Origin of the sequence: Hafnia sp. CBA7124, assembly GCF_002355555.1 — a bacterium.
Classification (GTDB): Bacteria; Pseudomonadota; Gammaproteobacteria; order Enterobacterales; family Enterobacteriaceae; genus Hafnia; species Hafnia alvei.
Window position 1 is genome coordinate 746,769 of record NZ_AP017469.1, and the last position, 57,671, is coordinate 804,439.

Annotated in this window: 47 protein-coding genes, 1 tRNA gene and 1 pseudogene (2 of these 49 cut by a window edge); 25 read left to right on the forward strand and 24 right to left on the reverse strand. The window is 49.1% G+C overall.

Going from position 1 to position 57,671, the window contains the following annotated elements; translation table 11 throughout:
• A protein-coding gene (locus CPY98_RS03525) for a nucleoside-specific channel-forming protein Tsx (protein WP_043490960.1) crosses the window boundary here: on the forward strand, window positions 1-771 show its 3' portion. The gene continues 114 nt to the left of window position 1, outside the view; only the last 771 of its 885 coding nucleotides appear in the window; its start codon lies off the left edge, out of view; it ends in the stop codon at window positions 769-771.
• Between the two features lie 201 nt (window positions 772-972).
• The gene (locus CPY98_RS03530; protein ID WP_096386374.1) at window positions 973-1,791 is read left to right on the forward strand and encodes a shikimate 5-dehydrogenase; all 819 of its coding nucleotides are present in this window, start codon (window positions 973-975) and stop codon (window positions 1,789-1,791) included.
• A 148-nt stretch (window positions 1,792-1,939) separates the two neighbouring features.
• Here CPY98_RS03530 and ygfZ read toward each other — a convergent pair whose 3' ends face one another.
• Entirely contained in the window at window positions 1,940-2,929 is a 990-nt protein-coding gene (ygfZ, locus tag CPY98_RS03535) for a tRNA-modifying protein YgfZ (protein WP_043490963.1), read from the reverse strand.
• Between the two features lie 378 nt (window positions 2,930-3,307).
• Between ygfZ and sdhE the strand changes: the two genes are divergently transcribed.
• Window positions 3,308-3,574, forward strand: a complete 267-nt coding sequence (gene sdhE / locus CPY98_RS03540) for an FAD assembly factor SdhE (protein ID WP_025801623.1) — start codon at window positions 3,308-3,310, stop codon at window positions 3,572-3,574.
• Window positions 3,555-3,968: a protein YgfX gene (locus CPY98_RS03545; protein ID WP_043490966.1), complete on the forward strand. Its 414-nt coding sequence runs from the start codon at window positions 3,555-3,557 to the stop codon at window positions 3,966-3,968. The genes sdhE and CPY98_RS03545 overlap by 20 nt, the downstream gene beginning before the upstream one ends.
• An 86-nt stretch (window positions 3,969-4,054) precedes the next feature.
• Here the strand turns inward: CPY98_RS03545 and fldB are convergent, their stop codons facing one another.
• Window positions 4,055-4,573, reverse strand: coding sequence for a flavodoxin FldB (fldB, locus tag CPY98_RS03550; protein WP_040046181.1), 519 nt, complete (start codon window positions 4,571-4,573; stop codon window positions 4,055-4,057).
• 192 nt (window positions 4,574-4,765) lie between these two features.
• Here fldB and xerD point away from each other — a divergent pair, with 192 nt between their 5' ends.
• The 6 genes from xerD to CPY98_RS03580 all read left to right on the forward strand — a co-directional run bounded on the left by xerD (window position 4,766) and on the right by CPY98_RS03580 (window position 11,459).
• Window positions 4,766-5,677, forward strand: coding sequence for a site-specific tyrosine recombinase XerD (gene xerD / locus CPY98_RS03555; RefSeq protein ID WP_226930151.1), 912 nt, complete (start codon window positions 4,766-4,768; stop codon window positions 5,675-5,677).
• A 27-nt stretch (window positions 5,678-5,704) separates the two neighbouring features.
• The gene (gene dsbC / locus CPY98_RS03560) at window positions 5,705-6,421 is read left to right on the forward strand and encodes a bifunctional protein-disulfide isomerase/oxidoreductase DsbC (RefSeq protein ID WP_025801619.1); all 717 of its coding nucleotides are present in this window, start codon (window positions 5,705-5,707) and stop codon (window positions 6,419-6,421) included.
• Window positions 6,422-6,426: 5 nt separating this feature from the next.
• The gene (recJ, locus tag CPY98_RS03565) at window positions 6,427-8,160 is read left to right on the forward strand and encodes a single-stranded-DNA-specific exonuclease RecJ (protein ID WP_043490968.1); all 1,734 of its coding nucleotides are present in this window, start codon (window positions 6,427-6,429) and stop codon (window positions 8,158-8,160) included.
• Window positions 8,161-8,566: 406 nt separating this feature from the next.
• Window positions 8,567-9,665, forward strand: a protein-coding gene (prfB, locus tag CPY98_RS03570; protein WP_096386376.1) for a peptide chain release factor 2 whose coding sequence is annotated in 2 segments (ribosomal slippage) — window positions 8,567-8,641 and window positions 8,643-9,665 — 1,098 coding nt in all. Because the reading frame shifts where the segments join, the coding sequence is not laid out codon by codon here.
• A gap of 9 nt (window positions 9,666-9,674) precedes the next feature.
• Window positions 9,675-11,192, forward strand: a complete 1,518-nt coding sequence (gene lysS, locus CPY98_RS03575) for a lysine--tRNA ligase (RefSeq protein ID WP_025801616.1) — start codon at window positions 9,675-9,677, stop codon at window positions 11,190-11,192.
• 193 nt (window positions 11,193-11,385) lie between these two features.
• Window positions 11,386-11,459 (forward strand) — tRNA-Gly (locus CPY98_RS03580).
• 86 nt (window positions 11,460-11,545) lie between these two features.
• Here the strand turns inward: CPY98_RS03580 and CPY98_RS03585 are convergent.
• The 4 genes from CPY98_RS03585 to CPY98_RS03600 form a co-directional block, all read right to left on the reverse strand.
• On the reverse strand, window positions 11,546-12,178 hold the full coding sequence (locus tag CPY98_RS03585) for a lysophospholipid acyltransferase family protein (RefSeq protein WP_043490978.1): 633 nt from the start codon (window positions 12,176-12,178) through the stop codon (window positions 11,546-11,548).
• A 9-nt stretch (window positions 12,179-12,187) separates the two neighbouring features.
• Window positions 12,188-13,117 carry a phosphatidate cytidylyltransferase gene (locus CPY98_RS03590; RefSeq protein WP_046449091.1) on the reverse strand — a complete coding sequence of 310 codons (930 nt, stop codon included), beginning with the start codon at window positions 13,115-13,117 and terminating at the stop codon, window positions 12,188-12,190.
• Complete coding sequence (locus tag CPY98_RS03595; protein WP_046449090.1) at window positions 13,110-13,712, reverse strand: CDP-alcohol phosphatidyltransferase family protein; 603 nt, start codon at window positions 13,710-13,712, stop codon at window positions 13,110-13,112. The genes CPY98_RS03590 and CPY98_RS03595 overlap by 8 nt, the downstream gene beginning before the upstream one ends.
• A gap of 463 nt (window positions 13,713-14,175) precedes the next feature.
• Window positions 14,176-14,712 carry a helix-turn-helix transcriptional regulator gene (locus tag CPY98_RS03600; protein WP_043490985.1) on the reverse strand — a complete coding sequence of 179 codons (537 nt, stop codon included), beginning with the start codon at window positions 14,710-14,712 and terminating at the stop codon, window positions 14,176-14,178.
• Window positions 14,713-15,299: 587 nt separating this feature from the next.
• Here CPY98_RS03600 and CPY98_RS03605 point away from each other — a divergent pair.
• The 12 genes from CPY98_RS03605 (at window position 15,300) to CPY98_RS03660 (ending at window position 32,122) form a co-directional block, all read left to right on the forward strand.
• The gene (locus tag CPY98_RS03605) at window positions 15,300-16,316 is read left to right on the forward strand and encodes a GGDEF domain-containing protein (RefSeq protein ID WP_025801605.1); all 1,017 of its coding nucleotides are present in this window, start codon (window positions 15,300-15,302) and stop codon (window positions 16,314-16,316) included.
• 131 nt (window positions 16,317-16,447) lie between these two features.
• Window positions 16,448-18,868 (forward strand): EAL domain-containing protein, encoded by a 2,421-nt coding sequence (locus tag CPY98_RS03610; protein ID WP_172863832.1) that lies wholly within the window; start codon window positions 16,448-16,450, stop codon window positions 18,866-18,868.
• A gap of 65 nt (window positions 18,869-18,933) precedes the next feature.
• Window positions 18,934-19,842, forward strand: a complete 909-nt coding sequence (galU, locus tag CPY98_RS03615) for a UTP--glucose-1-phosphate uridylyltransferase GalU (protein ID WP_369828282.1) — start codon at window positions 18,934-18,936, stop codon at window positions 19,840-19,842.
• Between the two features lie 312 nt (window positions 19,843-20,154).
• A complete protein-coding gene (locus tag CPY98_RS03620) occupies window positions 20,155-20,685 on the forward strand; it encodes a hypothetical protein (protein ID WP_096386384.1) in 531 nt (176 codons plus the stop codon).
• Window positions 20,676-21,479 (forward strand): cellulose synthase operon protein YhjQ/BcsQ, encoded by an 804-nt coding sequence (locus CPY98_RS03625; protein WP_096386386.1) that lies wholly within the window; start codon window positions 20,676-20,678, stop codon window positions 21,477-21,479. Before CPY98_RS03620 ends, CPY98_RS03625 begins: the two co-directional genes overlap by 10 nt.
• Window positions 21,476-23,620 carry a UDP-forming cellulose synthase catalytic subunit gene (bcsA, locus tag CPY98_RS03630; protein WP_052959214.1) on the forward strand — a complete coding sequence of 715 codons (2,145 nt, stop codon included), beginning with the start codon at window positions 21,476-21,478 and terminating at the stop codon, window positions 23,618-23,620. The genes CPY98_RS03625 and bcsA overlap by 4 nt, the downstream gene beginning before the upstream one ends.
• The gene (locus CPY98_RS03635) at window positions 23,617-24,333 is read left to right on the forward strand and encodes a cellulose biosynthesis cyclic di-GMP-binding regulatory protein BcsB (protein ID WP_096386389.1); all 717 of its coding nucleotides are present in this window, start codon (window positions 23,617-23,619) and stop codon (window positions 24,331-24,333) included. The genes bcsA and CPY98_RS03635 overlap by 4 nt, the downstream gene beginning before the upstream one ends.
• Complete coding sequence (gene bcsB / locus CPY98_RS03640; RefSeq protein ID WP_157743834.1) at window positions 24,294-26,111, forward strand: cellulose biosynthesis cyclic di-GMP-binding regulatory protein BcsB; 1,818 nt, start codon at window positions 24,294-24,296, stop codon at window positions 26,109-26,111. Before CPY98_RS03635 ends, bcsB begins: the two co-directional genes overlap by 40 nt.
• Window positions 26,112-26,148: 37 nt before the next feature.
• A complete protein-coding gene (locus tag CPY98_RS03645) occupies window positions 26,149-30,123 on the forward strand; it encodes a cellulose biosynthesis protein BcsC (RefSeq protein WP_096386394.1) in 3,975 nt (1,324 codons plus the stop codon).
• A gap of 4 nt (window positions 30,124-30,127) precedes the next feature.
• Window positions 30,128-30,610, forward strand: a complete 483-nt coding sequence (gene bcsD / locus CPY98_RS03650) for a cellulose biosynthesis protein BcsD (protein ID WP_025801599.1) — start codon at window positions 30,128-30,130, stop codon at window positions 30,608-30,610.
• Entirely contained in the window at window positions 30,610-31,626 is a 1,017-nt protein-coding gene (locus tag CPY98_RS03655) for a glycosyl hydrolase family 8 (RefSeq protein ID WP_096386396.1), read from the forward strand. Before bcsD ends, CPY98_RS03655 begins: the two co-directional genes overlap by 1 nt.
• 274 nt (window positions 31,627-31,900) lie before the next feature.
• Window positions 31,901-32,122, forward strand: coding sequence for a membrane protein (locus tag CPY98_RS03660; protein WP_025801597.1), 222 nt, complete (start codon window positions 31,901-31,903; stop codon window positions 32,120-32,122).
• Window positions 32,123-32,197: 75 nt separating this feature from the next.
• On the opposite strand, the gene CPY98_RS03665 is transcribed toward CPY98_RS03660, so the two are convergent.
• Complete coding sequence (locus CPY98_RS03665; protein WP_096386398.1) at window positions 32,198-32,389, reverse strand: YaiA family protein; 192 nt, start codon at window positions 32,387-32,389, stop codon at window positions 32,198-32,200.
• Window positions 32,390-32,484: 95 nt separating this feature from the next.
• Window positions 32,485-33,405 (reverse strand): LysR family transcriptional regulator, encoded by a 921-nt coding sequence (locus CPY98_RS03670; protein WP_096388710.1) that lies wholly within the window; start codon window positions 33,403-33,405, stop codon window positions 32,485-32,487.
• Window positions 33,406-33,577: 172 nt separating this feature from the next.
• On the opposite strand from CPY98_RS03670, the pseudogene lysA reads away from it, so the two are divergent.
• The 3 genes and pseudogenes from lysA (at window position 33,578) to hycA (ending at window position 37,990) form a co-directional block, all read left to right on the forward strand.
• Window positions 33,578-34,839: pseudogene (lysA, locus tag CPY98_RS03675) on the forward strand (diaminopimelate decarboxylase).
• A gap of 228 nt (window positions 34,840-35,067) precedes the next feature.
• Window positions 35,068-37,215 (forward strand): formate hydrogenlyase transcriptional activator FlhA, encoded by a 2,148-nt coding sequence (gene flhA / locus CPY98_RS03680; protein WP_051874073.1) that lies wholly within the window; start codon window positions 35,068-35,070, stop codon window positions 37,213-37,215.
• 310 nt (window positions 37,216-37,525) lie between these two features.
• Entirely contained in the window at window positions 37,526-37,990 is a 465-nt protein-coding gene (gene hycA / locus CPY98_RS03685; protein ID WP_043491029.1) for a formate hydrogenlyase regulator HycA, read from the forward strand.
• 410 nt (window positions 37,991-38,400) lie between these two features.
• Here the strand turns inward: hycA and hypE are convergent, their stop codons facing one another.
• The 16 genes from hypE to CPY98_RS03765 all read right to left on the reverse strand — a co-directional run.
• Entirely contained in the window at window positions 38,401-39,429 is a 1,029-nt protein-coding gene (hypE, locus tag CPY98_RS03690; RefSeq protein WP_025801591.1) for a hydrogenase expression/formation protein HypE, read from the reverse strand.
• A 15-nt stretch (window positions 39,430-39,444) separates the two neighbouring features.
• Entirely contained in the window at window positions 39,445-40,560 is a 1,116-nt protein-coding gene (gene hypD, locus CPY98_RS03695; RefSeq protein ID WP_025801590.1) for a hydrogenase formation protein HypD, read from the reverse strand.
• A 13-nt stretch (window positions 40,561-40,573) separates the two neighbouring features.
• Window positions 40,574-40,870 (reverse strand): hydrogenase maturation factor HybG, encoded by a 297-nt coding sequence (hybG, locus tag CPY98_RS03700; protein ID WP_025801589.1) that lies wholly within the window; start codon window positions 40,868-40,870, stop codon window positions 40,574-40,576.
• Entirely contained in the window at window positions 40,861-41,988 is a 1,128-nt protein-coding gene (hypB, locus tag CPY98_RS03705) for a hydrogenase nickel incorporation protein HypB (RefSeq protein WP_096386401.1), read from the reverse strand. The genes hybG and hypB overlap by 10 nt, the downstream gene beginning before the upstream one ends.
• 17 nt (window positions 41,989-42,005) lie before the next feature.
• Window positions 42,006-42,347, reverse strand: a complete 342-nt coding sequence (gene hypA / locus CPY98_RS03710) for a hydrogenase maturation nickel metallochaperone HypA (protein WP_025801587.1) — start codon at window positions 42,345-42,347, stop codon at window positions 42,006-42,008.
• A 109-nt stretch (window positions 42,348-42,456) separates the two neighbouring features.
• Entirely contained in the window at window positions 42,457-44,757 is a 2,301-nt protein-coding gene (gene hypF / locus CPY98_RS03715; protein ID WP_096386403.1) for a carbamoyltransferase HypF, read from the reverse strand.
• A 165-nt stretch (window positions 44,758-44,922) separates the two neighbouring features.
• Window positions 44,923-47,151 (reverse strand): formate dehydrogenase subunit alpha, encoded by a 2,229-nt coding sequence (gene fdhF / locus CPY98_RS03720; RefSeq protein ID WP_096386406.1) that lies wholly within the window; start codon window positions 47,149-47,151, stop codon window positions 44,923-44,925.
• A 140-nt stretch (window positions 47,152-47,291) separates the two neighbouring features.
• The gene (gene hydN, locus CPY98_RS03725) at window positions 47,292-47,837 is read right to left on the reverse strand and encodes an electron transport protein HydN (protein ID WP_025801584.1); all 546 of its coding nucleotides are present in this window, start codon (window positions 47,835-47,837) and stop codon (window positions 47,292-47,294) included.
• Window positions 47,838-48,282: 445 nt separating this feature from the next.
• Window positions 48,283-50,427 carry a formate dehydrogenase subunit alpha gene (fdhF, locus tag CPY98_RS03730; protein ID WP_096386408.1) on the reverse strand — a complete coding sequence of 715 codons (2,145 nt, stop codon included), beginning with the start codon at window positions 50,425-50,427 and terminating at the stop codon, window positions 48,283-48,285.
• 323 nt (window positions 50,428-50,750) lie between these two features.
• Window positions 50,751-51,278 (reverse strand): hydrogenase maturation peptidase HycI, encoded by a 528-nt coding sequence (gene hycI / locus CPY98_RS03735; RefSeq protein WP_040046735.1) that lies wholly within the window; start codon window positions 51,276-51,278, stop codon window positions 50,751-50,753.
• Entirely contained in the window at window positions 51,271-51,726 is a 456-nt protein-coding gene (locus tag CPY98_RS03740) for a formate hydrogenlyase maturation HycH family protein (RefSeq protein WP_025801580.1), read from the reverse strand. Before CPY98_RS03740 ends, hycI begins: the two co-directional genes overlap by 8 nt.
• Complete coding sequence (locus CPY98_RS03745) at window positions 51,726-52,550, reverse strand: NADH-quinone oxidoreductase subunit B family protein (protein WP_025801579.1); 825 nt, start codon at window positions 52,548-52,550, stop codon at window positions 51,726-51,728. Before CPY98_RS03745 ends, CPY98_RS03740 begins: the two co-directional genes overlap by 1 nt.
• Entirely contained in the window at window positions 52,547-53,104 is a 558-nt protein-coding gene (locus CPY98_RS03750) for a formate hydrogenlyase complex iron-sulfur subunit (protein WP_046359308.1), read from the reverse strand. Before CPY98_RS03750 ends, CPY98_RS03745 begins: the two co-directional genes overlap by 4 nt.
• Window positions 53,105-53,120: 16 nt before the next feature.
• Window positions 53,121-54,824, reverse strand: a complete 1,704-nt coding sequence (locus CPY98_RS03755) for an NADH-quinone oxidoreductase subunit C (protein ID WP_025801577.1) — start codon at window positions 54,822-54,824, stop codon at window positions 53,121-53,123.
• A 70-nt stretch (window positions 54,825-54,894) separates the two neighbouring features.
• On the reverse strand, window positions 54,895-55,830 hold the full coding sequence (locus CPY98_RS03760) for a respiratory chain complex I subunit 1 family protein (RefSeq protein WP_096386411.1): 936 nt from the start codon (window positions 55,828-55,830) through the stop codon (window positions 54,895-54,897).
• A gap of 10 nt (window positions 55,831-55,840) precedes the next feature.
• Window positions 55,841-57,671: the 3' portion of a proton-conducting transporter membrane subunit gene (locus tag CPY98_RS03765; RefSeq protein ID WP_096386413.1), read on the reverse strand. The gene runs 77 nt beyond the window's last position; the window shows 1,831 of its 1,908 coding nt (coding positions 78-1,908); its start codon lies beyond the right edge, outside the window; its stop codon occupies window positions 55,841-55,843.

Here is a 57,671-nt window from a genome sequence, read left to right on the forward strand (position 1 = left end):
AACGTGGTGGGCAGCGCCCATACGCGCTTCGGACCACAACTGAGAGACGATACTTACCTTGAGTACGAAGCTTTTGCTAAGAAAGATTGGTTCGACTTCTACGGTTATGTGGATGCGCCAATGTTCTTCGGCGGTGACAGCACCTCTCGCGGTATCTGGAACCACGGTTCTCCTCTGTTCATGGAAATTGAGCCACGCTTCTCTATTGATAAGCTGACCGGCACCGATCTGAGCTTCGGCCCGTTCAAAGAGTGGTACTTCGCGAATAACTATATCTACGATATGGGACGTAACAGCGATAACCGTCAGAGCACTTGGTATATGGGTCTGGGTACCGACATTGATACCGGCTTGCCAATGAGCCTGTCGATGAACGTGTATGCCAAATACCAGTGGCAAAACTACGATGCGGCCAACGAAAACGAATGGGACGGCTACCGTTTCAAAGTTAAATACTTCGTGCCAATCACCGAAGTATTGGGCGGTAAGCTGAGCTACATCGGCTTCACCAACTTTGACTGGGGTTCTGACTTAGGTAAAGATTCTGGCCATAGCGACCTGAATGGCATGCGTACTCGTACCAGCAACTCTATCGCTTCTAGCCACATTTTGGCACTGAACTACGATCACTGGCACTACTCCTTCGTTGCACGTTATTTCCATAACGGCGGACAATGGCAGGATGGTACTGAGCTGAACTTCGGCAAAGGTAACTTTGACGTGAAATCTACTGGCTGGGGTTACTACCTGGTTGCGGGTTACAACTTCTAAGTTTCACCGAGTTGATGCCTATACGAAAGGAGCCTAATGGCTCCTTTTTTGCATTTGGGCCCAGCCTGATAGCGGATTAAAAGAGGAACTTTTAACAGCAAATTCAGCCATTTTCACCCTGTTTGTTTTAGTCCATGATAGTGGCAAACGCAGGTGTCACTCTGCGGCTTTTCTGGATTCATTTTTTGGCGAAGAGGTTCTATGACTAAACATCTCAATAAAGATACTCAGGTATGTATGTCGCTGGCGGCGCGTCCGAGCAACTTCGGCACACGTTTTCATAATTATCTTTATGATGCGCTCGATCTGGACTATCTCTACAAGGCCTTTACGACCAAAGATATCAAAGCGGCTATTGGCGGTGTACGTGCGTTGGGGATCCGTGGTTGCGCGATCTCGATGCCGTTTAAAGAGGATGTTATCTCGCTGGTGGATGAGATGGATGCATCTGCTAACGCCATTGATTCAGTTAACACCATTGTGAATACCGATGGCTATCTCAAAGCGTATAACACCGACTATTTAGCGATTGCCCAGCTTTTGGCGCAGTATGCCGTTTCTCCTGAACAAGTCTTTGCCCTGCGTGGTAGCGGTGGAATGGCGAAGGCCGTGGCCTGTGCGTTAAAAGACGCTGGCTTTAAACAAGGCTATATTGTTGCCAAGAATGAAAAAACCGGACAGCAGCTGGCTTCGCTGTATGGCTATGAGTGGCGATCGGAAATGCAGGGCGTGGAAGCCGATGTGTTGATCAACGCAACGCCAATTGGCATGAGCGGGGGAGTCGATGCCGACACGCTTGCCTTTAGCGAAGATGAGATCGACCGTGCGAAGGTGATTTTTGATGTTGTTGCTTTGCCATCAGAAACGCCGATGATTCGTTATGCCAAGACTCAGGGGAAAACGGTGATTAGCGGCGCTGAAGTTTTTGCTATTCAGGCGGTTGAGCAGTTCGTGTTGTATACCGGCATTCGCCCCGAACATGAGCTGTTTTTGGCTGCGGCGAAATATGCGCGTGGGTGAAATGGGGTAAGTGCTTTTAGTTTGGCAGACCCCCTCCCAGCCTCCCCCTTAGCAGGGGGAGGAGCATATCGAGTGCGAAATTAATACCGAGAACCGTTCGGCCCCCTCCCCTTCGAAGGGGAGGGCTGGGGTCAAGCAATGGGATGAATTACCCTTCCACCAACGAATATGGCAGTGGTTGAATCGTTAGCATGCTGCCTTCATCGTCACGAACGCGTAGAACGCTATCGGTTTCTAAATCGTTATTGAGCACGACCTGAACGTTGAGGCTGCCGTCGTTAAGTTGAACGGCGGCTAATACCGTTCCGGTACGTCGCCAGTTTTCGCCTAACTTGAGTTCTAAATCTTCACCTGCCTGCGGTACGCGACTGGCTGAGCCTTGCAGCCAATAAAGCGCTCGCTTGTTGGCACCGCGATATTTAGCACGAGCCACCATTTCTTGGCCGGTGTAGCAGCCTTTTTTAAAGCAGATGCCATTCAGCGCCTGAAGATTCGTGGCCTGTGGAATAAACTGACCGCTATTAGCGACGTCAATAACCGGCTGGCCCGCTTCGATTTCAAGCTCAACCCACTGCTGACCGTCGTTAAACTGTGCACTGTCACGCAGCTTGTCTGCGAGCATTTCAGCGGTAGATAAAGAGGTTATCAGCAAATAGCGTGCTTCCGGCTGAGATAAATAGAGTAGCGTGGTGTCTTCATGCGTCACCGCCGGTGTGTTGGCATCAGGCAACTGCGGGAAATAGGCTGCAAGTGCCGCGTCTGCTTTAAAGCCAGCAACGCCGAGGATCACCGCATCATTGTCGGCACTGATAGTGAGTTTGGAAAACACAGCGTATTTTTTCAATTCGGTGATTTGGTTTTCTGCCACGCTGCGGCGTACCAAATAAGAGAAGCCTTCTGCTCGATGGAATAAACGCAGATCGCTCCACATTTTTCCCTTCGCGTCACAATGCCCGCAGAGGGTGTGTTCATGCTCAGTGAGTGCTGCAACGTCTACGGTGAGCTGGCCCTGCAAATATTTGCTAGCGTCAGGCCCTGTCACGTTTACCAACTGCCAATCGTTGAGCAACATTATTGTTAAGGGCAGATGGTTAGAGGCTACCGGTTGGCGTGGCGCGAAAAGAGAGTTCAAAGTCATGATGGTTCCCTACTGATGCAATCCCGAAATGGAATCCAACCATGTTAAGAGAGGTGGGTAGGATTGCAAATGGAAATATTGGGCTATTGGTATAAATGCTCACACGCAGAGATAAATATGTGGGACTAAGACGGCAAAGAGGGAGGAGAATTCCGAGTTTTTCTTTAAACCTTATATTTGCCGAGGTTTAACGCACGGTCTGGTACATAATGCACTAATAAATATGTCAGTTTGTGAACCTATTTTCTAAATCTTCGCTAGATTCGCGCTAAAATGGAGTCGCGTATCTCGTATCGGCTGGGAACCCAGTGAGCTACGGGGTGTCTTACGAGATTATCTTATAAGAATAAGGTTTAACTGATCAGGAGTGAGTAAATCATGGATATAGGAAATAAATCACGCATTCATTGGGCCTGTCGCCGCGGTATGCGTGAGCTGGATATCTCCATTATGCCGTTTTTCGAACATGAGTATGATTCACTGAGCGATGCAGACAAACAGACATTTGTACGCTTACTTGAGTGCGACGATCCCGATCTTTTTAATTGGCTCATGAACCACGGTTCACCCAAGGATCCTGAATTAGCGCATATGGTTAAACTTATTCAAACGCGAAACAAAGATCGTGGACCAATGGCGTTGTGATGTACGAGTGTCATGGCGAACGCAACTCTTGTTGTTAGTTACGCATGGCATTCTGATTTTGTTGATTTTGCTAGCACCCTGGCCGGAAAACTATAGTTTTTATTGGTTGGTGTTGCTGACTTTAGTTGTGTTTGAATGTATCCGCAGCCAAAAGCAGATCGCTAAGATTCAGGGAGAGTTTAGCTTTCTAGCTGATAACCATATTCAATGGCAACAGAACGAATGGGAGTTATGTAAGACGCCTTGGATCAGTGATTTTGGCGCATTGCTACCCTTGAGAAGTGTGAAGCCGCAGGGAACGAAAAAGCGTTTATGGATTGCGGCAGACAGTTTGACGCCAGAGGCGTGGTGCCATTTGCGCCGCACTTTGATGCAAACCCACCAGAGTGATTAGTGACCAGAGTGATTAGTGAATAGTGCCCGAGGTTTCCATCGGGCATTTTTGTTTCTTTCTATGCAATGTGTGCAATAAGCATCGCATTACAGCAATTCAGCGATCTCCAGCATGATCTGTTCGCACCATTGTTCTAGGCGCTTGTCGCTTAAATCGTATTGATTCGCTTCGTCGAGAGCCAAGCCAACGAACAGCTTGCCATCGTCAATCACCGGTTTAGGGCTAGTAAACTCGTAGCCTTCTGTTGGCCAATAGCCGACAAACTGCACGCCTAGCGGCAGTAAACGATCGTGAAGCATACCCAGTGCATCGAGGAACCATTCGCCATAACCAAGTTGATCACCCATGCCATACATGGCGATGATTTTATTTTGTAGATTCAAGCTTGGCAGTGCGTCCCAGACGGCTTCCCAGTCCTCTTGAATCTCACCAAAGTCCCAGGTTGGAATACCGAGGATCAGAATGTCGTAATCCTCCATGCGCTGGATGGGAACGTCTTTGATGTTATGTAAATCGACTAACTCGGCGCCGAGAATATCGCGAATTTTTTCAGCGGCCATTTCGGTATAGCAAGTGCTGGAGCCGTAAAAAAGACCTATCTTCATAGTAATACCTAAAAACATTCGAGCTGCGACTAGGCGGCAATCAGGGTGAACGAAGGTAGCGAACGCTGCGGTAATGTAAAGGGTGCAGGGAAGTTGCTGCCGTCGGGTTACAAATACATAACACCAGAGTGTATCAGATTTGAATCCGTGTCAGGCATAATGCACACTAAACCTTGGTTTGAGTCTTTATCAATGGAGTCGCCGGTGCACGAGCAAGATCAGGCACTGATAGAACAATTTTTAGATGCGCTGTGGTTAGAGCGCAACTTAGCCGAAAATACGCTGGCCTCTTATCGTTTAGATTTACGGTCGTTGGCTGAATGGCTGGCGCATCATCATTCTGATTTATTACAGGCTCAGGTTTCTGATCTGCAAAGTTTCTTAGCTGAACGCGTCGATGGCGGCTATAAAGCGACCAGCTCTGCCCGTTTACTTAGCGCCATGCGTCGTTTATTTCAGTATTTCTATCGTGAAAAAATGCGCAGCGACGATCCGACGACGTTATTATCGTCGCCAAAGCTACCGCAGCGACTGCCGAAAGATCTCACCGAAGAGCAGGTTGATACGCTGCTGCAAACACCAAGCGTTGAGAACCCAATAGAACTGCGTGATAAGGCGATGCTTGAAGTGCTTTATGCCACCGGACTCCGCGTTTCTGAACTGGTGGGGCTGACGCAGGCCGATGTTAGCTTGCGTCAGGGCGTGGTGCGCGTTATTGGTAAAGGTAATAAAGAACGGCTGGTTCCGCTGGGAGAAGAGGCGGTTTACTGGATTGAGTATTATCTGGAATATGGTCGACCATGGCTGCTGAATGGGCAAACGATAGACGTGCTGTTTCCCAGTAATCGTGCCCAACAGATGACGCGCCAAACGTTTTGGCATCGCATTAAGCATTATGCGGTACTGGCGGGCATCGATAGCTCGCGTTTGTCTCCGCATGTGCTCAGGCACGCTTTTGCCACCCATTTGCTGAACCATGGGGCAGATTTGCGTGTCGTACAAATGTTGTTAGGACATAGCGATCTGTCCACAACCCAAATTTATACGCATGTAGCTACTGAACGACTGAAGCAGCTACATCAACAGCATCATCCCCGTGCGTAAGGCGCAGGGAAATACAAGGATTACGCAATGAAGAAAGGTTTAATTTGGCTGTCTTTGCTGGCGGCTTCAGTCACTGGCGCAGCACATGCAGGTGATGCTGAAATCCAGCAGTCGCTGAAAACATTGGGCGTACAGAAAGCCGAGATTCAGCCTTCTCCGGTTGCCGGTTTGCAAACGGTATTTACCGACAACGGCGTGCTTTACGTGACCAGCGATGGTAAGCACATTCTGCAAGGGCCGATGTATGACGTCAGCGGCGCGGTGCCAGTTAACGTGACTAACCAGATTCTGGTTGGACGTCTGCAAAAGCTGGTGCCTGAGATGATTGTCTACAAAGCACCAAAAGAAAAACATGTGATTACGGTCTTTACCGACATCACCTGTGGCTACTGCCACAAACTTCATTCGCAGATGAAAGAGTATAACGATCTGGGTATCACCGTGCGTTATCTGGCATTCCCGCGTCAGGGTTTAAGCTCTCAAGCGGAAAGAGATATGCAGTCAATCTGGTGCATGGCCGATCGTCGCAAGGCATTTGATGCGGCATTGAGCGGTGAAGCGACTCAGCCAGCAACCTGTAATGTTGATATCAAAAAACATTATGAGCTCGGCGTGCAGTTTGGCGTGCAGGGAACTCCTGCCATTGTGCTGAACGATGGCACCGTGATCCCTGGCTATCAGGGACCGAAAGAGATGTTGGCGATGTTGGATGCGCAGGCAGCCATGAGCAAGGCTAAAGGTTAATTGGTTTGATCGTATCAACACAGCTCCGCCGCCGAGAGGCGGTGGAAAATCATGAACTTCCTGACGATCTCCATCCGCTATTGCGCCGCGTCTATGCCAACCGTGGCATTGTTAGCATGCAAGAGCTGGAGCGTGGGGTTAAAGGTTTACTCTCATACCAGACGTTATCGGGCATCGATCGCGCAGTCGAGCTCCTTCATCAGGCACTGTCTGAGCATCAACGTATTGTTATCGTCGGCGATTTTGATGCCGATGGCGCAACCAGCACCGCGCTTTCCATGTTGGCATTGCGCAGCATGGGGGCGGCAAACGTTCAGTATCTGGTACCGAACCGTTTTGAAGATGGCTACGGGCTAAGCCCTGAAGTGGTTGAGCAGGCTGCTGCTATGGGCGCGGAGCTGATCATGACCGTCGATAACGGTATATCGTCTCACGCAGGCGTTGATAATGCGCATGCTCGTGGGATCAAAGTACTGGTTACCGATCACCATCTGCCGGGGGAAACTTTACCCGCCGCTGATGCGATGGTTAACCCGAATCTTAACGACTGTGGTTTCCCGTCGAAGTCGTTGGCCGGTGTTGGCGTGGCGTTCTATCTGATGTTAGCGCTGCGCAAGCATCTGAATGAACACGGCTGGTTTGAACAACACGGGATCGCCGCGCCGAATCTGGCTGACCTGCTCGATTTAGTGGCGCTAGGCACGGTGGCAGACGTTGTGGCGCTGGATGCCAATAACCGAATTTTGGTGCATCAGGGGCTTAATCGTATCCGCGCGGGTAAATGTCGCGTTGGGATCCGTGCGTTGTTGGAAATTGCCAATCGTGATGCTCGTCAGTTGGTCGCAAGCGATTTAGGTTTTGCGCTTGGTCCACGTCTTAACGCCGCAGGGCGCTTGGACAACATGTCGGTTGGCGTTGAGCTATTACTCTGTGATGAGATGCCAAAAGCGCGCGAGCTTGCCAGCGATCTGGATAGTTTGAACGTGACGCGCCGTGAGATAGAGCAGGGCATGCAGGTTGAGGCATTGCAGATTTGCAGCGAGCTGGAACGCACTACGGTTGAAATGCCGTACGGTTTGGCGCTGTATCATCCTGAATGGCACCAAGGCGTGGTGGGCATTCTCGCTTCACGCATCAAAGAGCGCTTTTACCGCCCGGTGATTGCTTTTGCTCCTGCGGGCGATGGCATTCTGAAAGGCTCTGGTCGTTCCATTCACGGTTTGCACATGCGCGATGCGCTGGAGCGTATTGATTCGCAAAACCCCGGTTTGATCATGAAGTTTGGCGGTCACGCGATGGCGGCCGGATTGTCATTAGAAGAATCGCGCTTTGATGAGTTCCGTCAGCGTTTTGCTGAACTGGTCGGCGAATGGCTGGATGCATCTCAGCTTGAAGGCGTGATCTGGTCTGACGGTGAACTGGCGATGGATGAGCTTTCGCTGCCAACCGCAGAGTTGCTGCGCGATGCAGGGCCATGGGGGCAGGCGTTTCCTGATCCTACCTTCGACGGCAAGTTCAAAATCTTGCAGCAGAGGCTGGTGGGTGAACGTCACCTGAAGCTGATGGTTGAGCCTGTGGGTGGCGGCCCGTTGCTAGATGGTATCGCTTTTAACGTGGATACCGCGCTGTGGCCAGATCCGAGCGTACGTGAAGTGGAGCTGGCATTTAAGCTGGACATTAACGAATATCGTGGCAACCGAAGTGTACAGCTGATGATTCAGCACCTTTGGCCGCGCTGACGCACTCGAACAAAAATCCATGTAATGTATGAGGGGTAGCACAAGCTGCCCCTTTTTGTTCTCGTTATACTCCTCAGATGATTAAGTGTAGTGAGACGTCGCTCTTTTATAAGAAGAAGTAATAACAGCGAGCCTGCAATAAGCCATACATTTTAATCGCGTCGTTCCTCGCCGGAAATTGCAGCAATAGAGCTTGAAAATCGCGGAATGACTGCCATTTATAGGTGTGAGTTGCTATATTCTGTAAGGACATTTTGATAGAGTCGAAAGCTAGGCGTAAGCAGTTTTTTAGTTCATTACGCTGCCTTAACGCTATTTTTATCGTCTCTTTATGACGGTTTAGGAATTCCTTTAGAGGAATGACATGGTTCCGTCGCTGAACACTTAACGAAAGATATAAGAAAATATGTTTGAAATTAATCCGGTAAAAAGCCGTATCCAGGACCTGTCTGACCGGACAGAAGTTCTGAGGGGGTATCTTTGACTATGATGCCAAGAAAGAACGGCTAGAAGAAGTTAACGCCGAGCTCGAGCAGCCCGACGTATGGAATGAGCCAGAACGCGCACAGGCGCTGGGCAAAGAACGTTCCTCGTTAGAAGAAATCGTTAATACCATCAATCAAATGACTCAGGGTCTGGATGATGTATCCGGATTGCTGGAGCTGGCTATCGAAGCCGACGACGAAGAGACCTTCAATGAGGCCGTCGTTGAGCTGGATCAGTTAGACGCCAAACTGGCTCAGTTAGAATTCCGTCGTATGTTCTCAGGTGAGTACGACAGCGCTGATTGTTATATCGACATTCAGGCCGGTTCTGGCGGGACAGAAGCACAGGACTGGGCAAGCATGTTGCTGCGTATGTTCCTGCGCTGGGCGGAAGCCAAAGGTTTCAAAACCGAAATTATTGAAGAATCAGACGGCGAAGTAGCCGGTCTGAAATCTGCGACCGTAAAAATCTCCGGTGAATATGCTTACGGCTGGCTGCGTACTGAAACTGGCGTTCATCGCCTGGTACGTAAAAGCCCGTTTGACTCTGGTGGTCGTCGTCATACGTCATTTAGCTCTGCGTTTGTGTACCCAGAAGTGGATGACGATATTGATATCGAGATCAATCCAGCCGATTTGCGTATTGACGTATACCGCGCCTCTGGTGCCGGTGGTCAGCACGTTAACCGTACGGAATCCGCAGTACGTATTACCCATATTCCGACCAACATTGTGACCCAGTGTCAGAATGACCGTTCTCAGCATAAGAACAAAGATCAGGCAATGCGTCAGCTGAAAGCTAAGCTGTACGAATACGAAATGCAGAAGAAAAATGCTGAGAAACAAGTGATGGAAGACAACAAGTCTGACATCGGTTGGGGGAGCCAAATCCGTTCTTACGTTCTGGATGACTCTCGCATTAAGGATTTACGTACTGGCGTTGAAACGCGTAATACACAGGCCGTGTTAGATGGCGACCTGGATAGATTCATTGAGGCAAGCTTGAAAGCCGGGTTATGAGGAAACAATATGTCTGAACAACAATCACAAGGTGCCGATCAGGCTCTTGATCTTAACAACGAAATGCAGTCTCGCCGTGAAAAATTGGCCGCGCTGCGCAAGGAAGGGATCGCATTCCCTAACGATTTCCGCCGTGATGCTACTTCGGACAAGTTGCATAGCCTGTACGACGAAAAGGATAAAGCAGAACTCGAAGATCTGAACATCGAGGTTTCTGTTGCTGGTCGTATGATGACCCGCCGTATTATGGGTAAAGCTGCCTTCGTTACTCTGCAGGATATGGGTGGTCGCATCCAGCTGTATGTTGCACGTGACGATCTGCCAGAAGGCCTGTACAACGACCAGTTCAAAAAATGGGACTTGGGTGACATCATTGGTGCGCGCGGTAAAGTATTCCGCACTCAGACGGGTGAATTGTCTATCCATTGTACCGAAATTCGTCTGCTGACTAAGGCACTGCGCCCGCTGCCAGACAAATTCCACGGTCTGTCCGATCAGGAAACTCGCTATCGTCAGCGTTATCTTGATCTGATCGCAAACGAAGAGTCTCGCGAGACTTTCCGGATTCGTTCTAAAACTCTGGCTGCTATCCGTAGCTTTATGGTGAACAAAGGCTTCATGGAAGTGGAAACTCCTATGATGCAAGTGATCCCTGGTGGTGCTTCTGCACGTCCATTCATCACTCACCACAATGCGCTGGATATCGATATGTATCTGCGTATCGCGCCAGAACTGTACCTGAAACGTCTGGTTGTGGGTGGCTTCGAACGCGTATTCGAAATCAACCGTAACTTCCGTAACGAAGGCGTTTCTCCGCGTCACAACCCAGAGTTCACCATGATGGAACTCTATATGGCTTACGCGGATTACAAAGACCTGATCGTTCTGACCGAAGATCTGTTCCGTACTCTGACTCAGGAAGTTCTGGGCAGCAGCATTGTTCAGTACGGCGACCAGACTTTTGACTTCGGCAAACCTTTCATCAAAATGACCATGAAAGAGTCCATCAACCACTATCGTCCAGACATTAAAATGGAAGATTTGGATGACTTGGATAAAGCGATCAAAATCGCAGAATCTCTGGGCATTAAGATCGAGAAGAGCTGGGGCCTAGGCCGTATTCAGTGTGAAATCTTTGACGAAACCGCAGAGAAAAACCTGATTCAGCCAACCTTCATCACCGAATATCCAGCAGAGGTTTCTCCGCTGGCTCGTCGTAACGATGATAACCCGTTCATCACTGACCGCTTCGAGTTCTTCATCGGCGGCCGTGAAATTGGTAACGGCTTCTCCGAGCTTAACGATGCGGAAGATCAGGCTGAACGCTTCCAGGATCAGGTTCGTGCGAAAGACGAAGGTGATGACGAAGCGATGTTCTACGATGAAGACTATGTGACTTCTCTGGAACACGGTTTGCCACCAACCGCAGGTCTGGGTATTGGTATCGACCGTATGATGATGCTGTTCACCAACAGCCATACCATCCGTGACGTGATCCTGTTCCCAGCAATGCGTCCAATCAAATAAGTTTGTAAGCGGTAGCGAGCCTGCCGCATACCAAATAAAAATCCCCACTGGTATTAAAACCGTGGGGATTTTTTTTGAATTGATTTCCTATATTGTGATCGCCCAACGGTCTAACTGCTTAATTATTCGTCACTTAGGGTTTTAATCTGCTTGATGGTGTGCCAGAAGGGACTATAATGATCGCCACATTGATGCGGGCGTAGTTCAATGGTAGAACGAGAGCTTCCCAAGCTCTATACGAGGGTTCGATTCCCTTCGCCCGCTCCAAATCTCTCCATCCCCCTGTAGTCCACTCATTTCAACTTTTACTCGATAAATCCATATTTATTAGGATATTGAAAGTGTTTCATGACTCATGCTGTTTTCCTTGTAGCAACCTGCTGTAAAGCGACAAAACGATTTAATAGCGATCTCTTAAATGTGATTTTGTCCGCGTCATAAAACAAGGCGTCATCAATAAAGATGTCGATAAAGAAAGGCACCGGAATCTTTTGGCCTTTTCCCATCGAACGGTCAAGGCCGTGCATATAGACAGGAATAATGGGAACTTCAGGGCATTGCTGGCTCAAATGCCAGATGCCGGATTTTATTTCTGAAAATTTACCCGGCTCTCCGCGTGTGCCCTCGGGAAAAATAATCACAATTTTCTTTTCATTTAATGCATCAACGCAGGCTTGTAACGGGTTGGTCTGATGGGCTCCACGATAAACAGGGATGATGCCGATCACCTTCAGTGCAAACCAACTAATCAACTTGTTTTTCAAAAAGTAATCTGCCGCTGCGACGGGCTGCACGTTGACCAACGTTGAGAGCGGAAATAGGGTGAATAGTGTCAGCACGTCGAGATGGCTATTGTGATTCGCTACGATAATCGCTGGGCCATCTATCGGTAATTTTTTACGGTTAGAGACACGAACACCGAGCCAAATCCAAACCACGGGATAGGCAACGCATAGCGTAAAAATCCAGCGCAGCATGCGGTTCATGAGTGTTCCTTAAACGTAAAAGTAATAATAAAAATGGAAGAACAGCGGTGCGGTATAAATCAGCGAGTCCATGCGATCGAGAATACCGCCGTGCCCGGGCAGCAGTTTGCCGGAGTCTTTCACGCCGAAGTCTCGTTTAATCGCTGACATCACCACGTCACCGCAGAATCCACTTAGGCCAATAATGACACCTGCCGCCAATGAATGGTGCCAATCCATTGGCGTAAGAAGTGGGCCAAAAATCGCTGCTAGCAGAGTGGTGGTCATGACTCCGCCGATTAATCCGGCCAGCGTTTTATTTGGGCTGACTTTAGGCGTAACCTTAATTTTGCCCAGTGATTTGCCCCACAGATACTGGGCAATATCGTTAAGCTCTGTCGTTGCGACTAAGAAAATAACCAGCAAAGCCCCCGCATTGGCATTAATGCCGGGCAGCGTTAGCAGAAAGGCAACGTGACTCAATGCAAAAACCGTGGTCATCATGCCCCAGTGCATGACCGACGCAGAATGTAAGAATCCTTTGGTATCGCCGACGATAACCATGCGAGCCGGCAGGAATAAAAATACATAAATAGGAATGAAGATAATGAACATTCCGTACCACGACATGCCTATCCAGATATATTGCAGAGGAATTGCGGCGTACATCCATAGCAATGGCACGCTGTCTGAACGTCGCGTTGGGGCTAGCGTCAGGTACTCTTTTAATGACAGAAAACTGATAAAACCGAAGAAAGTCAGCGCCAGCCATTTGGGTGACAACATCGCGAGTGAAAATAGGCAAATGATTACCCACCAACTATTGATGCGTTGTTGTAACTCCAACCAATCGCGCTGTGGACGGAGTTTTTTTAAGGCGAAGATAATCATAGTCGCCAGTAGTAAAACGCTGAAGATCCCGCCTAGGCAATAATATAGCGTGTACATGGTATCAGGCATTTTTCGCCTCCAAAGCACTGCGGCAGCGGTTAATGCAGGTCCACGCAAGTAACAGTGCCGCAATACCAAATATGATATTGGCAACGCTGACATACTGAGGCCAGAGCGCAATAAATAGACCTAATGCACCAAGCACAAACGCTCGATCGCTTTTGCCGAGTGGACCGCGGTAGTTCCGGATCCCTGTTAATGTTTGGGCGATGACACCACAAAACTCGGTGAGCCAGGAAAGCAGTACCACGAGTATCACCAGCCAAGGCGCGATGCCGGTTAAAAAAGCGAAAGCAAGGTAGAGCGCAGCATCGGAAATAATGTCGCCAACTTCATTCAAAATGGCACCGAGCGTTGATTGCTGCTTAAACTCTCTGGCCAGCATGCCGTCGATAGCGTTTAGCGCCATGCGAAAGAATAAATAAAACGGCAGCGAAATATATAAAATTGGTGTAGGGAAATACATCAGCAATCCGCCTAGAAATACGGACGTCAGCATGGCCAGTAGCGTGACCTGATTGGCCGTCACCCCCCCAGCGTGGAGTTTGACAACCATGGGTCTTAATAGATTCTGAAACTTAGGTTTAATGTCGTATAAGGTCACGTTATGGCTCCTGCCAAATAATTTAAATCCACTTATCCTCGAAGGCTATTCAGTGCGCCAGCAAAGCATTTATGGCTTCACTGAGGCAGATATTATGTGTCGCATAAAAGAAGAGAGGGGAAGAGAAATCCTTTGGCATCGTTCTATCCTACATCCGTTTTAGTTGTAAATATTTACGCGATTTTTATAGGGTTAATTGTGTTTTATTTCACAAAAACGAGCAATGTTTTTAAATGTAATAGCCTCATCTTTACATATTTTCGGATTTTTCATGCGTTGTATCTGTATGCACTGCACATCCTATTATTTTAAATAGCGAGGTAGTGAACGATTTAGATGCAAAAGAACATCATCCATTTAATAAAATCCAGATGAAGATGATTTTTTAGTATAAGTTTTGATTATGAATGAAACGATGATCTCCTTATCCGCTACTCGACTTCAGAATTTAATTGTATATTTATTATTTGAATAGACCGCCTGTGTATATCGGCTTTGCAAGGTAATACAACTCTTGTTTACTTTTCGCACCTACTTTGATCATAATGTTTCGCTTATGTGAACTAATTATTTTCGCCCCAGTTTTAAGTATTTTTGCGCTTTGAATATTCGTCATTCCATGCATTGTGAAATATAGGATTTTTGACTCCATGCTCGTGAGGTAAGTCGCCGATCTAATCGATGTGTTATCAGACAGTCGTGAATGAATTAGACTAGATAATCGATACTTTATCTTGTCGATAGAATCATTTTTATCAACCCAAAATACATTTCCATTGATGCATTCAGTAAATAGTCTCAAGAGTAAAAATACTTTTTTAGCACAAAGGATAATACATTTGTCGGCACTTTTTATTGATGACAAATTGACACCGTAGGTATCATTAATATCAATATCAATAATTGCTATTTTCTTCTCCTTGAGTTCAGCAGAGGTGAAAATGATGATCTCCTCTAAGGCTAAACGTAGAAAACTATTGTTGGTAATAACATTTTCCATACGGATTATTCTTAGGTCTTAATGTCTGATTTGGTTTGTAGTATTTATGCTAACATGCTTGGCTTTATGTCGGTGTTTATAACTATAAAACTAATTTATTTGATAACATTGTCTGTCTGGAGCTTAATGTATAGGTTTTAATTCTTTGTTTTCCTATCTGTGGGCGGCCTTGGTTATCAATAGCCATTCATCTGACTACTGGCAGTATGCTTTTCCACATTCACTCTTGCTGTTTCCATTCGAGATTCGCCATCTTACATCAAGGTTTGTTTTTGTATAAAGTTACATCAATACAAAAACGCGAGATAAAAACCTATAAGTTAAGCTTTTTTGTTTATTTTTACTCTGAGTTTTGCGTGATTTTAAGTATAAATTACCATTGGAGGTCTTGGCTGCTATTCTTTTGTCAGCTAGGAAATACTGTGTCTTTCTTTGTGAACGGATGCCGGAATGCGGCCAACGCAAAGGATACATATATCCATTGGATGACGAAACAGTATTAGCCGCTACGCATTTTAGTACGCCGCCACGGAGGGATGCTGAACCCTAATGACAATCGATTTTCCATGGTATTTGAATAAGCGCCTATGAAGCTCAGTGACGACATTTCTACACGTTCAACCAACTTTCATCATTTCATCACTATAGCTTCGCTGGTAGTGAGTTTGATCTGTTTTGTTATGTTCTACTACAAAATTGATAAAATGAACTCAGACCTAGAGGGCGTTCTCAGTATTTCAATCATGAAGTCTGAATATTTGACTAAAATAAACGATATCATTTATTCACGTGTAGAAAAAGATGAGTCATATCAAAAAAATGTCGCTGGGATTTATAAAACCTATGTCAGTGATATTTTTAACTCAAAAATTTCGGATGCAGTAAAGTTTGAAGAAGAGCATTTTGCAGAGAATATTTATCTCAAAGCACGCGATCAGGATGCTCGTCAAATTTATCATGATATTGCTATTGATAATAATCGCTTTCCTGAGTTGGCAAAGAACTTATTAGACCAAACCAAAGCAACGTATAACCGACAATTGATCATTCTTATTTTGATCCCAACGCTGATGGCGCTGTTGCGTTGCATTCAATCAATCTACTATTTTTATTCTCTGCGCAAGCTGCGTGGTAACTACATGATTGACCCACTCACGGGTGTCTATAACCGTCGCTATTTGCCACGCATTCGTGAAACTGAGGGTATTTGCTATATTTTGGCCATTGATGTGGATAACTTTAAAACGGTTAATGATACTTGGGGCCACGCATTTGGTGATACGGTCTTGCAGCAATGTACCTATCGCATGAAAGAGCATCTTCGCGATCACGATATCGTGGTTCGCATGGGCGGCGATGAGTTTTCAATCTTCTTGTTTAAAACCGACGAAGTTGGCGCACAAAGAGCAGCTCAACGTTTGCTAGATACCATTAACGAACAGGCGCTTGAATTGCCTGATGGCGGAACATTTACGCCATCACTCTCTATTGGCATGGCTAAATGTCATGGGAATGTCGAATTGGCGATGAATATTGCGGACCAAAATCTGTATAAGTCGAAGAAGAAAGGAAAAAATACGATTTCGTTCGGAGGAGATAAGTAAAAATGATCCTGAATAAAATTAGACTCTCGCTGAGAACCGCTATTTTTATTGTCTTCTTCATCTTTTCATTAATTATGATTTTGAGTGTCATGTACATTCAATTCTATCGTGAAAATGAGACGTTGAATGTTATGAGTGAGCGCATTATTGATACTCGCGGTGAGGCCGTAAGTAATGCGCTTAATTACTATATTCATATTCCTCAGCAAGCAAACTCTATTGCAGCCATTTTTATCAAAACGCTAGATACTGATAACTGGGATCTCACTTTCCAGCAGATCGAAGGTTATTTGTATAAAGTGATGACTCAGACTTTCTCCAAAGAGTCTCTGCTTAGCTCAATCGCCTTTGGTAGCGTTCAAGGGAATTACATTGGATTTGGACGCGATCTTGAGACGAACTGGACGTTCCAAATTAAAAAGAATCATGAGACTCACAATAAATTGCTGTTCTATAAAGATGGAACCAGTGAGAGTCCAGTGCTCTATAGCGTTGATGATTATAATCTTTTTGGCCGACCTTGGTTTAGTGCTGTTAATGCCTCTCGACGTTCTATGTGGAGCAATGCATACCGAGATGTTAATTCAGAATCAGGGGTAAGCATTTCCTTTAGCTCTCCCGTTTCAGATAAACACGGTCATTATATCGGTGTTATTTCAAGCGATTTGCGCTTGAGCCGTCTTAACCGATTTTTAGCCAATCTGACAGCGACAGAACATAGCCTAATCTATCTGGTTAATGATAAAGAACAGATTATTGCCGCTTCAGCGCCAGAGTTGCTTCAGGGGAAACGGAGCCAAGGCTTAGCCGAGCAAAGTGGAGCCGACCTTCCGAATGTAAAAGACAGTTCAGAGGCGGTGGTTAAAGCCACGGCTCAATATGTTCGCGATAACAATACCAGTATTAATCGGATTGATATCTCCGGTACTCGTTATTTCAGCAAGGTTATTCAGGTTGGAGATTCGCTCAACCTAAAAGGCTGGAAAATGGTGGTGCTGGTTTCAGAGAATGAGTTAACCGGTAAGCTGTCTAAATATCGTGATATGACATTGCTGATCGCTGGAATTGTATTGTTATTAGGCTGTTTTTTATCACATCGTATTCTTTCTGTTGTTGTTAACCCGTTACGTAAAATTGCTGAACAGGCACCTGATATCGCCTTAAGACGAAAAATTGACAGAAACTACAGCTGGTCATTTAAAGAGATAACGACGCTCGATAACGCACTCAATAGAATGGCAGGCGATCTGGATACGGCTTTTGCACGCCTAGAAAATCAAATTAATATCGATAGCGAAACTGGGCTGCTCACCCGTAAAGGGTTGCTGGCCGAACATAAAATAATATCTTCATCGTTCCGTGGCGTAGTCGGTGTGGTTACGCTCAGTAATCTACAGACGATGATAAACAACCTTGGCAATGGCTATGCCATTAGCTATCTCGAGTCATTTATTAACTTTCTTTATCAATATTTCCCAAGTAACGCCATCGTGGCGCGCGATTCTATTGAGCGTTTAATTATTTGTTGCCCAGGTTCCAGCGAGAAAGATATCAGTGAAAATATTCATCGGTTAATGAACCTTATGCAGGCAGCCGAGAGCGAGTATGTGAATAGCATGCACGTATTCATGGGGTACGTTGGCATTGTTTCCTGCGCCGAAGGCGATCTGCTCGAAACATTGATTATCAGCGCAAATATTGCACAGCAGGCTGCTCTTCATCAAGAAAATGGGAATGCGCGAGTCTATGACGATTCTTTACGTGAGCTCGCACTGAAAAACATTAACATATTGAACCATCTGTATGGCGCCATCCCCAATAACGAACTTTACCTTGTTTATCAGCCGATTATTACGTTAGGTGATCCAGAAGTAAGAGAAGCTGAGTGCTTGATTCGTTGGGAAAATCCCGCATTAGGAATGGTTAGGCCCGATCAGTTTATTCAGGTTGCGGAAGAGTCTGGTTTTATCATTCAACTGGGGCGATGGATTATCGCCGAGGCATGCCAGGAGCTGGCATCGCGCATTGCACATAACTTTTGCTCTAGCAACTTCAAGCTACATATTAACGTTTCTATTATTGAACTGGCCCAGCCCGATTTTTGTGAATATATTCTGACAACTATCGAAAAAGCTGGATTGTCGCCACGTAATATCTGTATCGAAATTACCGAGACAAGCATGATTAAGGGCGACGAACTGCTTAAATCGACCTTGGCTGTTTTGCGTACTGCGGGCGTGAGTGTTTCTATTGATGATTTTGGCTCAGGTTTCTCAAGCCTGTCTTATCTACACAAGCTTGAGTTTGATGCGTTAAAAATAGACCGTAATTTCGTTATGGATGTGCTGAATAACAAGAAAAATGAATCCATTATTTCGGCTGTGATATTGCTGGCTAAAGGGTTTAATGTGCCGCTTATCGCCGAAGGCGTTGAGACCAAAGAGGTTGCGGATAAGCTGCAAACTATGGGCTGTGAGAAAGCTCAGGGATACTATTTCTCACGTCCTGTACCGTTTGACCAGTGGCCAGATGCGTTACTCAATCATCATTAATTTTATGATGGTGTTTTATTATCGTTATTCTTGACCCGGTTTTTATCTTAAACAAATATTCATTTTTGAGGTATACAGTGAGCGTAATTAAAAAAGTCATTATCCCTGTGGCTGGATTAGGGACGCGTATGCTCCCAGCAACCAAGGCAATTCCTAAAGAAATGTTACCTTTAGTTGATCGACCGTTAATTCAATTAATTGTTGATGAATGTGTTGCTGCTGGAATTAAAGAAATTATTTTAGTTACGCATAGTTCAAAAAATGCAATTGAAAACCATTTTGATAAAAATTTTGAGCTTGAATCGACATTGGACTCTAAAAATAAACATCAATTGCTTGATGAAGTTAGAGCAATTTGTCCTGCTGATGTTTCTATTGTTTTGGTAAGGCAAGGCGCAGCACAAGGATTAGGTCATGCGGTACTGTGCGCCCAATCATTAGTGGGGGAGCAACCATTTGCGGTGTTATTACCGGATGTCATTATGGATAATCTTCATGGCGTGGAAAATAAAAGCAATAATTTAGCCTCGATGATACAGCGCTATGAAAGCACGTCTATTAGCCAAGTAATGGTTTCCCCTGTACCCGAAGAGGATGTCTCTAATTATGGCATTGTTGATTGTCAAGGCGTTGAAGCTAATCCAGGCGAAAGCGTTCTTATTAAACGGGTAGTTGAGAAACCAGCTAGAGATAGTGCGCCTTCTAACTTATCGATTGTAGGGCGTTATATTCTCCCCCCTGAAATTTGGCCAATATTAGCCAGTACGCCGTGTGGTGCCGGTGGTGAAGTTCAGTTAACAGATGCAATCAGTACGTTAATGGAATCACAACCAGTTGCCGCTTACGCCATGGTGGGGAGCTACTATGATTGCGGAAATAAACTGGGATATGCCCAAACATTTGTTGAAAGCGCAATGGCTCATCCTGATATTGGCCCACTATTTCATGCGTGGCTAACCAGTAAATTTGCCTAGACCTGAGATTTTCAGCGGGTTCATATGCATCCTTTGAATTTTTCAATGTCAGAGTAGTGAACTAAAAATCTATAAATGCCATAAGCCGTGGATTTTTATTCTTTGTTTTTCTGATTTTAATGAAAATATTCTATTTTTAACCGAGCGCAACTAGTCTATTGCTTGAGCGATTTTCACGCAGAGCCGTCCGGCGCGAGCTGCCATCCTTCGTGATGGCTAGCCATGTGATAAAGCTCATCGTTCTCTGTGTTTATTAATGGCGAACATCTTCATTTTGCTGTTTTTCTAACATGATTATTTTGAGGTTTATTGATGAAAAGCTTGGATGATATCAAAGGCTTTAAGGAAAAAACGGGGTTAAGTAACTACAAAGTATTATCTGAATATAATGTAGAAAATTTACTGACCCCGTGGGCTATTATTGAAAAATTAAAAAATGAGAGTGAATTTCACTCTTCTATTATTTCAACCGTTGGCCTGTCTGATTTTTCAGATGTAACGGCTAAATCGACGATTAAAGAGAAAACGAATACAACTAAAATTAAAACGTATTCGACACCGACTCCAACGGCAAAAGTTTCTATCTCCGCTGGAGAGCATACGGATAACGGAATACCTTCTCAGTTTGAGGAGAGGCCGCACTTTATCTCAGAGAACACTGCTCGTCAGCCTGTTATTTCATCTCAATATATAACCCCTGAATTCGGTGAGGATAAAAAGCAGCGTTTTGAAGCGCTTTTTAATTCACGCGCTAAGAAAATCTCAAATCATACTGTTCGTGCTGATGAACAGCGTGAATTATCACTTAAAACACTCTTCGATAGGATTGCATCATGCCAATGATTTGTATTTGTTCTCCTCAGGGCGGAAGCGGTCGTTCGAGTTTGGCAGTCAATTTGGCAAGTGCCTATGCTCACCGAGGAAATAAGGTTTTACTGATTGATCTTAATGTGCAGAATTCATTGTTACTGCATTTTAATATCGGCGATGGTGTTGTTCAGGGGTTTGTGTCCAATATTGGCAATGAGCCAGACTGGACTCAATATATTCATAAAGTCGGCACGAATTTATATTTATTGCCTTATGGTGATGCAACGTTTCAACAGCATAATCATTTTGAATTTCTGCTTCATCAAGATCCTGCTTTAGTCGTACGTGGCTTAGAAAAATTAAACCTATTTCCTGGTTTAGTGGTAATCGTGGATATGCCGAGCGGGCCGCATATGGCACTGCGCCAAATACAACCCTTAGTCGATATGCATATTGTTATGCTTCAGCCTGATGGAATATCTCCCGCGCTGTTAAGTAAGCTTGAAGATAATCGTTTTCTAGATATGCCGCTGAATAAAAATGGTAGCCAATACTATGTGCTTAACCAGACCGATTCTCGTTATGAAATGAGCCATGATATTGAAATTTATTTCAAGCAAACCTTAAGCGATAGGCTGCTTGGCAATATTCATCGTGATAGCTCTGTTTCCGCTGCGCTAACCAGTCAAAAACAACTGCGGGAATATCGTCCTTCATCGGCGGCGCTGTTCGATATTGATTCAATTGAACAAAAAATCTCTGCACTGCTAGATATCACCGTGGGTGAGAACGGTGCCATGTTGAAATTGACCGGTAATCGCCCATGAAACGCACTCTGATTTCACTATTATCATTGCTGATACTGTTACCTATATCCGTTCTTATCATTTTTACGCCGATGTCTGCGCATAAGCAGTTTATCTTTGGCCTAATGATGATCGGTGTGCTGTTTATTTTAGGGCGTAGCCAGAATAAGAAAATCTCCACCACGTTAGTGGTGTTATCTCTACTGATGGCAACGCGGTATATCTACTGGCGGGCGACTTCAACCTTGTCGTTTAATTCTTGGATTGAGGCCGTGCTCGGATGGGGGCTTTTTGTTGCTGAGATTTATGCCTGGCTGATTATGGTGCTCGGCTACATGCAAACCATTTGGCCTTTAGAGCGTCAAATTGAGCCGTTACCAGACGATATGTCGCTATGGCCAACGGTAGATGTCTATGTTCCTACCTACAATGAAAGCCTCGATATTGTGCGCGATACGGTGCTGGCTGCCCAATGTATTGATTACCCAGCGGATAAGCTCAAAATTTATATTCTCGACGACGGCAAACGCAGCGAATTTGCGGTTTTCGCCGCCGAAGCCAACGTTGGCTACATCACGCGTTCTGATAATGCTCACGCGAAAGCGGGGAATCTGAATAAAGCCATGGCGAAAACCCACGGCGAATTAATCTGCATTTTTGACTGCGATCACGTAGCAACGCGCGGCTTCTTACAAGCGACAGTGGGAAGTTTTCTGCGAGATAAAAAACTGGCTCTGATTCAAACGCCGCACTATTTCTATTCTAAAGATCCGTTTGAACGGAATCTGCCTGCCGCCAACGATGCTCCTAACGAAGGGATGCTGTTTTATGGCCCCGTGCAAAAGGGCAATGACAATTGGAATGCGACGTTTTTCTGTGGTTCTTGTGCGGTTATCCGCCGTGAAGCGCTTGAAGAAATCGGTGGGTTTGCGGTTGAAACCGTTACTGAGGATGCGCATACCGCACTGAAAATGCAGCGTTTGGGCTGGGGTTCTGCCTTCCTTGGATTGCGCTTGTCTGCCGGTTTGGCTACTGAGCGATTAACTCTGCATGTTATTCAAAGAACGCGCTGGGCACGAGGGATGACGCAAATCCTGCGTTTAGATAACCCGCTGTTTGGTCGTGGACTTAAATGGCAACAGCGGTTGTGCTATCTCAACGCCATTCTGCATTTCCAGTATGGTTTGCCGCGTATCGCTTTCCTCACTGCACCACTGGCGTATTTATTGCTAAATCAGAACATTATTGCCTCTTCTGCCAGCATGATCTTCGCCTATTCATTACCTCATTTGGTGATGGCAACCGTGCTTAACTCTCGCTTGAACGGGCGTTATCGCTTCTCCTTCTGGGGCGAAGTGTATGAAACCGTGATGTGTTTCCACTTGGTTATTCCCACGCTGCTTACGCTGATTTCACCACGTCGCGGCAAGTTTAACGTGACGGACAAAGGCGATACGCTGGATCAGGAATACTTTGATAAGCATATCGTGATGCCGCATATCATAACTGCGGTGCTGGTTTTCTGCGGTGTCATTGCTGGTTTAGCGCGGTTTTTCTCCCTCAAATCGCTGGGTATTGAACCCTATGTGCTGCTGCTGAACGTGGCATGGGCTATTTATAGCTTGTTGATCCTATTAGCATCGATTGCGGTCGCCAACGAATCCAAACAGGTACGCAAAAGCATTCGTATCGATATCAAGATCCCCGCCGTGGTGCATTTTTCCAATGGTGCCAGCATCAGAACTGAAACCCGCGATCTCTCCATGGGCGGCGTTCAGTTGGTGAACCCGTCGCCAGCGTTAAAAGACCACGATGTCGAGGCAGTTGAACTTCTGCTGAATAATTCTGAAGTTTGTATTCCTGCGGTGAAAGTCTTCAGTAATGACCACAGCCTGCGTCTGCAATTTGGTGATGTTGGTTTGCATAAGCGCCGAGAGCTGGTGCGCGTTGTCTTGGCTCGTGCCGATGCGTGGTTGGAAACGCCACACGCGCCGGATCGACTATCGCACTCTATGAAAGGGGTGATCAGCAGCGCTGCTCGCCTGTGGGGCATTTTCTGGCGTGGTCGCCAGCGTAAACGGGCGGAAAAAGAGCTGGCTAAACAGCACGCGACGAAGCCACAAATGACAAAACAACAGGGTCATTCAGAGGTGTCGGCATGATGATTTCAATGGCCGCTATGCGACATTCACAGAATCGCCTGAGATTATTAGTAATTATCAGCAGCTTCTTTGCGCTGAATGCCTTTGCTCAGCCGCTCACGTCTGAACTATCTGCTTCGGAAAATGATTCATTTTTGGCGCTATCCTTGCCTCGCCCTGCGGAAACTGCGCCGGAGAATAAGCCGGAGCTGGAAGCATCACCGGTTATCGCCGACAGCCAGCCTGCTGCATTGGCTACGCCGGATGAGCAGTTGGCTACGCCAGATGAGCCGTCGGCTCCAGAAGGCGTAGAAGAGACAGAGGCAGAGCCGTCAGCCGAGGCGGCAAAGGCGTTAGAACAAACCAAAATCCATGGAACGTTATCATTGCGTGATGCGGGCATTATTGATGGATTGAAAATCGATGGGCATCAGACACAAAGCGGCTTCACGTTCACTTTACCCGGTGACAGGGTTATCACCAGCGCTCACCTGCTGCTGAAAATTAAAGTGTCCAATGAGTTAGTCGATGGTCAGCACTATTTAAATCTGATGCTGAATGGCCAAGATATGGGGCAACTGCCGCTGAGTCAGGCCGTGGATGATATCAACAGCTTTAATCTTGAAATACCGGCTCCGATGCTGGTTTCCGTGAATAATCTCAGCATCACGTTGGACAACAGTAAGGCGTTGCAGTGCGAAGTAAAAGTGATGTACGTTATCAACTACAGGTGATGCCCGATAGCCAGATCGATTATGAGGGACTGCGCTTAAATATTGCGCCCACCTTGTCTCGGTTTCCTTGGCCGTTTCTTGACACCTATGAGATGGGCCGCAGCCAAGTTGGGATGGTATTTACTGCGACACCTGACGCTGATGCTCTCACTGCTGCTGCGGTAGTCAGCGGCTATCTTGGCTATCATGCTGATTATAAAGGCGTTGATATTCCGGTGTCGTTAGGACGCTTGCCTGAAAGTAGCTCCATTGTATTTGCGCATGCAGGCGCCACTATCGGTGATTTTACTATCCCAGAACATGCGGGCGCGTCACTGTGGATTACCGATAATCCAAACAATCCCGTGTCTAAACTGTTGGTCGTGAGTGGGCACAATAAAAATGAGTTTTTGAGCGCCGCCTACGCGCTGACTCACAACACGTTGCCAGCAGGGGCTCTGTTGGAAAAGATTGCCCAACATAAAATTCCCGCACGTGTGCCTTATGATGCGCCTCGCTGGGTGAATACCGAGCGTCCAGTAACGCTGAGTAGCCTGATGAAGGACGACAGCAAACTGGTGGTTCGTGGCATAAACCATGAAAACATTCGTGTGGCATTTCGCGCCGCGCCCGATCTTTTCATGTGGGAAGGAAGCACGATACCCATTTCGATGGGCTATCACTTCCCGTCGAATGAGTGGCTTGATGAAGCGCACTCACTGCTGGGCATATCTCTCAACGGCCACTTTCTGCGAACGCTACCGGTGAATAAATCGGGGGCCATAGAAACCCTATGGCATACCTTGGGAGGCTATTCGCGTCAGGAGCAAAAAACGCTGCATATCCAGCCATATCAAATCTATGGCGATAATCAGTTTGAGTTTTGGTTCTCGGTAAAACCGAAGCCAGATGCACCGTGTCAGGTATTAAGTGACAACACAATTAAAAGCTTTATTAGCCCTGATTCGACCATCGATCTTAGCCATACCTGGCATTTTAGCGAATTGCCTAATCTGTCTTATTTCATCGGTGCCAGTTTTCCTTTCTCTCGTCAGGCAGATTTAGCCCAGACCGCTGTTTTGCTCGCCGAACATCCGCAAGAAACTGAAATAAGCACGCTGATGACGCTCATGGCGCGTAGCGGTAACGCGACCGGTGTAACGACCCACGGCATGCAGATTTACCTCGGCGACAAAGTTCTGCATCAAAATCCCCGTTTGCTCAAAGGCAAGGATCTGCTGGTAGTTGCCACCATGAGCCAGCGCTCTCTGTTACAGACATTGCTAGCGAAAAGTCCGTTTGAAACTCAAGAAGGACAGCTTCTATTACGCCCAATAAATTACTGGCAGCAGGCGCTGGCCTTCTTAAAAGGAGATTGGGGGCGCGATGGCAAAAGCGCAAACCGTTATCTTTCATACGCAGGAGAGTGGCGCGGCTTTATTAGCTATCAATCACCGTGGGATAAGGCGCGCAGCGTGGTCATTGCGACCGCTACGCAGGACGAACAGTTAGCGCTGCTTCCAGCCGATCTACGTAACCCAACCATCAATGCTGGCATTCGCGGCGATATTGCGATTATCGACAAAACCGATGGCGTCCACAGTTGGACCGTTGGCCCTCACTATGTCTCGGGGCAAATGCCGTGGTATCTGCAAATTATCTGGTATGCCAACCAGCACATTGTGGTGTTGGGGCTGATTTGTGCCTTGTTAGCAGGCGCTATGGGGCTACTGGCATACGCCTATCTCAAAAATCAGGCTGAACAACGTCTGAAGAATTTTATTGGACACCGCCGCTAGGGCATCACCCGCGAATGTAATATCTGACGGAATCATTATGAAAAACAATAAAGCCAGATTGCCCTTACAGCGACTGGGATTGACGGGGATATGCTTATTATCCTTGCCTTGGTTAGCTTCAGCGGCCGGTGGAGAGAACAGTGCTGTTCTCAGCCAATTATTTAATCAGGCGCAGTATTGGCATGAGCGCGGGCATCCTGACGATGCCAAAAGCGTGTTGAAAAAAGTCCTCAGCGTCGATCCAAATAACGCTGAAGCATTGTATTTGCTGGCACTTTATTCACTGCAGCAAGGGAATAAAACTGAATCATCGAAATGGAAGCAGCAGCTTCAGCAGGTGAGTCCAGACAGCGGGCGGTTACAGGATCTGGATGGTGAAACCACCGCAATGAAAATCGCGCCTACCAAGTTAGAAGATGCCAGACGTTTGGCCCGCAGTGGAAATCCTACCGGTGCGGCAGCGGCTTATGAGGCGCTCTTCAAAGAGGGGATGCCGGTATCTTCGCTGGAAAATGAATATTATCAGACGTTGGCAGCTATTCCAGAACGTCGCGAAGAGGCTATTCAGGCGCTGCAACAAAGGTATCAAAACGCACCGAACGACAGGAAAACCGCGCTGGCATTAGGGCAGATCCTGACCTATCAAGAGTCAAGCCGTCGGGACGGGATAGCTATCCTGAGTTCGTTAGGGGCTTCGTCGCCCGAAGCGGATAAAGCCTTGCGTCAGGCGCTGCTGTGGTTACACCCCAAAGCGGCGGATCGTGAGCTGTATGAGGCCTATCAGCAAGGGCATCCTGATGACGTGGAGCTTGCTCAACATTTCTCTAATAATGTCACCGGTAATCAAGTTGCCAGCGGTTTTGACACCGTTAATAAAGGCGATTTAAAAGACGCCAGCGCGGAGTTTCAGCGCGTGCTTGATGAAGATCCACATAACAGCAATGCGATCGGAGGATTGGGGATTATCGCTATGCGTCAGGGCAAATTTGCTCAGGCGCTGGATTATCTCAATCGCGCGGCGGCGGAAAAAGGGGCAGATAGCGCCAAATGGCAAGATTTGGCCAATAAGTCCCAGTTTTATCTCAAGTTAGATGCGGCTAAAGATCTGGCTCGCCAGTCAGATTGGAACGGAGCATTGGCGGCCAGCGAACCGCTTTTAAGCAGCAGCGGCGATGAGAAAATGGCGGTGGCGCTTTTTCGCGCCGACATTTTGCGCCGTAAAGGCGATTTAGCGGGAGCCGAGCAGGCATATCGGGCGCTGAGCGCCGGTGCCTCGACGCCTGATATTCAGAAATCGCTCTACTACGTGCTGAAAGCAGAAAATAAGTCTGATGAAGCGCTTGAACTGATGAAATCAATGCCGGCTTCATTCCAGCATCAGCTAGCCGAGCAGGGGCCGGTAAGCGTAGATCCATTACGCCACGAAGCAACCCGTGCGATGCAGGCAGGGGATACTTTGCAGGCAGAACGTCTACTTCGTCAGGCGATGGCTAAACAGCCAATGAACGTGTGGGTTCGTCTCGATCTGGCTAGAGCGCTGAAAAAACAAGGCGATGCGGCACAGGCTGAACAAGTTCTCGCGCCGGCGCTTCAGAGCCAAACCAACGACGGGATTTATGTTTTCGCGCTCTATCAGGCTGAAAACCAGCACTGGGATAGCGCGATAAGCCAAATCGACCGGATACCGCGCAATCACTGGAACGCGGACATCAAAGCACTACGTCGACGCGCGGCGTTCAATCAGGATTTGGCTCAGGCCGATTCACGACTGGCTCAGGGCGACAACGCTGGCGCAGCCGCTTTGTTACTGCCGTTGAGCCAGCTTGATATCAGCTCGCCTTCGGATGCAGGACATCTGGCTGCGAGTCTTTATCAAACTGGACAGACAAAACAGGCCGTTAGCGTAGTTCAACGCAATATGCGGTTAGGGGTAAAAGGCTCGGCGGGTGACTATGCTCAGCAAATTGACGTGCTGAATAAGGCTGGATTAACCCAAGAAGCGGATGCGTGGATGTCTAATCCGCTGGTGTTGTCGCGCAGTTCTGCGACCGATATCGAGCGCCTGAAGTCAGGAACCACCATCAGGGAAGTCGATCGTCTGCGTGAAGAGGGGCAATATTCTCGCGCATGGGATCTGCTGATCGTGAAACTTCATGACGATCCAAATAACACCGGATTGATGTTGGCGATGGCTCGCGTTTACCAATCGGGCAAAATGTTCAATGAATCTCGCCAGATCTACCAGCATATTTTGGGACGAAATAGCCAAAACAAAGAGGCTCGAATTGGTGCTATCAATCTAGCCTTAGCCGAAGGTGATAAGCAGCAGGCCACGCAGTTGTTCAGCCAACTGCCCGACGATAATACGCCAGAACATCTGCTGCTAGCGGCCAGAGTTGCGCGCAGCAACGGGGATTCTCGCACCGCGCTCGCCTTGCTGCGCAAGGCTAAAAGCCAGCTGCAAGGGCTCTCCGACGGTACTCACGGTTCGAACGCTACGATAAACGGTTTGCCAATAGCCGATAATCCATTTGTGGATGAAACTCCCGTTAGTGATGCTTTCAGAGATGACGGTCAACTGCCGTGGCAGCGGCAGGTTCGGACGTCTTTCTCTGCAAATGGGCAAGGAGCGGTGAAGTCCACGCAAACTATTGTGCAGGTCAGCAAACTGCTGGATGAAATGCGCGAAAAGTTGGCCTCTTGGACGGAGTCTGCGGTCAGCCTGCGTAGCCGCGATGGCGAAAGTGGATTAGGTGCATTGACTGAAACGAAAACTTCGCTGGCCTTTTCAACGGTACCGTTCTGGGAGTCTCGGCTTAAATTCTCAGTGACTCCGGTGATGCTCAATGCTGGAAGCTCATCAGGGCAGTCAAATAACCGCTTTGGTACCGGTGCTTTACAGCAGGCTACGGCCGCGTGGAAAGCTACGCAGGAATCACTCAAAGCGTCAGGAGAGTCGGTCGACGCCGCGAATGCTGCACGGAAAGCCTTGGCGGATAAGTCTGCGGCCAGAATTAAAGCCTGTCAGGATCCAACATCAGCCTCCTGTGAAATTGCGATGCGCGAAGAAACCGATGCGCAAGATGCCTACAATTTGGCTCAACAACAGATCATTCAACCTAAGCAATATGGGCCAGATGATTTCACCGCTAACTCCACTGGTTCACAGCGACGCAGCGGGGCTGAAATAGCACTTTCGTTGTCGGGCGACAACTATCAGGCGGATATCGGAACGACGCCGTTGGGGCAAGATTCCAACCGTCTATTAGGTGGGCTGCGTTGGTCGCCTACCATTGCGGGCAACACGCAGATGACGATGAACGTTGAACGTCGAGCGGTGACTGATAGTCTGCTGTCTTACGTTGGGGCAAAGGATAAATACAGCGGAAAATCTTGGGGTGCGGTCACGAAGACCGGTGGCGGCGTAAGCCTAAGCTATGACGATGGACAGGCCGGTGCCTATGGTGGCGCGTCCTATTATCAGTATCAAGGTAACAACGTCGCTGATAATAGTGCGGTCATTGGCAACGCGGGGATCTACTTCCGTCCGCTGCATTTAGACGACCGTGAACTCAAAGTCGGCGTTAACGCTGACTATATGAATTTCTCCAAAAACTTAAGTAATTTCAGTTTTGGTCAAGGTGGTTATTTTAGTCCACAGGATTACATCAGTATTTCACTTCCAATTGAATACAGCCGAAATGCAGGGAACTGGGACTATAAATTATCGGGTTCCGTTGGCTATCAATCTTATTCACAGAAGCAAAGTGATTATTTCCCTACGCGCCCAGATTGGCAAAATAATCTCGATTGGCTGGTGGATGAGGGCTATGGCAGAGAATCACATTATGCGGCTAAGAATAGTACTGGCGTAAGTTATAACACCAAGCTGCAAGGTAATTATAAGTTTAGCCCGCAATTATCCGTGGGTGGTCAGGTTGGTTATGACACTGTGGGTGAATATTCGGAAGCAACGGCTCAACTCTACTTTAAATATCTTCTGGACAATTAACACGATGACTAATCTGACCATAAATCCGGTGCTGAGAAAATATCATCGCCAACAGCAGTACGTGGCGGGGTGGCAGGATCTGAGCGCATTGTTTTTCTCCGGCATATTACAAACTGCGGAAAGCGAAGATGGCAGGGCTTTTCTGCATATGATTGGCGAGAATCTCGCGCGCCGATTTCCGCTTGGCGACGTGCAGACACTGGGTGAGCTTGAAGACGGTGCCAATGCGGTATTGAGTCACTTCGGCTGGGGCATCGTGAATATTGATGCCGATGAACAGGGTATTAATTTACGCCATCAAGCGTGGCCCTATGCCACTGAAGCTGACGATCCCGAGCTGTGGCTGGCCGGTTTCTCCGCTGTGCTTGAAGGATGTTGGACAACGTGGATGCAAACTCAGGGTGCCATGAGCGAATTTGTCACCTTTCTAACGTATGGCGGTGAAAACGCTTTAAATTTCAGGTGCCAATATAAGGATAAAGAATAATGAAGAGAATTAACTGGACGAGAGTTAGTCTATTATTGCTGTGTTTAATAACGTGGCAAACGCAGGCTGAAAGCTTGGGCTGGAGCGAATATAAACAGCATTTTATTTTGCCGGAAGGGCGCGTTGTTGATAATGGCAACAATCAAATTAGTCATTCTGAAGGTCAGGGATATGGAATGATTTTAGCGGATGTTTATGATGATAAAGAAACCTTTGACCAGCTATGGAATTGGACTAAATCTCATTTGCAGCGCCAGGATAATAGCTTATTTTCTTGGCGCTATGATCCGCAAAAGCATCAGGTAAGCGATCGTAATGATGCGACCGATGGTGACGTTCTGATTGGCTGGGCGTTATTACGTGCGGGGCAGCATTGGAATAATCACGATTATTTACTGGCGTCTGAAAACATCCAGCGTTCATTATTACGTTCCGCTATCGTTACGTGGTCTGATAAACACGTTATGCTGCCGGGCGTTGATGGTTTTAAACACCCAAACTATATCAACCTTAATCCATCGTATTTTATCTTCCCTGCGTGGAACGATTTCTATCACTACTCACATAGCCAGCAATGGAAAACATTAATCGACGATGGATTAGTGCTGTTAGCCGATATGCGTTTTGGCGAATATCGATTACCAACGGATTGGGTAGCAATGCAAAAGGACGGAAAACTATCTCCGGCGGAAGGATGGCCCGCCCGCTTCAGCTACGATGCGGTGCGTATTCCGCTATACCTCAACTGGTATAGCAAGAAGCTGCCGCAAAACACGATATTTACCGACTACTGGGGAACGCTGCCGGCTGCAAATACGCCTGCATGGGTTGATATAGGCACTCACGTGGTGGCGGAATATCCGCTGTCGCCAGGAATGCGCGCTGTGAGATATTTAGCCACCGGAGATATGTGGCAAGTTTCGGAATCATTAGAGTCTAACGAAGACTACTATTCTGCCAGCCTTAAACTCTTGGCTTTGGCCGCCAGCCGTGAGTGCTGCGCTAAATCAAGCTAAAGAGCGTATGGATAATCCTATAGGGTAGCGCTGAAGTTCACCCTATAGATGAACATCATTGTGCGGATTTCTAGCTCGTTGCTAAATAAGCCCTTTAAAAAGGTGTTCAAACAACGGTTCAACAACATAGTTTCTCCTTATTTAAGTGCTTTCCCACACACTCTTTACAATCCAAATACTTTGCAATTATTCATCATCACTTTATATCTTTGCTGGTGATACTGTCTTATCCGTCAGCATAGAGATTTAGAGCATTCGCTCATCGAGGCATATCATGAAAAAATTAATTGGTGTAGCGTTGGTTGCGGCGCTGCTCGCCGGATGTGCGACCAACTCACCTTGCGTACCGGTCTATGATTCTCAAGGTCGTTTGGTGCATACCGATACGTGCATGAAGGGCACGACTCAGGATAACTGGGAAACGGCTGGTGCCATTGCCGGTGGGGCCGCAGCGGTTGCGGGTTTAACGTTGGGTATTATCGCGTTAACGAAATAACGGTGTTATTGCCGACGATGACATAAAAAAACTCAGCCTATTGGCTGAGTTTTTTTATGTGTAAACACAAACATATTATCTTTTCTTTTCATCTTCATAGCGACGCTTAGCGTCTAACGCTTCTTGGTGTGTTGGGTGCTCGCTAATCAGCGTATTGGGGCGCGGATGGTCTGCTCGTAATTCATACCAAATTTCCGTTGCGCCCTGCGTACCTTTTCTTACTTCTACAATGTCTGCATGTCTTGGATAGGGTGGTTTACCTGCCATTTGAGCTCCTTACTATCAGGTGAAATCGGCGTTGTCGCTGTTTTCAGTATAGTCAAAGAGGGAAAGTGGCTAGAGAAAACCGATTATTCTTAGCGTCAGCGCGATGGTTTAGCGAGGCGTTGGCACACCTCGGCAATGTAGCCTTCAAGATGGCGAATAAACGCGCTTACCAACACGGATGACGGGCGATGCTTGGGAAGAATTAAGCTCACGGTGAAAGGAACCTCAATGCTAAAAGCACGGATTTCAACGCCTTGCCCAACGAAATCGAGTGCGGTCAATGGATTCACAATAGAAATACCCACGCCTTGGCGAACCATCGCACAAATGGATGCGGCGCTGTGCGTCTCTACCACCATTTGGCGGTTTACCTGTTCGCGGTGAAACAGTGCATCAAGCGTCTGACGGTAGCTATCGTTAGGTGAAAGGCTGATGTAGCGCTGGTTTTCAAAGTCCTTTGGTGCCAGACGAGCTTTGCCGAGTAAAGAATGCCCGCTGGGGAGAACGCAAACTTCGTTGAACGTGGCTAGAGTCTGGCGCTCGGTACCGGGCGGCGTGTAGGTGTTTTCGGTCAGGCCAAGGTCATAGCGTTGGGCAGAGAGCCACTCTTCTAATAGAGGAGACTCCTGTGGGATCACGTTCAAACTCACGTCTTGGTGTTCACTCAAAAACGTGCGGCAAACATTCGGTAACAGCGACTGTGAGAATGCGGGCAGGCACGCGACGGAAAGCTGTGCTTGTTGGAACTGGCGAATATGTTTGGCGGCATCAACGATACGCTCGATGCCGTAGTAGGAGCGTTGTACTTCTTCAAACAGTTGAAGCCCTTGCGCAGTGGGTCTTAGGCGACCGCGCACCCGATCAAACAACGGCATTTGCAGCAGTTTCTCAAACCGAGCCAGCTCGCGGCTTACCGTGGGTTGTGATGTGTTGAGCAGCGCTGCGGCCTCGGTCAAATTCCCCGTGGTCATTACGGCGTGAAAAATTTCGATTTGGCGCAGGGAAATGGCAGGCATAGACAGCGGCGTAGTTAGCGGCATGGTCAGCGGGCTCCAAAGATGAACGGCCTATATCATAAATGAATAGACTTACCCTAAATAGATATTTTATTTAAGGCATGGGCAGTGGCAATAATCGGAGAACAACATCAAGCAACATAAAAAATAGACTGACCGCAAAGAGGATCTCATGCCACGTTCCCTAAATGATCACACTACCGCGCTGAATATCGATAATCTGATGGCGCTACCGCAGCGCTTTGGCTGCCCCGTATGGGCTTATGACGGCGATATTATTAAGCAACAGATTGAAAAACTGCGTGAATTTGATGTGATCCGCTTTGCGCAGAAAGCCTGTTCTAATATTCATATTTTACGTTTGATGCATGAACAAGGCGTCAAGGTTGATGCGGTTTCATTAGGTGAAATTGAACGTGCGCTGATGGCTGGTTTTCAGCCGGGTGGAAATCCAAGCCAAATCGTCTTTACCGCTGATGTGTTAGACGAAGCCACTCTAGCGCGCGTTGTTGAACTGAATATTCCGGTTAATGCCGGTTCAGCCGACATGCTTACCCAACTGGGGGAGCGCTCGCCGGGTCATCCGGTGTGGCTGCGTGTGAATCCGGGGTTTGGTCACGGCCATAGCCAGAAAACCAATACGGGCGGCGAGAACAGCAAACACGGAATCTGGTTCGAAGAGCTGCCGCAGGCGCTCGCGCTGATCAAGCGTTATGATTTGCAGCTGATTGGTTTGCACATGCATATCGGCTCGGGCGTGGATTACCAGCATCTGGCACAGGTTTGTGACACCATGGCGCGCCAAGTGATCGAACTCGGCCACGACATTCAGGCTATTTCAGCGGGTGGCGGCTTATCTATCCCTTATCAGCAGGGCGATGAATCTATCAATGTGTCGAACTACTATGCGCTGTGGAACGACGCTCGCGAACGTATCGCACGCCATCTTGGTCATCCAATACATCTTGAGATTGAGCCAGGGCGCTATTTAGTGGCGGAGTCCGGCGTTTTAGTGGCGCAGGTTCGTTCGGTTAAAAATATGGGCAGCCGTCATTTTGTTCTGGTTGATGCCGGTTTTAATGACCTGATGCGCCCAGCTATGTATGGCAGCTATCACCATATTTCTCTCATGCCAGCAGACGGGCGTGATGTGAGCGAACAACCGCTGATTGAATCTGTTATTGGCGGCCCTCTTTGTGAGTCCGGCGACGTATTTACGCAAAAGGCGGGGGGGAAGTGGAAACGCGTGCGCTTCCAGCGGCACAGGTCGGAGACTATTTAGTGTTCCATGATACCGGCGCTTACGGTGCATCGATGTCTTCAAATTATAATAGCCGTCCGCTATTGCCTGAGGTGTTATTTGAAAACAATCAGCCACGTTTAATTCGCCGCCGTCAGACGATTGAAGAGTTACTCGCTTTAGAAATTATGTAAACTTGTCCTCGTCATACTTCAAGCAACTTGTATTACTCGGGTATAGTGCTAAGAAGTTTCATGAGCGTTAGCAATTTGTTGACGCACATGTTTAAAGAATAATAGTTATTATTTACTCTGATATCATTAGCATTAATTGCCATATTTAACCGTTTAGATCATATCTATCCGACCTTCGCTTCCCGTAGAATAACGGTCCTAATCATTTCACGCGCATCATCTTCAGTTATGAATACCGTCAAAATACAGTCTTCAACCAGAATGAATCCGGTCTGGCAGGATATGCTGCATCAGGCTACACAAACGCTGCTTGCGCAGCGCACGCTTTTTGAGCTGATGCGGGCTCTTCACGGCTTGTCATTTTCCGTTATTCGTTTTGATCGCGTGAATATTTTGCGTCTTGATCCTTTGCATAATCGTATTACTCACTACGGTTATGACCCTGAAAGCAAACAAATGCGGTGCTCTAATGACGTGTTGTTAGCGGAAGGGCCAGGGGGAAAAGTCTGGGCCGATCAGCAGCCTATTTGTTGCCGACGCGATGTATTTGTTCAGCAATTTCCACAGGTGTCTGAACTCGCTCAGTACCGTGATTTAAACGTCTATTATCAGCTGCCGCTGACCACGCCGCGCCAAAGATTAGGCGGTATTGAATTTATTAAACACGGCGATCAGCAGTTCAGCGAAAGCGAACTGGCGCTGGCGCAGCCGTTGGCCGAAGTGGTTGCTAGCGTATTAGAAAATATTCTTGAGCGTGAACATGTTCAGCTTGAGGAAGAGAGCCTGCGCCGCGAGCGCGATCACTACCGCATCTTGGTGGATGTCACGAATGCCGTGACGTCTAAGCTTGATCTTGATGGGCTGGCTGGAGAGGTTTCCAAAGAGATCCATCGTTTCTTCGGGATCGACTATATCGGCCTGTCCGTTTTTGATGAGCAGGAAGATCGCTTTAAAGCCTATGTCGCCTGCTACCAAAGTGGAAAGCCGGTGCTGCGTGAGCAAAAATATCTGCCGTTGGAAGGTTCTCTTGCCCAACAGGTGGTGCAAAGCGAAGAGATGTTGCTGATGGATTTGCAGGACTCCACGCGCCTCGCTCCGCAGGATCGCCAGCTAGCGCAAATGCTTGCGTTTGGTCATCAGACCATCTGCCAACTGCCTCTGGTCTTTGGTAATAAAGTGTTGGGCGTTCTGAAGCTAGCGCAGTGCCAGCCCGCGATATTCAGTGATAATAATCTTAAGCTGCTGCGCCAAATTGCGGCACGTATCGCCATCGCGGTAGATAACGCGCTGGCTTACGGTGAAATATCGCGCCTAAAAGATAGCTTGGTGCACGAGAATCGATATTTAACCGAACAAATTCGCCAAGACAGTGACTTTGGTGAAATCGTTGGCCAAAGCGCAGCGATTAAAAGCGTGTTGGAACAGGTTGAAATGGTGGCGTCGAGCGACTGTAGCGTGTTGATTCTTGGCGAAACAGGCACAGGTAAGGAATTGATCGCTCAGGCAATTCATAACCTCAGCACGCGCAATCAAAAGCGCATGGTTAAGATGAACTGCGCGGCGATCCCCAGCGGCCTGATGGAAAGTGATTTATTCGGTCATGAGAAGGGCGCTTATACCGGCGCAACCTCACAGCGAATGGGGCGTTTTGAGCTGGCGAATAAGAGCTCGCTATTTTTGGATGAGGTGGGTGATATCCCGCTTGAGCTTCAGCCGAAATTGCTGCGCGTATTACAAGAGCGAGAAATTGAGCGACTCGGCGGAAATAAAATTATTCCGGTTGATGTACGCCTGATTGCCGCGACCAATCGCGATCTGAAACAGATGGTGCTGGATCGTGAATATCGCAGCGATCTTTATTATCGCCTTAATGTTTTTCCGATCGTGATCCCACCGCTGCGTGAACGCCCTGAAGATATTCCGCTGCTGGTGAAATTCTTTACGCGCAAAATTGCTAAACGTATGAATCGCACCATCGATAGTATTCCTACGGAAACCATCCGGATGCTGTGCGATTTACCGTGGCCGGGTAATATCCGCGAACTGGAAAATATCATCGAGCGCGCCGTTATCTTAACGCGCGGACCGGTATTAAACTTGCAACTCAATGAGCTGCAATACCACCTGTCACCGCCGTTAGTGCATAAGCCTGCACAAGCGACGCCTTCTTCATGGCCTGTGACACCGGCTGCGGGAAAAGCGCCACACGCGCCCGCACAGGGCGGTGAATCCAGCGAGCGCGAACGTATTTTAGCAGCACTGCGCGAATCTAACGGGATTGTGGCTGGCCCTCGAGGTGCAGCGGCACGGCTTGGACTAAAACGCACCACGCTGATTTCGCGCATGCAGCGCTTGGGCATTTCTGCGAAGGACTAAAACCTCTCTTCTTACGGGCGAAAACTCAGTGTTTTCGCCCGTGTCATAGTGTCGACACAAGTGTCGAAACGTCATCACTCGCCAGAACCATCCCGCCTGTTTATCTTGTCACTTTGAATGATTAATTCCCGTAATTATCTGAATAACATTGGTTATTTAATTATTTTATTTATTGGCACGGATTATGCTTTTGTAGTGATTGAAACGCTCAACGCTGCCGAATGTCGGCCTGATTGAGCGTCAAACAATCAGTGGGGCGATGCCCTAGGTAACACACTCCAACCCACAATGTGGAGCGAGGCAAAGAAGTATGAAGGTCAGCGAATTAACCGAAAAGTCGCTTTATATCCATGACAAAAATGAAAAATTAATGGCGCAATGGGCTCTGTATAAAAGCAGCCTGATCAAAGCCGCAACCTCTTCCAAGCTGAAGATTTTTCATGAGTTCAGCTGCGGTGATGGTGACAGCGTTAACTTCACGGTGTTTGATCACTTTATGGTTGAAGTGAAGCTGGCAGATGAGTTTTACAGCAAAAAGATCCAGTATGGCCTGCGCATGAACGATGAGCAGGGCGAAGATCATTTTGTGGAAATTAGCCATTCAACCATCGATGAGAATGGTCAGATTGATGGCAAGGTTAACAACCGTTCGATGGATGCCGTGTTGGAACACTATCTGGATAAAATCCACGATCTGTATGAAACCTTGTATCAAGCGATGAATACTAACCAGCCGGTACGAGAATTACTGGTAGGAAAGTTAGGCGCTCAGTGATTAATACCTCTCTTCTTTTACTGAGGAGAGAGTTACCCCACCCCAACCCTCCCCTTCGCAGGGGAGGGAGCAGCTTAGTGTTCGATATTAATTCAGCGCTCGATCGGCTAATGGGAGGTTAACCCCTCCACACCTCCCCTTTGCAGGGAAGGGGGCTGTGTAGATTTCGATATTAATTCTGAGCTCGATCGGCTAATGGGAGGTTAACCCCTCCACACCTCCCCTTTGCAGGGAAGGGGGCTGTGTAGATTTCGATATTAATTCAGCGCTCGATCGGCTAATGGGAGGTTAACCCCTCCAAACCTCCCCTTTGCAGGGGAGGGAGCAGCTTAGTTTTCGATATTAATTCTGAGCTCGATCGGCTCCTCCCCCTGAGAAGGGGGAGGTTGGGAGGGGGACAATCACGAATCTCAACAAATTCTTGGCAGCGGCTCACTATGCGGTAAATCTAGCAGACGAGAGGTGCCATACATTCCGGTTAGGCGCACTTGTTTCCCTTCAGTCACCACGCCAATCGTTGCAGCGTCCACACCCAATGGATGCAGATGTAAGCTATCAAGCACCGCTTGTTCAGCCTCTGGCGCAACGGCTATCACCAGCTTTCCTTCGTTAGCAAAATTCAGCGGCTCTAACCCTAAGAGTTCACAGATACCGCGCACCGCGCTTTTTACCGGCAGTAATTGCTCGATAACATCGATGCCGCAGCCGCTCGCATTAGCGAACTCATGCATAATGGCGGTCACGCCACCGCGAGTTGCATCACGCAGTGCTCGAACGCCAGGGATATTACGCAGCGGCGCAATCAGCGGAGCCAGTACCGCGCAATCACTGGTGAGCTCAGCCTCAAGCCCTAACTGCTCGCGCAGATTTAGGATCGTGGCACCGTGATCGCCGAGTGTGCCGCTGACGATCAGTTTGTCACCGGGCTGGATCTCAGACGTTCCCCAGTGAATATCGTTCGGGATCGCGCCGATACCGGCAGTGTTGATAAAGATCTTATCCGCCGCGCCGCGCTGAACCACTTTGGTATCGCCAGTGACAATCTGAATATTTGCCGCACGCGCAGTCGCCGCCATGCTACGCACGATCTTCTCCAGATCGACCAGCGGTAACCCTTCTTCAAGAATAAAGCCACAGGAGAGATATTTTGGCTGAGCGCCACTTACCGCCAGATCGTTGGCGGTACCGCATACGGCCAGCTTGCCAATATCGCCACCGGGGAAAAATATTGGATCGATCACGTAGCTATCGGTGGTGAAGGCCAAGCGATCGCCGTGCTGGTTGAAAACACTTAGCGGCAAACGCGCCTGATCTTCACGTTCATCTAAAGCGGGATTGCTAAACAGGGGCAAAAACAGCGTATCAAGCAGTTGCTGCATCGCACGGCCACCGCTGCCATGCGCCATCGTTATCACATCATCTTTAGACCATTCACTCATTCTTCGTACCTTCTCTTATTCAAGCCCACGACGATATTGATAGAACGCCGCACAGGCTCCTTCAGAAGAAACCATCAGCGCACCAAATGCGTTTTGCGGATTACAGCCAACGCCAAACAGAGGACATTCGGCCGGTTTGCAGCGACCGGTAAGTACATCGCCGCAGCGCGCTCTGGGATCATCGGCGACTTTCTGCTCTTGCGGATGGAAGCGTAATTCAGCATCAAACTGAGCATACGCAGGGCTTAAGCCTACGCCGGAATGGGCTATTTCGCCTAAACCGCGCCATTCGCTGCTTTCTTTGGTAACGAATACTTCATCCAAGACCTTCTGCGCGATTGCGTTGCCGTGATCGGGAACGATGCGGCGGTATTGATTCTCTACGCTACAGCGTTCTTCGGCAATTTGCGCCACCAGCATGTCCAGCGCTTGCAAAATATCGAGCGGCTCAAAGCCGGTGATAACCAAAGGCTTATGGAAATCTTCGCAGATAAACTCATAGGGATGAGCGCCAATGACCATGCTGACATGGCCGGGTGCGAGGAAGCCGTCGATGCGTACATCCGGCTGCTGCAATAGGCTGCGCAGCGTAGGCGTGATCGTAATGTGCTGGCAGAAAACCGAGAAGTTTTTTAAACCCAGCGCTTTTGCCTGTTGCAAAGTGACCGCGGTGCTTGGCATCGTGGTTTCAAAACCAAGGCCGAAGAACACCACTTCTTTGTCTGGATTCTGCTGCGCCAGCGCAAGGGAATCCAACGGGGAATAAACGATGCGAACGTCAGCGCCTTTGCGTTTGGCATCCAGCAGAGAACCGTGGCGCCCAGGGACGCGCATGGCATCGCCAAAGGTACAAAAAATCACGTCCGGCTGGCTGGCAATTTCGACACACTCGTCAATGCGGCCCATTGGCAGAACACAAACGGGGCATCCGGGACCGTGAACAAACTCGATCTCCGGTGGCAGCAACTGATCTAAGCCAAATTTGAAAATAGCGTGAGTATGTCCGCCACAAACTTCCATCAGTTGAAGAGGAAGTTTGCAGTGTGAAGGTAAGGTTCGAACCCGTTCTGTAATCCGCTGAACCAGCTTTTTCGCTAGCTCAGGATCGCGGAACTCATCAACAAACTGCATATCTCATACCACCTTACTTTTCACTGACCTGAGGAGCGGGTTCGCCGTTACGCAGGAAATAGCCCACGTCCTCTTCAACTTCTTGCATGGCCATTAACGCATCCAGCGTATCTTTGGCTTCGGCTTCATCGAGAATGCTCATGGCAAAACCAACGTGAACCAGCACCCACTGCCCAAGCATCTCTTGAGGTGAGCCTTCACAGACCAGCGCGATATTGACTTCGCGCTTCACGCCACACACGTCAACCATGGCCATTTGATGAATATCATCGCCAACGGCAACGACCTGACCTGGAATTCCTAAGCACATACGTTTGTCTCCAACCATGCAAGCCAAGCATCCATTCCTTCACCGCTGGTGGCGGAAAGTTGGATAACGGTGATCTGTGGATTAACGCGTTTTGCATTGGCAATGCAGGCTTCAACGTCAAAGTGCAGATACGGCAGCAGATCGATTTTATTAATAATCATCAGTGAAGAGGCCGCGAACATATGCGGATATTTCAGCGGTTTGTCTTCGCCTTCGGTAACGGACAGCACGGCAACTTTATGACGTTCGCCAAGATCGAAGCTAGCTGGACACACCAAGTTCCCAACGTTCTCAATAAACAGCAGGCTGCGGTCTGGTAGATTCAGGCGATGCATCGCGTCGTGCACCATTTGTGCATCCAAGTGGCAGCCTTTACCGGTGTTCACCTGAATAGCCGGAACGCCGGTTGCGCGAATACGCTCTGCGTCATTGGTCGTTTGCTGATCGCCTTCAATCACGGCGCAACTGTATTGATCGGCAATGCGCTTGAGGGTTTCCGTTAGCAGCGTTGTTTTGCCTGAGCCAGGGCTTGAGACCAAATTCAGTGCGGCAATATGCTGCTGGGTAAAATGCTCACGGTTGTGCTCGGCCAGATGGTTATTTTTGCCGAGAACGTCTTGCTCAATTTGCAGCATACGGCGTTGGGTCATGCCGGGCGCATGGCTACCTGCCTCGCCTTTACCGTAGTGCAGATCGTTATCTTGCTGTTCTGGCGTAAATTTTTCGTCGTGTTTATCGAGATGCTTTTCTAGGCGCTTTTCTGCGTGCTTATTTTTGCTCTTATTCTTGTGTTTATGCTTGTGGTCGTGAAGATGCAGTTCAGCATCAGAGGCAAGTACGTAGTTATAGTGATGATGATGTACGTCGCCGGTGTGATGATAATGGTGGTGCACGACGACGGTCTGAGGGTGTTCATCCTGCGCGTGCTGATGTTGATGCCCATGGTGATGAGCGTGCTCATGCTCATGATGACCATGTTCGTGGCTGTGATCATGCCCGTGTTCATGACCATGGTGATGGTCGTGATGGTGCCCGTGCTCATGATGATGGTTGTGATCGTGATGATCGTCGCCTTCAATGCGCTGTTCGCCAGCCGCGCAACCGCAAGTAGTACACATAAATTCTCTCCCGAAAACTATTCGATTTCGATTTGTTTGATTTGCATGCTGTCGCCGCTGTCCACGCGCAGATTATGGCTCTGGCAATGTGGGCATCCTGCGTCATGCGCTGATACGGTAATGGCCTGACTACAATCCCAGCACCAGGCTTGAGCTGGTTGGGTGGTGATGTGCAGCGCACATCCCTCGGCCACGCTGCCACGGCAGACGATTTCAAAGCAAAAATGTACGGCGCTCTCTTCAATACATGAGAGTGCGCCAATCTCCAGCCATACACCGGTTACGCGCTTCACGTTGTTGGCTTGAGCCTGCTGTTCGATGATGTCAAATGCGCTCTGGCATAGGGTTAGTTCATGCATAGTGGTTATCTTATTTTTTATGGCGGGCATATCCTCGGTGAATACACACCGTGGCACCTTGATTACCGTCATTAGATGGCTGATTGATAGCATAGTGATGGCGCAACATTTACGCCTTTGCGATCGCCCTCGCATCCCATCGCTGAGCGGCGGCAATGACCGCCTGTCCTAACGCCAGAGCACCATCTCCAGCGGGTAATGCTTGCGGCAGTAACAGCGTGAATTCAGCCAAATTTTGCTGTAACAGTTGGCGTAACAAGCGGTTATGTAAGACTCCGCCAGCCATCACGATCGTGCGGCAGTTTTCTACGTTTGCGTGAACCCGCACTAAGTCTGCGAGCCCGTGAGCCAATGCATAATGAAATGCATAGGCGCGATCTTCCGGTGTGGCCTGCCAACGGAGCCACTGTTGCCAGAAAGCGGCCATATCGAGATTATTGTGTGCATCCAGCGGCAATGATACCGGCGGGTGCCGTTCCTGAGCCTGCTGGGCTAAGGCTTCTAATCGACAGGCGGCTTCACCTTCAAAGCTGATTGCTTCAGGGCAAATGCCTAATGCCGCGGCCGCCGCGTCAAATAATCTTCCTGTGGAAGACGCCAGTGGGCTATTGAGTCCGCGTTCAATCGCCCGCTGCAAAACTTGCCAAGGGTGAGAAAGAATAAATTTGGCTTCAGGGTAGCTTTGCCAGTTGGGAACAAAACGTAGCAACTGTGCCAGCAGGTTTCGCCACGGTTGACGAGCGGCCAAATCACCACCTGCAAGTGCAACGGCGGGTAATCCGCCCAAGCGCTGCATTTGGCGATAATCCACCCGTAAACACTCACCGCCCCAAAGGGTGTTATCTGCGCCAAAACCAATACCATCAAGCGCCAGCCCAATCAGCGGCGGCGTATCTAAAGGAATACCATGCTCAACCATGCAGGCTGCAAGATGCGCGTGATGATGCTGAATGGGTAAACATTCAAGGTTCAGTTCTTGCGCCTGTTGCAGAGCAAACTGGGTGCTGACATAGGCCGGATGCATATCACAGGCGATCGCTTCTGAACTAAACTGATAGATTTGGTGCAGCAATTTCCATGTTTGGTTGAACTGCTGCTGTACGCGTTCGTCGCTTAAATCACCGAGGTGCTGGCTGAGTACGGCCCGATTGCCTTTTAACAGACAAAACGTATTTTTCAGATCGCCACCGACAGCGGCTACGGCAGGCAACGATTGGAAACTCTCTGGTAAATCAATAGCATCAGGTACATAGCCTCGTGAGCGGCGGAGCATTTCGCTACCGTGTGGTTGCCAACGAATCACTGAATCATCAACGCGTTGGATGATATCTCGGTTATGCAGCAGCCAAATATCTGCGATATCGGCCAGATCGTGTAGCGCCTGTGAGTTGCTCAATGCGGGAGGTAAACCATTGGCATTGCCCGATGTCATCACTAAGGGACGCCCCATTTTTTGCATCAATAAATGATGCACGGGGTTCGACGGCAGCATGACGCCAACCTCATCCAATTGCGGCGCAATGTCATCTAATACCAAGGTAGATTTTTGCAGCAACACAATGGGGGCGGCAGGGCTGCTCAGCAGCTTGAGTAAGTCGTCTGCAACGTTATCTCGGCAATAGGCACGCACCCAGCTTTCATTGGGTAACATGACGGCTAAAGGCTTGGCTGGTCGGTGCTTACGCTGGCGCAGAAGTTGTACCGCGTGTGGGTTGGATGCATCGCAGGCCAGATGGAATCCGCCGATGCCTTTAATGGCTGCAATGCCGCCGTTAAGCAGTACGTCGATCACTTCCTTCCACGCATGGGCACCCATAAAAGGCTGCCCACCAGCGCTATTACAGCTCCACAGATGGGGGCCGCAGGCGGCACAGGCCGTCGGCTGGGCATGAAAGCGCCGGTTAGCGGGATTTCGGTATTCCTGATCGCAGGTCGGACACAGCGGAAAAACTGCCATCGCGGTGAAAGGGCGATCGTATGGCATACGCTGAATAATGGTAAATCGTGGCCCGCAGTGGGTGCAGTTAATAAACGGATAGCCAAAACGGCGGTTGGCCGGATCGTTCATCTCGCGCAGACATTCTGGGCAGGTGGCGGCATCGGGCACAATTTGGGTGTCCATTTGACCCTGACCGCTTTCAATAATGCAGAACTCATGAGGCAGATCACCGCCGAGCCATTCTTGTTTGCTGATCGTGTCAATGCGCGCCAGCGGTGGGCATTCCTGACGTAAAAGGTGACAGAAGTGTGCGATATCTGCGGGTAAACGTAGGGCGATTAATACGCCTTGGGCATCATTACTCACTTCGCCTTGCAGCTTAAGTCGTTGAGCCAGTTGCCAGACGAACGGACGAAAACCAACACCTTGGACTTTGCCTTTTACTCTCAGCAAGATTGCGTTGTGACTCAAGGTGGCTCCTGAAGACTACGTCATATCAAAGATGACTATTTTCCGTATTTAAACGATAAACATCTTTGATGTGGGGCAGCGTGTGTGCAAAAAGGATTAGTAAAGCGAGTATTTTCTTTATCACCTCTCCCATAAAGAGAGAGGTGATAGTAAAAGAGCTAAAAATTAAGCACGAACCATCATGCGTTCAGCGTCTTCAACATGATGACGCAGGCGCGATTTCATTTCGTTATAGGTCTGAGAGGCGTAATTCTCCGCCCAATCCTGATCGATGATAGGCTCAACGCGTACCGCACAGTATTTGGTTTCTGGCGTTTTAGATACGGGGTCCAGATTATCCTGAGTTAGCTCGTTGCACGCGCCAATCCACCACTGATACGTCATGTAAACGGCACCTTTATTGATGCGTTCGTTGTAGTTACAGCGCGAGATCACTTTGCCACGGCGAGATTCCACCCATAGGATTTGCTGATCGCAAATTCCCATACGCTGAGCGTCTTCAGGATGCATCTGCACAAAGCCCGGTTCATCGGCCAATGTTTGCAGCGCGGCACAGTTACCGGTCATGGAGCGACATGAGTAATGGCCTACTTCACGCACGGTACACAGTACCAGAGGGAACTCTTCGTCAGGGATCTCGGCCGGAGCGCGCCACGCGGTTGCGAACAGTTGACCTTTTCCTGTTGGGGTATCGAAATGGTTGTCTTTATACAAATAAGGCGTGCCGGGGTGATCGAGCGTTGGGCATGGCCACTGTACGTGTCCCATTTCCCCAATTTTCTCGTAGGTTGCGCCGTAATACAGCGGGCACAGCTCGCGCAGTTCATCCCAGATCTCTTCGTTGCTGTTGTAATGCATCGGGTAGCCCATCTCTGTGGCCAGCAGACTGATAATTTCCCAGTCACGTTTAACGTTGCCTTTCGGCTCGATGGCTTTTCCGAAACGTTGGAATCCGCGGTCGGCACAGGAGAAGATCCCGCCGTGTTCGCCCCAGCTGGTAGCCGGTAAAATAACGTCGGCCTGCTCAGCGGTTTTGGTCATGAAGATGTCTTGCACCACCACAAACTCTAAGGCGTCAAAGCCTTTGCGCACCAGACCTAAGTCGGCTTCGGTTTGCAGGGGATCTTCGCCCATGATGTAGTAGGCTTTGACTTTGCCTTCAAGGGCTAAGTGCGGCACTTCAGTAATGCGATAGCCGATATTAGGGTCCATATCGTCCACATTGATGCCCCACGCTTTGGCAAATTTGGCGCGAATTTCTGGGTTTGTCACCGACTGATAGCCCGGGAATTCGTTAGGCAATACGCCCATATCACAGGCCCCTTGTACGTTGTTTTGACCACGTACAGGGCCAACGCCCACGTCAGGACGGCCGAGATTGCCGGTCAGTAACGCTAAACCGGATAGGCCTTTCACCACGTCAACGGCTTGTCCAAACTGAGTGACGCCCATCCCCCACATAATGGTGGCGGAAGGTGCCGCTGCGTAGGTGCGCATAGCTTGGCGAATATCTTCGGCGGGAACGCCAACCAGTTTTTCGACGGCTTCTGGGCTGTAGTCGGCAACGATTTGGCGATACTCCTCGAAGCCTTCGGTGAAATTAGCCACATAGCTTTTGTCGTAAAGATTTTCTTCAATCAGGACGTGAGCAAAGGCATTCACCAGCGCCATATTGGTGCCGTTGTTCATTTGCAGATGCTGATCGGCAATGCGCGCCGTTTCTATTTTGCGTGGATCGCAAACGATGATTTTGGCACCTTTTTCTTTGGCCTTAATCACGCGACGCGCCACGATAGGGTGGGAATCTGCGCAGTTATAGCCAAAGACCAGCAGGCATTTGGAGTTTTCGATATCGGTGATGGAGTTGCTCATGGCGCCGTTGCCCAGCGTTTGCTGCAAGCCAGCAACCGACGGGCCGTGGCAGACTCGCGCACAGCAGTCAACGTTGTTATTGCCGGTAACGGCACGAGCAAACTTCTGCATCACATAGTTGGTTTCATTACCTGTTCCGCGTGAGGAGCCGGTATGCATGATCGACTTCGCGCCATATTTTTGTTTGATTTCTTTTAGGCGCTGCGCGGTATAGCTGATGGCTTCATCCCAAGAGACGACTTCAAATTTTCCACCTTTTTCTCGGCGGATCATTGGCTCATTCAAGCGCGGCGTTAGCAGTTTTGTATCGTTGAGAAAATCCCAGCCAAAATAGCCCTTCAGACAAAGCTCACCCTGATTGGTGACGCCGTTTGCGCCTTCGGCACGAACTATTTTACCGTTTTCAACACAGAGGCTGATTTTGCATCCTGCGCCGCAGTAGGGGCAGACGGTGACGACTTTACTTTTCACAACGTCGAGATTATTGACAACGATTGAGTTATTCACTGTAGGTGAATTCATAACGAGACCTTACCCCGAACCGGGGATAATGAATGGTTGTTAATCAAGCCTTTTGGTTTTGAAGCTGCAGCCAGTCAACGGCAACTTCAATCAATAGGATTTAAAACTGCATGAGATGAAAGCGTTAAAATGTGAAACCGTTAGAACATGAAATCGATTGTGGTATCGAGCGCAGCACGGCGGCGTTTTTCATTGATCATGTCTTGCATGGCATTGCGGTCAATAAGCTTCAATGCATTGGTGGGACAGGTTTCAACGCACGCAGGGCCATTAGCGCGGGTATGGCACAGGTCGCATTTGTTGGCTTCGGCCTTAGACGAAACCATCATGGCAGAGGCGCCATTTTGACGAACGACCGGAGAAGTGACCACTTCCATGGTGCCGTATGGGCAAGCCACCACGCAGGTTTTGCAGCCGATACATTTTTCCTGTGACACATAGATGAAGTCTTTTTGGCGAGTAATGGCACCATTCGGGCAGACGTTGGCACAAGGGGCATCTTCGCACTGGCGACACAGGATCGCTGTACTGACGTTTTCCCCTTTAATGACGTGAATGCGCGGGGTGAAGTTGTCTTTGGACAGGTTGTGAAGTTCGCTGTCTTCACGGTGAGCCATGACGCAGGCGACTTCACAGGTGCGGCAGCCGATACATTTTTTAGGATCTGCAATGACGAACCGGTTCATCAATTAACTCCTGATTTCTCATTATATTTAGTGAGGCAGAAAGAACCTGCCTATGCTCAGATTGCTTATCGGTACTAGTAAGCACACATCATGCCAACTGTATTTCTATGGGTGTTTTTTTGTTTTAAATTAGTGGGTTGCTTTCTAATCTTATTTTTTGAAAGCTAAAAATTGCACGCTGAATTGCCCGCTCGACAGGGGGATTCGACATAAGTGTCGAATAATTTGCGCGACACGACATTGGCAACATTATCGTTGGAATGGAGATCTCACTCGTTGATCTTGGCGGTGATAATGGACGTGTTGATTTGATAAAAAGGTGGGATTACGACTTTAGGTCTCTGAACTCATGGACGTTAGCGTTCTTAAAATGAGAATCCAAGATGATAAAAATGCCCCGCATTGCTGAAAACAATACGGGGCATTTATATTTAACGACCTGCCTCTAACCTTCCGCGGTTTCTCGCAGACGACGTTTGATATTGTCGTATTCGCGAACGACGTACTGCTCGGCGTCTTCCTGATCCTTAATGGCATCTACCGCAACGGCACAGTATTTGTACTCTGGCGTTTTGGTAATTGGACTCAGGTTTTCAGCAACCAGTTCGTTACAGGCACCGATCCACCATTGATACGTCATATAGACCGCACCTTTGTTTGGACGGTTGCTCACGTTGGCGCGGGTAATGACTTTACCCTGACGTGAACGAACCCAAACCAGTTCCTGATCGCGAATGCCAAAGCGTGCGGCATCTTCAGTATTGATTTGGATAAAGCCTGGTTCGTCTGCCAGTGCAGCCAGTGCCTTACAGTTACCGGTCATCGAGCGGCAGCTGTAGTGGCCAACTTCACGCACGGTCGCCAATACCATTGGGAATTCGTCGCTGACTTTATCAATCGGCGGACGCCATTCACAGGTATAGAACTGACCCTTACCGTTAGGGGTATCGAAATTACCGCCTTCATACAGGTAAGACGTTCCTGGGCTTTCGAGCGTTGGGCATGGCCATTGAATGTAGGCCAGATCGGCCATTTTTTCATAGGTCGCGCCGTAGTAGATCGGGCACAGCTCGCGAAGTTCGTCCCAGATTTCCTGCGTGTTGTTGTAGTGCATTGGGTAACCCATCGCGGTGGACATCAGGCTAATGATCTCCCAGTCGCGTTTAACATCACCCACAGGCTCTACGGCTTTGTAGAATCGCTGGAAACCGCGGTCGGCTGCGGTGTAAACACCTTCATGCTCACCCCACGACGTTGCAGGGAATACGACGTCTGCAATGGCGGCGGTTTTGGTCATGAAGATATCCTGAACGATCAGAATATCCAGCTTCTCAAAGGTACGACGGATCGTCGCCAGATCCGGCTCGGTCTGTAAGGGATCTTCACCCATGACGTAGTGCGCTTTGATCAGACCGTGGTCGATGTTATGCGGCACTTCGCTCAGCGCATGGCCGATATGGGCTGGCAGGGAAGGAACGCCCCACGCCTTGGCAAACTTCTCACGGGCGGCTTCATCAGTGACATACTGATAGCCCGGATAAGTATTTGGCAGCGCACCCATATCACAAGCGCCCTGAACGTTGTTTTGACCACGAACAGGACCTACGCCCACGTGTGCTTTACCTAAGTTGCCGGTCAGCAGCGCCAGGCTGGTAAGCGTACGAACGGTTTCGACACCCTGATAGAACTGGGTAACGCCCATGCCCCACAGAATGGTTGCCGTTGGTGCCTTGGCATACATGCGTGCGGTTTCACGGATCATCTGCGCACTGATACCGGTGATTTCTTCAACAGATTCTGGCGTATACGGCAAGACCAGAACGCGGAAGGTTTCAAACTCTTCGGTATGCTGTTGGATGAATTCACGGTCGTGAAGATTTTCTTCAATGATGACGTGAGCCAGCGCATTCAGCAATGCGATGTTAGAACCGTTTTTAAGCGGAACATGAATGTCGGCGATGCGCGCGGTTTCGATGAAACGCGGGTCGCAAACAATAATTTTAGCCCCTTTCGCTTTCGCCTTAATAATACGGCGAGCCACGATAGGGTGGGAGTCTGCGGCGTTATAACCGAAGACAAAAATGCATTGGGTATCTTCAATCTCAACGATTGAGTTACTCATGGCGCCGTTACCGACCGATCGCTGCAGACCTGCAACCGAAGGGCCGTGTCAGACGCGCGCGCAACAGTCGATATTGTTAGTACCGATGGTTGCGCGAGCAAATTTTTGCATCACATAGTTAGTTTCATTACCAGGACCGCGGGAAGAACCGGTGGTCATGATGGCATCTGGGCCGTATTTTTCTTTTACAGCCAGCAGGCGGGAGCTTGCGAATTCAATCGCTTCTTCCCATGAGACGTTTTCTAGCTTTCCACCGCGTTCACGGCGGATCATTGGTGACTTCAAGCGCGGAGTCAGGATTTTAGTATCGTGGATAAAATCCCAGCCGTAATACCCTTTCAGGCACAGCTCGCCTTGGTTCGTCACGCCATTCGCACCCTCAGCGCGAATGATTCTACCGTTATCGACCACCAGATTGATTTTGCAACCTGATGCGCAATAAGGGCAGACCGTGATGACTTTCTTCATCAACATTGCTCCTATTTTATGCGGCCGGAAGGGACACAATCCGGCTCGTATACATACCGCTCAGCAAGCCGAGCGTTATTTAATGTTTATTCATCTTTTTATATGCATGTACTGTGCCAGTTTTGTACCCCTTGCGGGTGATGGCTAATACGTTGAACTATAAGGGCTCAGGAGGGAGGTGAGTGCTGATCGACATCATCAAAGCGGTGACGAGTTCGACAGTTTTGTCGAAGTGAGATACTCCCTCCCAGTCTCCCCCTTGGCGGGGGAGGGCAGATCACGTGAAGTGTTCAGGAAAGGGAGGGAATTTGTGGAAATGAAAATCAGCTCTGGCTACTCACCCCAAACTCATCCTCGTAGGCCACCAGCAGTTCAAATCCGCCCTGATCGCCCCAGTTATTCAGACGCTGATAGACTGTTTCGACGGCGTCTTTCACCGGTTGCATCATCGGGGCATAAAACGCGACGATGGCGGGCTGAATACCCACAAAGGTGATATCCGGTACATCTTCACGCAGTTGCTCGATCAAATAGCTCAGCGGCAGATTATGGGTGGTGACGATAAACAGCTCGGCAATATCTTTTTCATCGATGATGCGGATTTCGCCGGGTTCTAATCCCATTTCGGTGGCATCAACGATGATCAAACGCTCTGGTTTCATCTCGCGGATCGCGTGGGAGTAGCTTTCCGGCGACGTGCCTCCGTCGATGACGGCCCAACCGGCTATCGGATGGTCGGTGACCTTTTCGGCTAACAACGGCCCAGCGCCATCGTCACCCATCATGCTGTTGCCAACGCATAACAATAAATTCTTAACGGGGTGAGCACTCTCTTCTAAAAAACTAGCCATCGCGTCTTTTCACCATCAGATAGATTGCGGGTTCATTTTCGATCATCTGCAGCGCAGCGATCAGTGCGTCTGTCCATGTCTGTTCTTGCTCATTCATCTGCGGACGCGCTTTATCTAAAGCGCAGGCCAGCAAATGCGTGTGCGTACTGTCGATACAGATTTCGCCATAGCGAGGAAGCCCTTCCAGTTTGCGGCGTGCCGTACTTTCTTCCGGCAGCTTGGCTACCCACGCCCGATACCCCGTCAGCGGACATTCCAAACAGGTTTTCAGGCAGTCGATCACCCCGAGGTGATGGCCAATCGCGAGGCTGTAATAGATAACTTCTTTCGCTTCCTGCGGAGTTCTGTCCTCATCTTCCTTTTTTTGCACGAACTTACGGCTCAGGGAGTAGAACACCACCATCGGATCTTGTTCGTGATAAGGCTGATTACGGGCGTGGTCAGTCATTAGAAATTGCCTCCGCGAGCAGCATCATGGCACACCGCCTGTAGGCGAGAGATGATCTCGGTTAGGCGAGGATCATTTTCGTGTGCTAAAAACTGCGCCACGCGTGCTTCAACGGTGAGATCGTTTTGCTGGGCAAGAAGATCCATAAATTTATCGGCGATCTGGCGGCCATAGCGATAACCGGACATACGGCGTGCTTCACGATCGATCATAACGCGTAGCTGTTGTGGGATCGCCGGATGCAAGATAGCGGCCTGCTCATCTTCAGCTTGCTGGTGGTGTTCGCCTTTCAGTTTTTGATCGAGCAAACCCAGCGCCATGGCAAAACCATAAATGGTGGCAGCAGGAGTTGGTGGGCAACCAGGAATGTAAACGTCCACCGGCACAATTTTGTCCGTGCCGCCCCAAACGCAGTATAAATCGTGGAAGATCCCACCGCTGCAACCGCAGGCGCCGTAGGAGATCACGATTTTTGGATCCGGTGCGGATTCATACGCACGGATCGCAGGAATACGCATTGAACGGGTCACCGCACCGGTAAACAGCAGAATGTCAGCATGACGCGGAGACGGAACGACTTTGATCCCAAAGCGTTCGGTATCAAATAACGGCGTTAGCGCAGAGAAGATTTCGATTTCGCAGCCGTTACAACCGCCGCAGTCCACGCGGTAAACGTAGGCTGAGCGACGAATATCTTTCAGCAGCGTGCTTTTGAGTTTCGCAATCTGCTCATCGACGGTGATAGGTACTGGTAAACCGTTGGCGTCGCGTGGTCCGATAATCGGTGAGCCGTTGGCTGGCTGTTGAGTAATGATTTGGCTCATTGTGCCGCCTCCTGTGTCAGGTGACGTCCCAGCGTGATACGCGCTGAGTGGGTAATGTTGTTTTTACGTTTACAGTTGGGGCAGGTTTCAAACTGCGAGCGGCGCTCTTCGGCCTGCTCTTCCGTTAAATTGCCCGCCTGAATCAGTAATGCCATGGCATAGTCGATCTCTTTTTGTGCCGCGTAAGGTGCGCCACATTCCACGCAGTTGCAGACTTTGAACTCTGCGGTTTGGAACAGATCGCTTTTGTTCCATACCGCCATTTCAAACTCTTGTGACAGCTTGATCGCCGCGGTTGGGCACACTTCTTCACAGCGTGCGCAGAAAATGCAGCGGCCAAGATGTAATGCCCAAGTGCGCGTACCTTCACGCGCATCGGTTTCCATGGTTAACGCATTGGCCGGACAAGCGGCCGTGCATGCGCCACAGGCGATGCACTGCTCTGGATTGTATTCAGGCTTACCGCGAAAGTTCGGATCAACCTGCATTGGCTTGGCAGGATAAGCCACCGTCGCATTGCGATGCTTAAACGCCGTTTTTAATAATTTCAGCATGGGTATTCTCCTGACCTTACTTCAGCGGTGAGTCTTTGCGTTCCAGACCATAGCGCTCGATTTCTTTGTACGGTACGGTAACGGACTTGCGTTTACGCACGTCGACCAGCGTTACGCGGTCGGTACAGGAGTAGCAAGGGTCAAGGCTACCGATGATTAATGGTGCATCGGATACCGTGTTGCCTCGCAGCATGTAGCGCAGCGTTGGCCAGTTAGAGTAGGTGGCCGCACGACAGCGCCAGCGGTAGAGTTTCTGGTTATCACCGGTCATCGACCAGTGAATATCATCGCCGCGTGGCGCTTCAGAGAAGCCCAGTGCGAAACGGTTTGGAATATAGGTGAAGCCTTCAACGGCCAGCGGGCCGCCCGGCAAATTATCTAAACCGAAGTCGATCATATTCAGCGCGGTGAAGACTTCATTCACGCGAACTTTGACGCGAGAAATCACGTCGCAGCCGGTTTCCGTGTGGATTTCCATTGGCAGCAGATCGTAACCCGCAAATGGGTGATCCACGCGGGTATCACGGGCATGACCGCTGGCGCGGATCATTGGACCGACGTTGCTGAAATCGCGTGCGATTTGTGGATCTAAACGACCCACGCCGACGGTGCGCTGTTCCATATTTGGCGTGCTGAACAGGATATCAACCAGCGTTTTCACTTCGGCACGCATTTCAGCGGCCAGCTTGCGGGTTTGGATCATGTCGTCTTTCAGCAGATCGCGGCGGATGCCGCCGATCAGATTCAGACCGTAGGTTTTACGCGCGCCGGTGAGGATTTCAGCCATTTTCATGGATTTTTCACGTACGCGGAAGAACTGCATAAAGCCAGAGTCAAAGCCGACGAAGTGGCACGATAAACCGAGGTTCAGCAGATGGCTGTGTAAACGTTCGACTTCCAGCAGAATAGAACGAATAGCCTGTGCACGCTCAGGAACCTGAATGCCCATCGCGTTTTCTACTGAAGAGGTGTACGCGGTGCTGTGTGCAAAGCCACAGATGCCGCAAACACGGTCAGATAGGAAGGTCACTTCGTTATAACCCATGCGGGTTTCGGCCAGCTTTTCCATGCCGCGATGGACGTAGAAAAGACGATAATCGGCATCTACGATATCTTCACCGTCAACGAACAAGCGGAAATGACCCGGTTCGTCAGAGGTGATGTGCAGTGGCCCGATAGGGACAATTTTACCACTTTTGCTTTCGTTGATGAACGGATAGGTTTCAACGTCAGTGGTTGGCGCCGGACGCTGACGATAGTCCATCGAGTCTTTGCGCAGCGGATACAGCTCATCTGGCCAATCATCTGGCAGCACCAGACGGCGCTCATCAGGTAATCCAACGGGGATTAAACCGTACATATCACGCACTTCGCGTTCGCCCCAAACGGCAGCCGGTACGCGAGGGGTAACAGACGGGAACTCTAGCGTTCTTTCATCGACCAGCGCTTTTACGGTGATCCAACATTTGGTGCCGGTTTCCATGGAGAGCACGTAGTACACCGCATAGCTGCCGCACAGTGGACGTTCGTCATTGCCGAACAGAACCGATAACCAACCGCCTTGTTTGTAATACAGAAACTCAACCACTTCCGGCAACATATTGGTTTTAATGGTGATGGTTGCCTGAGTGTCTGTCTGCCAGCTTTCGTCCAGAATCGCTGAAGGGAACTGCTGACGCAGTTCCTGAATGTAATGTTGACCTGTTTTTTGCTGATTCATAAACCGTGATGCCCCGTAAGCTGAGAGGGTGAAATAGTGAGTAGGTGAGTGAAGGTTGTCATAACCGGCCTCACGCAATTAACCATGATAAGAACGCCATTACCGCCAGACCGAAACCGGCCCAAGTGGTGTAAGACGTTTTCAGGAAGCGCAAACGGGCAACGCTGTTTTCAAACAGGGCGATAAGGGCAATCCCAACCAGCAGTTTGATAAAGGCAACCACGATCGCCAGAACCAAAGCACCCGCGCTGAAAGTGGCCATTTGACCCCAAGGGACAAAAACGCCGATGAAGAGTTGCAGAACAACTAACTGCTTAAGGCTGATGCCTAATTTCAGCACGGCAAACGCCGAACCGGAATATTCGGTCAACGGACCTTCCTGCAATTCTTGTTCGGCTTCGGCCATATCGAAGGGCAGTTTGCCCATTTCGATAAAGGTGGCAAATGCACAGGCCAGAAGTGCCAGTACCAGAGCCAGTGAGGAATTCACGTCCCAGTTCAGTACGTGGAAACTCATCACGCCCAGATTCGTTGAACCTGCTAATAGCGCGGCAACCCAAAGGCCTAGCATGAGAATCGGTTCAACTAAGATGCCCAGCATGGATTCACGGCTAGCGCCGATACCGGTGAAGGTGCTTCCGGTGTCTAAGCCTGCAATCGCAAAGAAGAAACGCGCAACGGCAAACAGATACACCACGGTAATCAAATCACCAATCGGTGATAGCGGACTGATGACGGTGACAATCGGCAGGGCCGTCGCGATGGTGAGCATGGTGCCAACCATCACATAAGGCATCATCTGGAAGAACACGCCTGAAGCCGCTGGAGAAATATTTTGTCGTCTAAACAGTTTAAAAATATCGCGGTAATCCTGAAAAATATCAGGGCCGCTGCGGCTGTGAATTTTGGCACGCAGCACGCGGGAAATTCCGCTAAATAACGGAGCCAGCGCCAACAGGGCTAAAGCCTGAATCAACGCCAGCGCAAGGATAGAAAGCGAACTCATGTCATTCTCCTCAGGCGAAAATCGCCACTAGCAGCAGGGCGAGTTCAATCACCGCTAACGCTGGATAAACGCGCATTGCACCGTCACGCAGCAGACCACCGAACACAGGCGCGGGGTTGCAAACTTTACGTAGGCGATAGATCGGAGCAAACATCACGCGCAAAGGCTGAGCGAAGCCGGTTGCCGTAACCACCATTTCCGCTTCGTGCCCATAACCACAGGCCCATGCATCACCGTGGCTACGGCGTGGCAGGCGTGAGTTTTTGTACATACCCACGAGCAGCATTGGCAGAATCGGGAAGGCCAGCATCAAAATGGCGATCATCGGTGTTGAAAGCAGAGTGGTATTGGTGGTGCCAGAAATCATCACCGCGCCCTGTGTCATTTGATGCGGATCGAGCATCAAGCCCAGAGAGCCTGCCGCCATTTGCAGCATATATGGCAGAACCCAAGGTGCGCCGATACCAAATGCCAAACAGCCAATCGCTAGCAATACCGGAGAGAAAAGCATGGAAGCGGGTGCGCAGCCAGCATTGGCTGCACCTTCACTGCGTGGTGCGCCTAGGAACGTTACGCCGAAGATTTTCGCTACGCACATCACGGCGAGTGCACCGGTGATGGCCAGAACTACCATTACCAGCGGAGCGATAATTCGCATGCTCACCGCAGAAGAGTGGCTCAGCGAGAATAGGGATTGGTAGGTAAACCATTCGCTGACGAAGCCATTAAGCGGGGGAAGTGCCGCCATCGACATCAGACCAATTAACATCGCCGTTGCGGTTAACGGCATACGGCGAGCAACGCCGCCCAGTTTCTCGATATCTTTCGCGCCTGTGCTGCGGATAACCGCTCCGGCACCGAGGAACAGCACGCCTTTAAACAACGTGTGGTTAACCATATGGAACAGGCCAGCCATCAAACCGAGTACCGCCAACGTAGGTTTACCCAGCGCTAAGCCGAGCACACAGGCGGAAAGACCCAGCAGAATAATGCCGATGTTTTCTACGGTGTGATAAGCCAACAGGCGCTTGATATCGTGCTCCATCAGCGCGTACAAACCACCGATAAAAGCGGTTAACGCACCGACGATCATCAATGCGGCGCCCCACCACAGCTGCGGCATGCCCAGCCAGTCGATGCTCAGTTTCAGCAAACCAAACAGACCGACTTTCAGCATCACGGAAGAAATCAGCGTAGCGGCATGGCTTGGTGCGCTAGAGTGAACCTGTGGGATCCAACCGTGAAGCGGTACTAAACCAGAAACGATGCCAAAGCCCAGTAAGCCCAGCACAAAGACCCATGAAGCTAAGCCACGGCTCAGGCTTGCCAGATGGAATTCGCTTAACGCCAAGGTGCCGCTATGACAGTAAATAATCCAAAATGCGGCAATGATAAGCACAGTGCCTAAACGCGACATCAGCCAATATAAGCTTGCTGCCTTACGCGCTTTGGCATCCTGCGACTGCCACACCAGCAACGCGGTGAACAGCGTCATCAGTTCTAACAGTGCAACAAACATAACGGCGTTATCGGTTAGCACTAACAGGCTGATAGCCGCGCTCAACAGGTTCATTAAGCAACCAATCAGTGCGGCTTTCTTCGGGGCATAACCCTTGAGATAGCTAAACGCATAAATGCCGCACAGCAGGCTCACCGCTGAGGTCAGCAGCAGCATGAGGCTGTTGAGCGTGCTGAACAGCACCGGCGTGTGATTAAACAGGTTAGCGCTAACGATTTCAGGCGTAAACGCCAGCCCTTGGCAAGCACTCCAGGTTCCTGCAACGCCCGCGACCAATGCACCTAGCGCTGCAACGCGAGCGCCAATCCAGCCTGAACCTGTT

Coding starts and splice junctions, on each gene's coding strand:
- hypD (WP_025801590.1), bottom strand. CDS start 40,560: ATGCAGTTTGTTGATGAGTTCCGCGATCCTGAGCTAGCGAAAAAGCTG.
- CPY98_RS03660 (WP_025801597.1), top strand. CDS start 31,901: ATGAAAAAATTAATTGGTGTAGCGTTGGTTGCGGCGCTGCTCGCCGGA.
- hypA (WP_025801587.1), bottom strand. CDS start 42,347: ATGCATGAACTAACCCTATGCCAGAGCGCATTTGACATCATCGAACAG.
- CPY98_RS03750 (WP_046359308.1), bottom strand. CDS start 53,104: ATGCTGAAATTATTAAAAACGGCGTTTAAGCATCGCAATGCGACGGTG.
- hycA (WP_043491029.1), top strand. CDS start 37,526: ATGAAGGTCAGCGAATTAACCGAAAAGTCGCTTTATATCCATGACAAA.
- fldB (WP_040046181.1), bottom strand. CDS start 4,573: ATGAAGATAGGTCTTTTTTACGGCTCCAGCACTTGCTATACCGAAATG.
- flhA (WP_051874073.1), top strand. CDS start 35,068: ATGAATACCGTCAAAATACAGTCTTCAACCAGAATGAATCCGGTCTGG.
- bcsD (WP_025801599.1), top strand. CDS start 30,128: ATGACTAATCTGACCATAAATCCGGTGCTGAGAAAATATCATCGCCAA.
- hybG (WP_025801589.1), bottom strand. CDS start 40,870: ATGTGCTTAGGAATTCCAGGTCAGGTCGTTGCCGTTGGCGATGATATT.
- ygfZ (WP_043490963.1), bottom strand. CDS start 2,929: ATGACTTTGAACTCTCTTTTCGCGCCACGCCAACCGGTAGCCTCTAAC.
- hydN (WP_025801584.1), bottom strand. CDS start 47,837: ATGAACCGGTTCGTCATTGCAGATCCTAAAAAATGTATCGGCTGCCGC.
- CPY98_RS03530 (WP_096386374.1), top strand. CDS start 973: ATGACTAAACATCTCAATAAAGATACTCAGGTATGTATGTCGCTGGCG.
- CPY98_RS03625 (WP_096386386.1), top strand. CDS start 20,676: ATGCCAATGATTTGTATTTGTTCTCCTCAGGGCGGAAGCGGTCGTTCG.
- hypE (WP_025801591.1), bottom strand. CDS start 39,429: ATGAGTGAATGGTCTAAAGATGATGTGATAACGATGGCGCATGGCAGC.
- fdhF (WP_096386406.1), bottom strand. CDS start 47,151: ATGAATTCACCTACAGTGAATAACTCAATCGTTGTCAATAATCTCGAC.
- CPY98_RS03610 (WP_172863832.1), top strand. CDS start 16,448: ATGAGTGAGCGCATTATTGATACTCGCGGTGAGGCCGTAAGTAATGCG.
- CPY98_RS03600 (WP_043490985.1), bottom strand. CDS start 14,712: ATGGAAAATGTTATTACCAACAATAGTTTTCTACGTTTAGCCTTAGAG.
- lysS (WP_025801616.1), top strand. CDS start 9,675: ATGTCTGAACAACAATCACAAGGTGCCGATCAGGCTCTTGATCTTAAC.
- bcsA (WP_052959214.1), top strand. CDS start 21,476: ATGAAACGCACTCTGATTTCACTATTATCATTGCTGATACTGTTACCT.
- CPY98_RS03605 (WP_025801605.1), top strand. CDS start 15,300: ATGAAGCTCAGTGACGACATTTCTACACGTTCAACCAACTTTCATCAT.
- CPY98_RS03645 (WP_096386394.1), top strand. CDS start 26,149: ATGAAAAACAATAAAGCCAGATTGCCCTTACAGCGACTGGGATTGACG.
- CPY98_RS03745 (WP_025801579.1), bottom strand. CDS start 52,550: ATGAGCCAAATCATTACTCAACAGCCAGCCAACGGCTCACCGATTATC.
- dsbC (WP_025801619.1), top strand. CDS start 5,705: ATGAAGAAAGGTTTAATTTGGCTGTCTTTGCTGGCGGCTTCAGTCACT.
- CPY98_RS03755 (WP_025801577.1), bottom strand. CDS start 54,824: ATGAATCAGCAAAAAACAGGTCAACATTACATTCAGGAACTGCGTCAG.
- CPY98_RS03620 (WP_096386384.1), top strand. CDS start 20,155: ATGAAAAGCTTGGATGATATCAAAGGCTTTAAGGAAAAAACGGGGTTA.
- CPY98_RS03635 (WP_096386389.1), top strand. CDS start 23,617: ATGATGATTTCAATGGCCGCTATGCGACATTCACAGAATCGCCTGAGA.
- CPY98_RS03655 (WP_096386396.1), top strand. CDS start 30,610: ATGAAGAGAATTAACTGGACGAGAGTTAGTCTATTATTGCTGTGTTTA.
- CPY98_RS03665 (WP_096386398.1), bottom strand. CDS start 32,389: ATGGCAGGTAAACCACCCTATCCAAGACATGCAGACATTGTAGAAGTA.
- hycI (WP_040046735.1), bottom strand. CDS start 51,278: ATGGCTAGTTTTTTAGAAGAGAGTGCTCACCCCGTTAAGAATTTATTG.
- CPY98_RS03585 (WP_043490978.1), bottom strand. CDS start 12,178: ATGAACCGCATGCTGCGCTGGATTTTTACGCTATGCGTTGCCTATCCC.
- CPY98_RS03740 (WP_025801580.1), bottom strand. CDS start 51,726: ATGACTGACCACGCCCGTAATCAGCCTTATCACGAACAAGATCCGATG.
- hypB (WP_096386401.1), bottom strand. CDS start 41,988: ATGTGTACTACTTGCGGTTGCGCGGCTGGCGAACAGCGCATTGAAGGC.
- CPY98_RS03760 (WP_096386411.1), bottom strand. CDS start 55,830: ATGAGTTCGCTTTCTATCCTTGCGCTGGCGTTGATTCAGGCTTTAGCC.
- xerD (WP_226930151.1), top strand. CDS start 4,766: ATGGAGTCGCCGGTGCACGAGCAAGATCAGGCACTGATAGAACAATTT.
- sdhE (WP_025801623.1), top strand. CDS start 3,308: ATGGATATAGGAAATAAATCACGCATTCATTGGGCCTGTCGCCGCGGT.
- CPY98_RS03670 (WP_096388710.1), bottom strand. CDS start 33,405: ATGCCTGCCATTTCCCTGCGCCAAATCGAAATTTTTCACGCCGTAATG.
- CPY98_RS03590 (WP_046449091.1), bottom strand. CDS start 13,117: ATGCCTGATACCATGTACACGCTATATTATTGCCTAGGCGGGATCTTC.